At 66.9% G+C, this 56,263-nt stretch carries 52 protein-coding genes and 1 pseudogene (2 of these 53 cut by a window edge); 27 read left to right on the forward strand and 26 right to left on the reverse strand.

What is annotated here, in order from left to right:
• A protein-coding gene (locus AC07O0_RS13860) for a TspO/MBR family protein (protein ID WP_494623916.1) crosses the window boundary here: on the reverse strand, window positions 1-27 show its beginning. The gene continues 483 nt to the left of window position 1, outside the view; 27 of the gene's 510 nt are visible here — the first part of the coding sequence; the start codon lies at window positions 25-27; its stop codon lies off the left edge, out of view.
• A gap of 104 nt (window positions 28-131) precedes the next feature.
• On the opposite strand from AC07O0_RS13860, the gene AC07O0_RS13865 reads away from it, so the two are divergent.
• On the forward strand, window positions 132-1,286 hold the full coding sequence (locus AC07O0_RS13865; RefSeq protein ID WP_494623918.1) for a trans-sulfuration enzyme family protein: 1,155 nt from the start codon (window positions 132-134) through the stop codon (window positions 1,284-1,286).
• A 3-nt stretch (window positions 1,287-1,289) separates the two neighbouring features.
• Here AC07O0_RS13865 and AC07O0_RS13870 read toward each other — a convergent pair whose 3' ends face one another.
• Window positions 1,290-1,892: a glycoside hydrolase family 19 protein gene (locus AC07O0_RS13870; protein WP_494623920.1), complete on the reverse strand. Its 603-nt coding sequence runs from the start codon at window positions 1,890-1,892 to the stop codon at window positions 1,290-1,292.
• Window positions 1,893-2,028: 136 nt separating this feature from the next.
• On the opposite strand from AC07O0_RS13870, the gene AC07O0_RS13875 reads away from it, so the two are divergent.
• Window positions 2,029-3,330: an aminotransferase class V-fold PLP-dependent enzyme gene (locus tag AC07O0_RS13875; RefSeq protein ID WP_494623922.1), complete on the forward strand. Its 1,302-nt coding sequence runs from the start codon at window positions 2,029-2,031 to the stop codon at window positions 3,328-3,330.
• A 37-nt stretch (window positions 3,331-3,367) separates the two neighbouring features.
• Here AC07O0_RS13875 and AC07O0_RS13880 read toward each other — a convergent pair whose 3' ends face one another.
• The 4 genes from AC07O0_RS13880 to argH all read right to left on the reverse strand — a co-directional run bounded on the left by AC07O0_RS13880 (window position 3,368) and on the right by argH (window position 9,249).
• The gene (locus AC07O0_RS13880; RefSeq protein WP_494623924.1) at window positions 3,368-6,082 is read right to left on the reverse strand and encodes a TIGR02302 family protein; all 2,715 of its coding nucleotides are present in this window, start codon (window positions 6,080-6,082) and stop codon (window positions 3,368-3,370) included.
• A 133-nt stretch (window positions 6,083-6,215) separates the two neighbouring features.
• The gene (gene lysA / locus AC07O0_RS13885; protein WP_494623926.1) at window positions 6,216-7,505 is read right to left on the reverse strand and encodes a diaminopimelate decarboxylase; all 1,290 of its coding nucleotides are present in this window, start codon (window positions 7,503-7,505) and stop codon (window positions 6,216-6,218) included.
• Between the two features lie 6 nt (window positions 7,506-7,511).
• A complete protein-coding gene (gene lptM, locus AC07O0_RS13890) occupies window positions 7,512-7,772 on the reverse strand; it encodes an LPS translocon maturation chaperone LptM (RefSeq protein WP_494623928.1) in 261 nt (86 codons plus the stop codon).
• Between the two features lie 76 nt (window positions 7,773-7,848).
• A complete protein-coding gene (gene argH / locus AC07O0_RS13895; protein ID WP_494623930.1) occupies window positions 7,849-9,249 on the reverse strand; it encodes an argininosuccinate lyase in 1,401 nt (466 codons plus the stop codon).
• Between the two features lie 31 nt (window positions 9,250-9,280).
• Here argH and tlpA point away from each other — a divergent pair, with 31 nt between their 5' ends.
• The 3 genes from tlpA (at window position 9,281) to AC07O0_RS13910 (ending at window position 12,881) form a co-directional block, all read left to right on the forward strand.
• A complete protein-coding gene (gene tlpA, locus AC07O0_RS13900; protein WP_494623932.1) occupies window positions 9,281-9,910 on the forward strand; it encodes a thiol:disulfide interchange protein TlpA in 630 nt (209 codons plus the stop codon).
• 169 nt (window positions 9,911-10,079) lie between these two features.
• On the forward strand, window positions 10,080-11,072 hold the full coding sequence (locus AC07O0_RS13905) for a hypothetical protein (RefSeq protein ID WP_494623934.1): 993 nt from the start codon (window positions 10,080-10,082) through the stop codon (window positions 11,070-11,072).
• A gap of 78 nt (window positions 11,073-11,150) precedes the next feature.
• Window positions 11,151-12,881, forward strand: coding sequence for a carbamoyltransferase family protein (locus AC07O0_RS13910; protein ID WP_494624220.1), 1,731 nt, complete (start codon window positions 11,151-11,153; stop codon window positions 12,879-12,881).
• A gap of 87 nt (window positions 12,882-12,968) precedes the next feature.
• On the opposite strand, the gene grxD is transcribed toward AC07O0_RS13910, so the two are convergent.
• From grxD to AC07O0_RS13940, 6 genes are all read right to left on the reverse strand, one after another.
• Entirely contained in the window at window positions 12,969-13,304 is a 336-nt protein-coding gene (grxD, locus tag AC07O0_RS13915; protein ID WP_092156865.1) for a Grx4 family monothiol glutaredoxin, read from the reverse strand.
• A gap of 48 nt (window positions 13,305-13,352) precedes the next feature.
• On the reverse strand, window positions 13,353-13,589 hold the full coding sequence (locus AC07O0_RS13920) for a BolA/IbaG family iron-sulfur metabolism protein (protein ID WP_494623937.1): 237 nt from the start codon (window positions 13,587-13,589) through the stop codon (window positions 13,353-13,355).
• Between the two features lie 72 nt (window positions 13,590-13,661).
• The gene (gene purL / locus AC07O0_RS13925) at window positions 13,662-15,902 is read right to left on the reverse strand and encodes a phosphoribosylformylglycinamidine synthase subunit PurL (protein ID WP_494623939.1); all 2,241 of its coding nucleotides are present in this window, start codon (window positions 15,900-15,902) and stop codon (window positions 13,662-13,664) included.
• A 95-nt stretch (window positions 15,903-15,997) separates the two neighbouring features.
• A complete protein-coding gene (locus tag AC07O0_RS13930; protein WP_494623941.1) occupies window positions 15,998-16,438 on the reverse strand; it encodes an acyl-CoA thioesterase in 441 nt (146 codons plus the stop codon).
• Window positions 16,435-17,319 carry a methyltransferase domain-containing protein gene (locus AC07O0_RS13935; RefSeq protein ID WP_494623943.1) on the reverse strand — a complete coding sequence of 295 codons (885 nt, stop codon included), beginning with the start codon at window positions 17,317-17,319 and terminating at the stop codon, window positions 16,435-16,437. The genes AC07O0_RS13930 and AC07O0_RS13935 overlap by 4 nt, the downstream gene beginning before the upstream one ends.
• Window positions 17,320-17,332: 13 nt before the next feature.
• Window positions 17,333-19,174, reverse strand: coding sequence for a M3 family oligoendopeptidase (locus AC07O0_RS13940; protein ID WP_494623945.1), 1,842 nt, complete (start codon window positions 19,172-19,174; stop codon window positions 17,333-17,335).
• 202 nt (window positions 19,175-19,376) lie between these two features.
• On the opposite strand from AC07O0_RS13940, the gene AC07O0_RS13945 reads away from it, so the two are divergent.
• The 5 genes from AC07O0_RS13945 to AC07O0_RS13965 all read left to right on the forward strand — a co-directional run bounded on the left by AC07O0_RS13945 (window position 19,377) and on the right by AC07O0_RS13965 (window position 29,313).
• Window positions 19,377-20,867: a sigma-54-dependent transcriptional regulator gene (locus AC07O0_RS13945; protein WP_494623947.1), complete on the forward strand. Its 1,491-nt coding sequence runs from the start codon at window positions 19,377-19,379 to the stop codon at window positions 20,865-20,867.
• Between the two features lie 150 nt (window positions 20,868-21,017).
• Window positions 21,018-22,898, forward strand: a complete 1,881-nt coding sequence (locus AC07O0_RS13950) for a L,D-transpeptidase family protein (protein WP_494623949.1) — start codon at window positions 21,018-21,020, stop codon at window positions 22,896-22,898.
• Window positions 22,899-23,156: 258 nt separating this feature from the next.
• Complete coding sequence (locus tag AC07O0_RS13955; protein WP_494623951.1) at window positions 23,157-24,887, forward strand: peptidoglycan L,D-endopeptidase MepK; 1,731 nt, start codon at window positions 23,157-23,159, stop codon at window positions 24,885-24,887.
• A 120-nt stretch (window positions 24,888-25,007) separates the two neighbouring features.
• Window positions 25,008-26,159, forward strand: a complete 1,152-nt coding sequence (locus AC07O0_RS13960) for an efflux RND transporter periplasmic adaptor subunit (RefSeq protein ID WP_494623953.1) — start codon at window positions 25,008-25,010, stop codon at window positions 26,157-26,159.
• A 4-nt stretch (window positions 26,160-26,163) separates the two neighbouring features.
• Complete coding sequence (locus tag AC07O0_RS13965) at window positions 26,164-29,313, forward strand: efflux RND transporter permease subunit (protein WP_494623955.1); 3,150 nt, start codon at window positions 26,164-26,166, stop codon at window positions 29,311-29,313.
• Between the two features lie 408 nt (window positions 29,314-29,721).
• Here the strand turns inward: AC07O0_RS13965 and AC07O0_RS13970 are convergent.
• Window positions 29,722-29,928: pseudogene (locus AC07O0_RS13970) on the reverse strand (glutathione S-transferase N-terminal domain-containing protein); the annotation flags it as partial.
• A gap of 78 nt (window positions 29,929-30,006) precedes the next feature.
• Window positions 30,007-30,987 carry a LysR family transcriptional regulator gene (locus tag AC07O0_RS13975; protein WP_494623957.1) on the reverse strand — a complete coding sequence of 327 codons (981 nt, stop codon included), beginning with the start codon at window positions 30,985-30,987 and terminating at the stop codon, window positions 30,007-30,009.
• A gap of 183 nt (window positions 30,988-31,170) precedes the next feature.
• Between AC07O0_RS13975 and AC07O0_RS13980 the strand changes: the two genes are divergently transcribed.
• On the forward strand, window positions 31,171-31,758 hold the full coding sequence (locus AC07O0_RS13980; protein WP_494623959.1) for a nitroreductase family protein: 588 nt from the start codon (window positions 31,171-31,173) through the stop codon (window positions 31,756-31,758).
• Between the two features lie 117 nt (window positions 31,759-31,875).
• Here AC07O0_RS13980 and AC07O0_RS13985 read toward each other — a convergent pair whose 3' ends face one another.
• Window positions 31,876-32,118, reverse strand: a complete 243-nt coding sequence (locus AC07O0_RS13985; protein WP_494623961.1) for a DUF2312 domain-containing protein — start codon at window positions 32,116-32,118, stop codon at window positions 31,876-31,878.
• A gap of 78 nt (window positions 32,119-32,196) precedes the next feature.
• Complete coding sequence (locus tag AC07O0_RS13990) at window positions 32,197-32,982, reverse strand: N-formylglutamate amidohydrolase (protein ID WP_494623963.1); 786 nt, start codon at window positions 32,980-32,982, stop codon at window positions 32,197-32,199.
• A gap of 132 nt (window positions 32,983-33,114) precedes the next feature.
• Between AC07O0_RS13990 and AC07O0_RS13995 the strand changes: the two genes are divergently transcribed.
• From AC07O0_RS13995 to pncB, 4 genes are all read left to right on the forward strand, one after another.
• Window positions 33,115-34,413, forward strand: coding sequence for a glycerate kinase type-2 family protein (locus AC07O0_RS13995; RefSeq protein WP_494624222.1), 1,299 nt, complete (start codon window positions 33,115-33,117; stop codon window positions 34,411-34,413).
• A 26-nt stretch (window positions 34,414-34,439) separates the two neighbouring features.
• Window positions 34,440-34,847, forward strand: coding sequence for a DUF1036 domain-containing protein (locus AC07O0_RS14000; protein ID WP_494623965.1), 408 nt, complete (start codon window positions 34,440-34,442; stop codon window positions 34,845-34,847).
• 93 nt (window positions 34,848-34,940) lie between these two features.
• A complete protein-coding gene (pyk, locus tag AC07O0_RS14005) occupies window positions 34,941-36,380 on the forward strand; it encodes a pyruvate kinase (RefSeq protein WP_494623967.1) in 1,440 nt (479 codons plus the stop codon).
• Between the two features lie 153 nt (window positions 36,381-36,533).
• Window positions 36,534-37,838 (forward strand): nicotinate phosphoribosyltransferase, encoded by a 1,305-nt coding sequence (pncB, locus tag AC07O0_RS14010; protein ID WP_494623969.1) that lies wholly within the window; start codon window positions 36,534-36,536, stop codon window positions 37,836-37,838.
• A gap of 102 nt (window positions 37,839-37,940) precedes the next feature.
• Here pncB and AC07O0_RS14015 read toward each other — a convergent pair whose 3' ends face one another.
• Complete coding sequence (locus tag AC07O0_RS14015) at window positions 37,941-38,357, reverse strand: winged helix-turn-helix transcriptional regulator (protein ID WP_494623971.1); 417 nt, start codon at window positions 38,355-38,357, stop codon at window positions 37,941-37,943.
• 87 nt (window positions 38,358-38,444) lie between these two features.
• Between AC07O0_RS14015 and AC07O0_RS14020 the strand changes: the two genes are divergently transcribed.
• Window positions 38,445-39,446: a zinc-dependent alcohol dehydrogenase family protein gene (locus AC07O0_RS14020; protein WP_494623973.1), complete on the forward strand. Its 1,002-nt coding sequence runs from the start codon at window positions 38,445-38,447 to the stop codon at window positions 39,444-39,446.
• A gap of 141 nt (window positions 39,447-39,587) precedes the next feature.
• Here AC07O0_RS14020 and AC07O0_RS14025 read toward each other — a convergent pair whose 3' ends face one another.
• The 5 genes from AC07O0_RS14025 to ykgO form a co-directional block, all read right to left on the reverse strand.
• Window positions 39,588-40,388 carry an endonuclease/exonuclease/phosphatase family protein gene (locus AC07O0_RS14025; RefSeq protein WP_494623975.1) on the reverse strand — a complete coding sequence of 267 codons (801 nt, stop codon included), beginning with the start codon at window positions 40,386-40,388 and terminating at the stop codon, window positions 39,588-39,590.
• Window positions 40,389-40,527: 139 nt separating this feature from the next.
• Window positions 40,528-41,238, reverse strand: a complete 711-nt coding sequence (locus AC07O0_RS14030; protein WP_494623977.1) for an RES family NAD+ phosphorylase — start codon at window positions 41,236-41,238, stop codon at window positions 40,528-40,530.
• Window positions 41,235-41,648, reverse strand: coding sequence for an MbcA/ParS/Xre antitoxin family protein (locus AC07O0_RS14035; protein WP_494623979.1), 414 nt, complete (start codon window positions 41,646-41,648; stop codon window positions 41,235-41,237). Before AC07O0_RS14035 ends, AC07O0_RS14030 begins: the two co-directional genes overlap by 4 nt.
• Before the next feature lie 179 nt (window positions 41,649-41,827).
• Window positions 41,828-42,370: a tetratricopeptide repeat protein gene (locus AC07O0_RS14040; protein ID WP_494623981.1), complete on the reverse strand. Its 543-nt coding sequence runs from the start codon at window positions 42,368-42,370 to the stop codon at window positions 41,828-41,830.
• A 269-nt stretch (window positions 42,371-42,639) separates the two neighbouring features.
• Window positions 42,640-42,765 carry a type B 50S ribosomal protein L36 gene (gene ykgO, locus AC07O0_RS14045; protein ID WP_038363015.1) on the reverse strand — a complete coding sequence of 42 codons (126 nt, stop codon included), beginning with the start codon at window positions 42,763-42,765 and terminating at the stop codon, window positions 42,640-42,642.
• A 277-nt stretch (window positions 42,766-43,042) separates the two neighbouring features.
• Between ykgO and AC07O0_RS14050 the strand changes: the two genes are divergently transcribed.
• Complete coding sequence (locus tag AC07O0_RS14050) at window positions 43,043-43,936, forward strand: tellurite resistance TerB family protein (RefSeq protein WP_494623983.1); 894 nt, start codon at window positions 43,043-43,045, stop codon at window positions 43,934-43,936.
• Between the two features lie 70 nt (window positions 43,937-44,006).
• Entirely contained in the window at window positions 44,007-45,320 is a 1,314-nt protein-coding gene (locus AC07O0_RS14055) for an MFS transporter (protein ID WP_494623985.1), read from the forward strand.
• Here the strand turns inward: AC07O0_RS14055 and AC07O0_RS14060 are convergent.
• On the reverse strand, window positions 45,304-45,639 hold the full coding sequence (locus AC07O0_RS14060) for an NIPSNAP family protein (protein WP_494623987.1): 336 nt from the start codon (window positions 45,637-45,639) through the stop codon (window positions 45,304-45,306). The two genes, AC07O0_RS14055 and AC07O0_RS14060, sit on opposite strands and share 17 nt — an antisense overlap.
• Window positions 45,640-45,641: 2 nt before the next feature.
• The gene (locus tag AC07O0_RS14065; protein ID WP_494623989.1) at window positions 45,642-46,826 is read right to left on the reverse strand and encodes a pyridoxal phosphate-dependent aminotransferase; all 1,185 of its coding nucleotides are present in this window, start codon (window positions 46,824-46,826) and stop codon (window positions 45,642-45,644) included.
• A 336-nt stretch (window positions 46,827-47,162) separates the two neighbouring features.
• Between AC07O0_RS14065 and AC07O0_RS14070 the strand changes: the two genes are divergently transcribed.
• The 9 genes from AC07O0_RS14070 (at window position 47,163) to denD (AC07O0_RS14110) (ending at window position 54,495) form a co-directional block, all read left to right on the forward strand.
• Window positions 47,163-48,986 carry an IlvD/Edd family dehydratase gene (locus AC07O0_RS14070; RefSeq protein WP_494623991.1) on the forward strand — a complete coding sequence of 608 codons (1,824 nt, stop codon included), beginning with the start codon at window positions 47,163-47,165 and terminating at the stop codon, window positions 48,984-48,986.
• 67 nt (window positions 48,987-49,053) lie between these two features.
• Window positions 49,054-49,299 carry a hypothetical protein gene (locus tag AC07O0_RS14075; RefSeq protein WP_494623993.1) on the forward strand — a complete coding sequence of 82 codons (246 nt, stop codon included), beginning with the start codon at window positions 49,054-49,056 and terminating at the stop codon, window positions 49,297-49,299.
• A gap of 116 nt (window positions 49,300-49,415) precedes the next feature.
• Window positions 49,416-50,255, forward strand: coding sequence for an isocitrate lyase/PEP mutase family protein (locus AC07O0_RS14080; RefSeq protein ID WP_494623995.1), 840 nt, complete (start codon window positions 49,416-49,418; stop codon window positions 50,253-50,255).
• Window positions 50,252-50,578: an immunity protein CdiI family protein gene (locus AC07O0_RS14085; protein ID WP_494623997.1), complete on the forward strand. Its 327-nt coding sequence runs from the start codon at window positions 50,252-50,254 to the stop codon at window positions 50,576-50,578. Before AC07O0_RS14080 ends, AC07O0_RS14085 begins: the two co-directional genes overlap by 4 nt.
• Entirely contained in the window at window positions 50,575-51,249 is a 675-nt protein-coding gene (locus AC07O0_RS14090; protein ID WP_494623999.1) for a GNAT family N-acetyltransferase, read from the forward strand. The genes AC07O0_RS14085 and AC07O0_RS14090 overlap by 4 nt, the downstream gene beginning before the upstream one ends.
• Window position 51,250: 1 nt before the next feature.
• Entirely contained in the window at window positions 51,251-51,697 is a 447-nt protein-coding gene (locus tag AC07O0_RS14095; RefSeq protein WP_494624001.1) for a GNAT family N-acetyltransferase, read from the forward strand.
• A gap of 25 nt (window positions 51,698-51,722) precedes the next feature.
• Complete coding sequence (locus AC07O0_RS14100; protein WP_494624003.1) at window positions 51,723-52,469, forward strand: SDR family oxidoreductase; 747 nt, start codon at window positions 51,723-51,725, stop codon at window positions 52,467-52,469.
• 20 nt (window positions 52,470-52,489) lie between these two features.
• Window positions 52,490-53,482 (forward strand): D-erythronate dehydrogenase, encoded by a 993-nt coding sequence (denD, locus tag AC07O0_RS14105; protein ID WP_494624005.1) that lies wholly within the window; start codon window positions 52,490-52,492, stop codon window positions 53,480-53,482.
• Between the two features lie 29 nt (window positions 53,483-53,511).
• Window positions 53,512-54,495: a D-erythronate dehydrogenase gene (gene denD, locus AC07O0_RS14110; protein WP_494624007.1), complete on the forward strand. Its 984-nt coding sequence runs from the start codon at window positions 53,512-53,514 to the stop codon at window positions 54,493-54,495.
• 147 nt (window positions 54,496-54,642) lie between these two features.
• Here the strand turns inward: denD (AC07O0_RS14110) and AC07O0_RS14115 are convergent, their stop codons facing one another.
• Window positions 54,643-55,467, reverse strand: coding sequence for an AprI/Inh family metalloprotease inhibitor (locus AC07O0_RS14115; protein ID WP_494624009.1), 825 nt, complete (start codon window positions 55,465-55,467; stop codon window positions 54,643-54,645).
• Window positions 55,452-56,263 carry the 3' portion of a 2-hydroxyacid dehydrogenase gene (locus tag AC07O0_RS14120; protein ID WP_494624011.1) on the reverse strand. Its footprint extends 163 nt past the window's final position, so only the last 812 of its 975 coding nucleotides appear in the window; its start codon lies beyond the right edge, outside the window; it ends in the stop codon at window positions 55,452-55,454. Before AC07O0_RS14120 ends, AC07O0_RS14115 begins: the two co-directional genes overlap by 16 nt.

A 56,263-nucleotide genomic window follows, 5' to 3' on the forward strand; every position in this document is an offset into this window, starting at 1 on the left:
CTCAGTGTTGTCTGTCACTATGCTCATGCGGCGAGCATGGGGTGTCTCTGCGCCCGGGGCAAGGCGCGCCTCTTGCGCTGCAATAACACCGATGAGATGAATTTTCCCACATAGTAGAAATTGGATCGACCATGACGAAGCGCCCGCTACACCCTCGTTCACTCGCCGCGCAGGCGCTTGGCAAGATCGACGCGGTGACGAAGGCGGTGGTGCCGCCGATCCATGTCTCGACGACCTATATCCGCGACGAGGACAACGCCTATTCCTCCGGCTTCATCTATGGCCGCCCGGACAATGAGACGGTGCACGAGGCGCAGGCCGTGCTCGCCATGCTCGAGGAGGCCAGGGCCGGCGCCCTGCTGTTCGGCTCCGGCATGGCCGCGGCGACCGCGGTGTTCCAGGCGCTCTCGCCGGGCGATCATGTCGTCGCCTCCAAGGTGATGTACTGGGCCCTGCGCGCCTGGCTTTTGACCGAGGCGACGCGCTGGGGCCTGAAGATCGACTTCGTCGAGACCGATGATCTCGCCAGGCTCAGGGAAGCGGTGAAGCCCGGTGTCACCAAGCTGATCTGGGCCGAGACCCCGTCCAACCCGCTCTGGACCATCACCGACATCGCCGCGGTCGCAAAGATCGCCCGCGCCGCCGGCGCGAAGCTCGCGGTCGATTCGACCTGCGCCTCGCCGGTGCATACCCGCCCGCTGACGCTCGGCGCCGACATCGTCATGCATGCCGCGACCAAGGTGCTGAACGGCCATTCCGACGTCGTCGCCGGCGCGCTCTGCGCCCGCGAGGACGATGAGTTCTGGAACCGCATCAAGACCATCCGCAAGGGCCAGGGCGGCATCCTCGGACCGTTCGAGGCCTATCTCCTGATGCGCGGCATGCGCACGCTCCATCTCCGGCAGGAGCGCCAGTCGGCCTCGGCCATGGCGCTGGCGCAAAAGCTCTCAGCCCATCCGCTGGTCTCGCGCGTGCTCTATCCCGGCCTGCCGCAGCATCCCGGCCACGACATCGCCGCCCGCCAGATGGAAGGCGGCTTCGGCTTCATGCTCTCGGTCCAGGTGATCGGCGGCGAGGCGGCGGCGATTGCCACCGCGGCTCATGTCGAACTGTATAAGAGGGCGACCTCGCTCGGCGGCGTCGAGAGCCTGATCGAGCACCGCGCCTCGATCGAGGGCGCCGGCTCGCCCTGCCCGCCCGACCTGCTGCGCCTCTCGACCGGCATCGAGGACATCGACGACCTCTATGCCGATCTCGACCTGGCCCTCAAGGCCGGGCATCGCTGACGCCTAGAACCAGATCCCCTTCGCCATCGTCAGCAACCGCCGGCGGTCGGCGAGGCCGTTGGCGCCGCCATTGATCAATTGGGTGACGCGGGCCGCATCGTCGCGGTCGGCGGCGGCGTTGATCTTGCGGTCGCGCCAATAGGCGAAGGCGATCTGGACCGAGATGCGCGGGTCGAGCGCCAGCTCCGGCCGCCCCTCCAGATCGATATTCACCATCCGGCCAATGCGCTTGTAATTGGCGCGGCCGGTGAGCTGGAAGATGCCGCGGCCGTGATAGCGCGCTCCGTCGCCGGGCTCGGCATTGCCGAGGTCGGAGCGGCCCTCGTACTTGGCGAACTGCTCCTTCCCGCCCTTCTCCTCGAGCGTCCGGAACCGGTCGGTCTCGTGCGCGGCCTGGGCCAGGAAATGGCAGACGCGCAGCAGCGTCGTTACATCGGCCTCGGCTGCGAACCGGTCGAAATGCAAGGCGATGTTGCTCATGATCTCGGCCTTGCCGATCGGCGCCAGGCGCGCGAGCCGGGCGACCGTAACCGCGAGATCCGGCTGCCGCGGAGCTTGCGGCTCCTCGATCGGCTCGTCTTCGGCTGGCGATCCCTGCATCGACATGGCGGCACTCCCAGTTGCGCTTTGGGCCAATATGCACCGGTTTCGCCGTGCGGGGATAAGTTCGCCAGCAGGACCGTCATGGCCCTGAAACAGCGCGCGTCTAGCGAGGGCCCCCGCCCCAAGGAAAGCCCCCGCCATGACCGACCACACCGCTCTCAATCGCCGCACATTGCTCGCCGGCCTCGGCACTGCCGCGCTCGCCGCTGCAGCCGCTCCCGCCCTCGCCCGCTCGCTTCCGGCCCTGCCGACCGGCAACCTCGGCACCGACACCGGCTATTGGGACGCGGTTCGCCGCCTCTACAGCGTCACGCCCGACATGGTGAACCTCGAGAATGGCTATTGGGGCATCATGGCCGAGCCGGTGAAAGCCGAATACAAGCGCCTGACCGATTTCGTGAACTTCGAGAACACCGTCTACGCCCGCACCAAGATCGGCCAGGACCTCGACAATGTCCGCACGCCACTGGCGGATTTCCTCGGCGTCACGCGCGAGGAGATCGCGCTGACCCGCGGCGCCACCGAAGCGCTGCAGACCTTGATCGCCGGCTACAACAAGCTCAAAGCCGGCGACGGCGTGCTCTATGCCGATCTCGACTATGATTCGATGCAGTACGCGATGAACTGGCTGAAGGGCCGGCGCGGCGTCGAGGTCGCGAAGTTCGACATTCCGGAGCCGGCCACCAAGGCCAATGTGCTAGCGGCCTATGAGGCCGCGCTCAAGGCCAATCCGAAGACGAAGCTCCTGCTGCTCACCCATATCAGCCACCGCACCGGGCTGATGATGCCGGTCAGGGAGCTCGCCGCCATGGCGAAGGCGCGCGGCATCGACGTCATCCTCGACGCCGCCCATAGCTGGGGCCAGGTCGACTTCAAGGCCAAGGATCTCGGCGTCGACTTCATCGGCTTCAACCTGCACAAATGGATCGGTGCGCCGCTCGGCGTCGGCGTCATGTACATCGCCCGCGAGCGCCTGGCCGATATCGACACCCATTACGGCGACGAGGACTTCAAGCCGGACGATGTCCGTTCGCGCATCCATACCGGCACGCCGAACTTCGCCGCCCAGCTCGCCGTCCCCACTGCGCTAGCCTTGCATCAGGAGGTGGGACCGCAGGCCAAGGAGGCGCGTTATCGCCATCTGCGCAACTACTGGGTCAGCAAAGCGCGCGAGCTCAAGGGCGTCGAGATCCAGACGCCTGATGATCCGGAGATGGTCGCCGGCATCACCTCGTTCGCGCTCACCGGCAAGCGCTCGGCCGCCGACTGCAACGCGATCGTCGCGGCACTGCGCGACCAGCACAAGGTGATGACGGTGCGCCGCGGCGGCGTCGCCAAGGGCAACACCATCCGCATCTCGCCGGCGCCCTATCTGACGGAAGCCGATCTCGATCGCTTCATCGCGGCGCTCGCGGTCGTCTCAGGCAATCGGGCGGGCTGAGCCCTAAGAGAAAGGCCGCGCCAGGCGCGGCCTTTCTTCAATTCCGCCGCAGCAGGCGCTCGAGATAATCGAGCTCCTCGGTCGGGCGCATCGGGTCGCCGAGGCGCCGGCGCAGCTCTTCGAGGATGCGCCGCGCCCGCTGCGTCGCGCTCTCGTCGGCGCCCGGCACACGCACGCGGCCATCAGCCCAGTCGCGCTGGCGCTGCGGTCGCCCGAGCGGATCATTGTTGTCGCGCTGCTGCGCCGAGGGCCGGCCGGCGGGCCGCCCATCCGGCTCGCCATAGGCGTTGTCGTTGCCCTCGCCCTCGCCGGGCTCGCCCTGCATCTGCTGGGCGAGGTTCTGGCCGCCCTTGCGCAGCGCCTCGAGCGCGCGCCCCTGCGAATCGACCGCCTGGCCATCCTGGCCCTGGCCGAGTTGGCCCTCGGCCTCGCGCATAGCGTCCTCGGCCTCGCCGAGCTCACCGGGATCGGCGCCCATGCCGCGCATGCGCCGCTGCAGCTCCTGCAGCCGCTCGCGCAGGGCCTGCTGGCGCTGCGACAGGCCCTGGCCTTGGCCCTGCCCGCCTTCGGCGTTCTGGCCGTCCTCGCCTTCGCCCTCTTCGCCGTTCTCGCCGGGCTGCTGCCCGGGTTGCTGGCCGCGCTGCCCGCGTTGGCCCTGCTGCCCTTGCTGGCGCTGGCCCTGCTGGCCGGGCCGCGCCTGCTGCTGGCCGGGGCGGCGGCCCTGCTGGGCGCGGTTCTGGCGCTGCTGGTCCTGCTGATAGGTCTCGTCGCGCAATTGCTGCTGCTCGCGCGTCATCCGGTCGAGATCGCCGAGCGCCTGGTTCATCTCACGCTGGCGCGGGTCCTGCTGGCCGGGCCGCGCCGTCTTGAGATTGTTGAGGAGGTTGTTGAGCTCCTCCATCAGTCGCTGCGCCTCGGCCATATCGCCGCGCCTGGTCAGCTCCTCGATGCGGTTGAGCATGTTCTGCAGGTCGCGCGGCGTCACCGTGCGGAAGTTCTCGGGCATCTGCGCCTGGTTCCGCTCACCATTCTGCTGCTGGCGCTGCCATTGCTGCGCGAGTTCGCGCATGTACTGGTCCATGGCGCGGCGCAGATCCTCGGTGAGCTTCTTCATCTCCTCTTCGGAAGCCCCGCGCTCCAGCGCCTGTGCCAGGTTCTCCTGAGCGGCCCGCAACGCCCGCTCGGTATCCGAGAGGTCGCCATCCTCCATCTGCAACGCGAGCGCCCACATCATCTCCGCAGCGTCGCGCAACTGGTCATCGCTGGCGGCACGGCGCAGGCGCTCGCCGATCATCCGCATGCCCAGATAGACGCCGGTCTCCTTCATGAAGCGGTCAGGCTCGATCATCAGCGCGTCGAGCCCGAGCTGGACCTTCCTGCGGTTGTCGACGTCCATGACGAGCTTGCGCCGCTGCTCGACCAGCGCCTTGGCCAGCGGCTTGGTGAAGGTCCGCTGCGGCAGTGTGACCTCGACGGTCTCGCTGCGCCCTTCCTGTCCGGTCTCGTCACGCGCCAAGAGGCTCATATTGACCTTGGCCCCGGCCCAGGGATGAGCCGAGAAGTCGACCGTGCTCTTCATCTCCTCGTCGCCGGAACCGGAAGGCGGCACCGGCAGTACCTGCTTGGGCGCTTCGACCAGCGAACGGCCACCCGTGATCGGCCCGACGCGCGAGACCAGCACCTCGGCCGAGGCGATGCCGTAATCGTCCTTGCCGCGATAACTGAGGCCGAGCCCCCCCTGAACGCCGCTGACGGCCTTCGGCGGCTGGGTGAAGGCGATCTCCGGCTTCTGGTCGATGATCGCGTGCAGACTCAGCGTCTGCGCCGGGGCGCCCGATCCGGTGATGCGCAAGGTGCCGTCGCCAGCGACCAGATAGCGCTTCTCGGTCACCGCGACCGTGTTCACCGGCGCAGCCTTGGCCTCAGCCGGTTTGGTCTCGCCGGCCTTGGTTTCGCCCGGCTTGCCCTCGACCGGAACGGCGTCGAGCCGGCCGGTGGTCGCGACATCCATGCCGCTGCGCCCGGCGATGCGCACCACTACGGTCGACTTCTCGGGCACGTTGAAATTCGGGCTGGCGAGCCTGGCGAAATCGATCAGGATCGGCGGCATCCGCGTATAGGAGGGCGGGTCGATCCAGGCGTCGATCCGGACCGCGGCAGCGGCAAGCGCAGGCCCGCGCCAGTCGATGGCGGCGGTGAGCCGCGGCAGGGCCTCGTGCCCGGCGACGAAGAAGCCGGCGACGGCGGCGACCAGCGGCGCAGCGCGCAGCGCGCGCTTGTCGCGCCCGGCCATGCGCGGCTGCGGCGGCGCGACCTTCAATGCAGCGACATGGGCGCTCTGGCGCTGCAGATGCAACGTCCACAGCGCCTGCGAGACGGGATCCTTGCCGCCGACCGCGAGCGTATCCTCGAGCGAGGTCGCCGGACGATGCGACCCGTCCATCGAATGGTCGAGTCGGGTCAGCGCCTCGCGGCGGCTCGGCCAGCGGCCGGTGACGGCAGGCCAGAAGCTTCCCAGCAGGAGCAGTGCAAAGATGGCGGAGCCGGCAGCACGGCCCCACCAGGGCAGATTGAGCCAGAGCCCGAACCAGGAGACGGCGAGGAAGAGCAGGACGACGCAAAGCGGCGCCCACAGCTTCGGCCAGAGGCGCTCCCAGGCGAGAGACAGCCGCGAGGCCGTAGCAAGCCGCTCCAGCCTTCTGCGGATCGTCCCGATTGGGTCAAGCGCCGTCCGGCGCGGTGTTTCGCTCATCCGATGCTCCGAGCCGCCCCCCGCGGCGCCTCTCTTGGCTTCATCGATCGAGCAAGCAGGCTAGCACGTGATTGTGGCGTGACCAGCGCTGAGGCGCGATACCCCACAGGGCTCCGCTAATTGTGAAGCGCCGTCAGGGCAGCCAAGGCGGAGCACGATCCGTGCCGATCAGCTCTTCATAGGTCTGGCGCGGCCGCGTCACCGCGAATTTATCGCCCTTCACCAGCACTTCGGCGACCAGCGGGCGCTGGTTGTAGGTCGACGACATGCTGGCGCCGTAGGCGCCGGCGGTCATGAAGGCGATGAGGTCACCGGGCCTCAGCTCGGTCAATTCGCGCCCGGTGGTGAACGTGTCGCCTGATTCGCAGATCGGCCCGACCACGTCATAGGCGATCGTCTTGCCACCCTCCGCCGGCTCCGCCACCGGCCAGATCTCGTGATAGGCCTCGTACATGGCCGGCCGCATCAGGTCGTTCATCGCCGCATCGACGACGAGGAATTCCTTGGTCGGGCGCGGATTGAGATGCAGCACCTTCGTCAGCAGGATGCCGGCATTGCCGACGATCAGGCGGCCCGGCTCGAAGCCGAGCTCGGCGTCGAGGCCAGCCATCACCCTGGCGACCATCGCGGCATAAGCCTCGATCAGCCCCGGACCATGGTCGAAATTCCTGGGGACTTCGTAGGGGATGCCGAGCCCGCCGCCGAGGTCGAGCCGGTCGACCCGGTGCCCTTCGGCCCGCAGCGCCAGCACGAGATCACGCATCTTGGTGTATGCCGCCTCGAAGGCGTCGACCTCGCGGATCTGGCTGCCGATATGCACGGCGAGCCCCATGATCCTGACGCCCGCCATATTGGCGGCGCGAGCATAGAGCCGGTGCACTTCCTCGAAGGAAACACCGAACTTGTTGGCCGAGGAGCCCGTGGTGATCTTGGCATGGCCGCCGGCGCCGATGTCGGGATTGACCCGAAACACCGCCTCCTGGCGCTTACCCAGCCGCTGCGCCACCCTCGACAGCAGGTCGAGTTCACCTTCGGTCTCGATATTGACCTGGTAGATGCCGGCCTCGACGGCGAAGGCGAGCTCGCTTTCGCTCTTGCCGACGCCGGAGAAGACGATCTTGCTCGCCGGGAAGCCGGCGGCGAGCGCCTTGCGGATCTCGCCCTCGGAGACCGTGTCGGCGCCGGCGCCGAGCGCTGCCAGCGTCTTCAGCACACCGAGATTGCTGTTGGCCTTCATGGCGTAGAAGACATGCGCCGGCTTGCCCGGCGCGGTCGACTTCATCGCCTCCTCATAGAGGCGGTAGTGCCGCTCGATCGTCGCGGAGGAATAGACATAGACCGGCGTTCCGACTTCTGCCGCGATCTCGCGCAGGTCGACGTCCTCGGCGAAAAGCGCGCCGTCGCGATAGGCGAAGTGGTGCATGTCGGTTCAGAGCAACGGGTCGAGCACGAAGGGCTTCTCGGGAATCTCGATCGCCTTGTTGCGCTTCGGCGGCTTGCCCAGCGGCGAAGCGTCCGTCGCGTTGAAGGTATTCTCGACCGCGCCGGTCTGCTGATCCGGCAGGTCGATCGCATTCTTGGCGTTCGGCGGCGGCTCAAGGGGTCCGCGGCGGCCGCAAGCCGCAAGCGCGAGGCCGAGCAGGCCGACCACCAGCACGGTGCGGCCGAGTTTCAGGCGGGATTGCGGCACGAACGATGATCCTTAGGCGAAGCTTCGGGACGAGTGTAGCGAATGGCGCGCCAGCTTGCGAGCCTTTGCGCCGGGATCATGGCTGCGGCTTCGCGTCCTTGGCCAATTGCTTGAGCCAGCGCTTGGCCTGCCGCTTCACATTGGCAGGGGCGGTTCCGCCATAGCTGGTGCGGCTCTTCACCGAGCGCTCGACGCCGAGCACCGCGAAGATCTCGTCGCTGATCTTCGGCTCGACCTCCTGCATCTCAGCGAGTGAGAGCTTCTCCAGCCCGACGCCCTTGGCCGAGGCGATGCCAACGAGCCGGCCGGTGACATGGTGGGCGTCGCGGAACGGCATCTTCAGCACGCGCACTAGCCAATCGGCGAGATCGGTGGCCGTGGCGTAGCCGAGGCCGGCAGCCTTCTTCATCGTCTTCAGGTCCGGCTGCATGTCGCGGACCATCCCGGCGCTCGCCGCGAGGCAGAGCGACAGGGTCTGCACCGCGTCGAAAGTGCCTTCCTTGTCCTCCTGCATATCCTTCGAATAGGTCAGTGGCAGGCCCTTCATCATCGTCAGCAGGCCCTGCAGCGCGCCGAAGACGCGGCCCGCCTTGCCGCGCACCAATTCGGCCGCGTCGGGATTGCGCTTCTGCGGCATGATCGAGGAGCCGGTCGAGAACTTGTCGGAGAGCTTGACGAAGCCGAATTGCGGCGTCGCCCACAGCACGATCTCCTCGGCGAGGCGCGACAGGTGCATGGCGCAGATCGAGGCGGCCGACAGCGTCTCCAGCACGAAATCACGATCCGAAACCGAATCGAGCGAGTTCGCCGTCGGCCGGGCGAAACCGAGCGCCTTGGCGGTCATGTGCCGGTCGATCGGGAAGGAGGTGCCGGCGAGCGCGGCGGCGCCGAGCGGGCATTCGTTCATGCGCTCGCGGGCGTCACGAAGGCGGCTGCGGTCGCGCGCCAGCATCTCGACATAGGCGAGCAGGTGATGGCCGAAGGTGACCGGCTGGGCCGATTGCAGATGGGTGAAGCCCGGCATCACCGCGCCCGCATAGGTCTCGGCCTTCTCGGCGAGCGCGAGCTGGAGATCGGCGACCTGCTCGTCGAGCTGGTCGAGCGCATCGCGCACCCAGAGCCGCATGTCGGTCGCGACCTGGTCGTTGCGCGAGCGGGCGGTGTGCAGGCGCCCGGCCGCGAGCCCGATCCTCTCCTTGAGATTGCTCTCGATATTCATATGGATGTCTTCGAGCGCGCGCGAGAACGTGAAGCGCCCCGCCTCGATCTCGGCCTCGATGCCCTTGAGTCCGGCCGAGATGACGTCCACGTCGTCCTTCGTCAGGATGCCGGTCTCAGCCAGCATGGCGGCATGCGCGAGCGAGCCGCGGATGTCCTGGCGCCACAGGCGCTGGTCGAAATCGATGGAGGCGTTGATCTCCTCCATGATGACGTCGGGACCTGTGGCGAAACGCCCACCCCACATGCGGTTGCTCACGGCGGTCTTTCCTGCTCTTCAAGGACGCGCGATGACGTCTCGGTCGAAAATAGTGGTGGCCTGCGGGGCTCTGGCGCTGCTGGTGTTAGGCGGCGCTGGCGCCTTCTACTCCGTCCGGGGTGGAGCCGGCAATTCCGTCTGCAGCGCTGCCGCAACGAAGGTCGAGACGTTGCGCCCCCTGGCGAAGGGCGAGGTCGCGGCCGTCGAGGTCGCCAAGCAGCCAGGGCTCCTGCCTGACCTTGCCTTCAACGGCCCGGACGGCAAGCCGACGACGCTGTCCGCCTTGCGGGGCAAGACCGTGCTGGTCAATCTCTGGGCGACCTGGTGTCTGCCCTGCCTCACCGAGATGCCGGCGCTCGATGCCCTCCAGGGCGCGCTCGGCGGCTCCGATTTCGAAGTGGTGGCGATCAATATCGACACGCGTCACCCCGACAAGCCGAAGAAGTGGCTGGCCGACAAGAACATCGCCCGCCTCGCCTATTATGCCGACCCGCAGGCCAAGGTTTTCCAGGACATCCGCGCCGTGAAGAAGGTCGAGGGCATGCCGATCAGCCTGCTGGTCGACCCTGCCGGCTGCGAGCTCGCCTTGCTGCAAGGCCCGGCCGAATGGGCCGGCGCCGACGCCAAGGCGCTGATCAGCGCCGCCATCGGCCGGCGCTGAGCGTCACGCCCCGTCGATCACGCCGCTGACACGCACAAGAGCGACAAGCGGCTCGGGCCTCATCCTTCGATCGCAAGGTCGCGGGATGTGAACCTGTATCCGCTCAGCCAGTTGCAGCATGGCCCGCCGTCGGCGACGCGGGACCTACCGATCGTACAGGAGCGACGCGATGATCCGATTCGACATGAGCACAGTGCGCCATGCCGCCCGAACGACCCTGCGCCTGGCCCTTGGTGGTTTGCTCGCCGCTGGATTGGCAGTCAGCGCACAGGCCCAGGAGCGCACCGCGATCTCCGGAACAACGGTCTCGCTGACACCGCTGAAAGGCTTTGCCCCCTCGACCAAGTTTGCTGGTCTGGAGAACGTCGAGGCGAAAGCCTCGGTGCTCGTCGTCGAATTGCCGCCCGAGGCGCATCCGCAACTCTCGACGCTGTTCAGCAATCTGGAGATGGCGAAGACCAATTTCGCCAAGCAGAACATCACCATCGACGAGGCCGAGGATATCGAGACCGTCGGTGGCAAGGGCCGCATCCTGACCGGCCAGCAGACGCTCGGCGCCGCGACCTTCGACAAATGGATGGTTCTGCTCAAGGGCGCCAAGACCGTGATGATCACGGTGCAGGCGCCGGAGGATGCAGATCTGGACGGCGACGATGTCGTGACCATGCTGAAGAGCGTGTCGCTCGGCACCGAACCGACGCTCGATGAGAAGCTCGCCGCCTTGCCCTTCCGCGTCCGGGCCACCGAGCCCTTCCGCGTGGTCGACACTTTCGGCGGCCTCGGCGTGCTGATGACCTCGGGCCCGCTGAACGTCGATCCCAAGGGCACGCAGCCCATGCTGATCGTCAGCTATCAGACCGGCGGACAGGTCGCCGCCGGACAGCTGGCCGCTGCCGGCGAGAAGCTGCTGCAGACGACGCGCGGCTTCGAGAAAGCCGAGATCACCAAGCGCGAGACCGTCACCTTCGCCGGCGACAAGGACGGCGTCATGCTCTCGGGCACGACCACGGAAGGTTCGATCCGCAAGCGCTTCGCCCAGTATATGGGCCTCGGCCCGGATGGTCGCTTCGTCCGCATGATCGTCAGCGCAGATGAGGCGACCTATCCCTCGCTCGAGCCGGCGATCAAGGCGATCGCCGACAGCATCGCCTTCGCCAAGTGATCGACTGACCCCGCCGCACCGCGTCACCGGTTTGCAACATTTGCCATGGCCGGCCGGCTGCTCCATACGCTGCCGGCCATGAGCTACACCATCGGCCTCGCCACCACCTTCCACGACCCCGCCATCGCCATCGTCGATCCCAATGGCGAGGTCCTGTTCGCCGAGGCGGCCGAGCGCTATTTGCAATACAAGCGCGCGCCGAACTGCGAGCCGGACACGGCGGCGCGGATGGAAAGCCTGCTCAAGCGCTATATCCCCAAGGGCGCCGAAATCAGGCTTGCGACCAGCTGGGGCGAAGAATTCACCGGCTTCCTCGACCAGATGAGCCGCGCTGGCTCCTTCAGCCTCGATTCACTGCTCAAGCTTTCGCCCGCCTTCAACCGCTCGCTCGTGCCCGAGCGCAGCGAGCGCGCTCTGATCGCCAACCTGCATCACCAGCAGCAGCGCGCCGGCCTCGGCACCTTGCTCGGCCTCGACCGCGCCTTCGGCGAGGCGAAGGTCACCGGGATGAAGCGCTACGGCCATCATCTCAGCCACGCGGCTTACGCCTCCTGGTCGTCGCCCTTCCGCGATGCCGCCTGCCTCGTCGTCGACGGCATGGGCGAGACCGGCGCCTCCGCCATCTTCGCGCTCAGGGATGGTCGCCTCACCGAGCTGAAGCGCCATCGCGGCCGCGAATCGATCGGCTTCTATTTCGGCTTCGTCACCGACCTCGCCGGCTTCGACCAGGCCAAGGGTGAGGAATGGAAGATCATGGGGCTCGCGCCCTATGGCAAACGCGACGCTGAGCTGCTCGCACTGCTGCGCAAGCTCTATCGCGTCGAGGGTACCAAGCTCAGCTTCGCCGATGCCGCGACGGTCCAGAGCGTCGCCGACGAGATCCTCGCCCGCCGCCCCGCCGATGCGCTCGACAAGGGCTGGGCCGATCTCTCGCGCTGCGGCCAGGACGTCTTCGCCGAGATGATGGAGGCGCTGCTCGCCGAGACGGCGGCGCTCTGCCCGTCGGAGAACCTCGTGCTCGCCGGCGGCTGCGCGCTCAACTCCTCCTTCAACGGCAAGATTGTCGGCCGCCACGGCTTCAAGCAGGTTCACGTCCCCTCCGCCCCGGCCGATGACGGCAACGCCATCGGCGCCGCCTGGCTCGCCCATGCCGAGGCGAACCCGGACTGGCAGGCACCGAAGGGGCCGATGAGTCCCTATCTCGGCTCGTCGCTATCGACCGAACCTTTCGAGCGCATGGCAGCCTGGGAGCCGCGCCTGAAGAAACTCTCGCCTGACCAGATCATCACCGCGACGGCCAGGCTCCTCGCCGAAGGCAAGCTGATCGGCTGGGCGCAGGGACGGGCCGAGTTCGGACCGCGCGCGCTCGGCAACCGCTCGATCCTGGCCGATCCGCGCCCCGCTGACGCCAAGGACATCCTCAACGCCAAGGTGAAGTATCGCGAGGCCTTCCGGCCCTTCGCGCCCTCGATCCTCGCCGAGCACGGCCCCGACTGGTTCGAGAACTACCAGGATGCGCCCTATATGGAGCGCACCCTGACCTGGAAGGAGGCGGTGCGCGATCGTATCCCCGCGGTCGTCCACGAGGACGCGACCGGGCGCCTGCAGAGCGTCACCGCCGAGCGCAATCCGCGCTATCATGCGCTGATCTCGGCCTTCCACGCGCTCACCGGCGTGCCGGTGATCTTGAACACCTCGTTCAACATCATGGGCAAGCCGATCCTGCACAGCAGCGAGGATGCGATCCTGATGTTCTATACGAGCGGGCTCGACGCACTGGTGGTCGAGGACTGGCTGCTGGTGAAGTGATCGCCGCTTCGGTCGCAGAGGCTTATCCGGACATGAAAAAGGCGGCGCTCACGCGCCGCCTTTTCGATTCCAAGAAAGTGAAGTGGCTCAGCTCGCCTGCTTGACGGCGATGCCCTTCTCTTCGAACAGCGCCTGCAATTCGCCGGCCTGGAACATCTCGCGGGTGATGTCGCAGCCGCCGACGAACTCGCCCTTGACGTACAGCTGCGGGATGGTCGGCCAGTTCGAATAGGCCTTGATGCCTTCGCGGATCTCCTGATCCTCGAGCACATTGACGCCCTTGAACGGCACGCCGACGTAAGAGAGGATCTGCACGACCTGGCCGGAGAAGCCGCACATCGGGAATTGCGGCGTGCCCTTCATGAAGAGCACCACATCGCTGGATTTCACTTCGGCATCGATACGGGCGTTGACGTCGCTCATGACATTTATCTCCAAATGCGGGTTCAAGGCCCGCCGGATGAACTCGTTCTAATTCTGGGGAACCGTCGTCGTCAGCGCAAGGGCATGCAGCACGCCGCCCATGTTTCCTTGCAAGGCGGCATAGACCATCTGGTGCTGCTGCACTCTGCTCTTGCCCTTGAAGGCAGCTGAGGTCACGGTTGCGGCATAATGATCACCGTCGCCGGCAAGATCCTTGATCTCGACGATGGCATCGGGGAACGCCGCCTTGATCATACGCTCGATCTCGCTTGCTTCCATCGCCATGGCAGATCTCCTCAGGGCATTTTCAAGCGAAGTGGAAACCGGTTCGCGCGAAGAAAATGCGTCAAAACAACTCTATCCGGCCTTGCCGGCCATGTAGTCCGGCAGCCAGCTCTCATGTGTCTTCCGCAGGTCGGCAATCGAAACAGCAGCCTCGCCCGGCAGGATCAACGCTTCACCACCGGTAGAGCCGAGATGCCAGGTCGACACCCCCGCCGCGATGGCATCCTTTTGAAGTTGGTTGATCTCGTCATACGGGCAGGTCACGACATATCGGGCCTGGTCCTCGCCAAACAGGAAGGCATGGCTTGGCATGTCACCCGGAATCTCGCGATGGGCTCCGGGGACATCCATGAAATCAAGCTCGGCGCCGATACCCTTCGCCATCGCCATCTCGGCGAGCGCGACGGCAAGACCGCCATCTGACAAATCGTGGCAAGCGCTGAGACGGCCAGCCGTGATCAGCCCGCGCACGAACTCGCCATTGCGACGCTCGACCGCAAGATCGACCGGCGGCGGCGCGCCCTCCTCGCGGCCGCAGACGGTCGCGAGATAAGAGGACTGCCCGAGCCAGCCCTTGGTCTCACCGATCAGGATGATCGCCTCGCCCTCGGCCTTGAAGCCGATGGTGGCATGCTTCGTCACATCGGCGAGCACGCCGACGCCGCCGATGGTCGGGGTCGGCAGGATCGAGACACCGTTGGTCTCGTTGTAGAGCGAGACGTTGCCGGAAACGACCGGGAAGTCGAGCGCCCTGCAGGCCTCGCCGATGCCCCTGATGCAGCCGACCAGCTGGCCCATTACCTCGGGCCGCTCCGGATTGCCGAAATTGAGGTTGTCGGTGATGGCGAGCGGCAAGGCTCCGACCGCGGTCAGGTTGCGCCAGGCCTCGGCCACCGCCTGCTTGCCGCCCTCGAACGGGTCGGCCTCGCAATAGCGCGGCGTCACGTCGGCGGTCATGGCGAGGCCCTTCGGCCCGTCCTCGATCCGGACGATGCCGGCATCGCCACCCGGCGTCACCGCCGAATTGCCGAGGATCAGCGTGTCGTACTGCTCGTAGATCCAGCGCTTCGACGAGAGATCAGGCGAGCCGACCAGCGCAAGCAGCGCCTCGGCGTTCGACATCGGCGGTGTCACGCTGGCGGCCTCGACCACCGGACGCTTTGGCGTCTCGACCCAGGGACGGTCGTATTCGGGAGCCTCGTCGCCGAGCTCCTTGATCGGCAGGTCGGCCATGGTCTCGCCGTCATGCTTGACGACGAAGCGCAGCGTGTCGGTGGTCTTGCCGACCACGGCGAAGTCGAGGCCCCATTTGCGGAAGATCGCCTCGGCCGGCTCCTCATGGCCGGGCTTGATCACCATGAGCATGCGCTCCTGGCTTTCCGAGAGCATCATCTCATAGGCGCTCATCTGCGCTTCGCGGCAGGGCACCGCATTGAGATCGAGCTCGACTCCGAGATCGCCCTTGGCGCCCATCTCGACCGCCGAACAGGTCAGGCCGGCCGCGCCCATGTCCTGGATCGCGTCGACATGGCCGGCGGCCATGATCTCCAGGCAGGCTTCGAGCAAAAGCTTCTCGGCGAAGGGGTCGCCGACCTGCACGGTCGGACGCTTCTCCTCGGCGCCCTCGTCGAAGGCGGCCGAGGCCATGGTCGCGCCATGGATGCCGTCGCGACCGGTCTTGGAGCCGAGATAGACGATCGCCTTACCGACGCCCGAGGCCTTGGCGTAGAAGATCTCGTCGGATCGAGCGAGGCCGACCGCCATGGCGTTGACCAGATTGTTGCCGTCATAGCGGCGATGAAAGCCGGTGGCGCCGCCGACATTGGGCACGCCGAAGGAATTGCCGTAGCCGCCAATGCCGGCGACGACGCCGGAGACCAGATGGCGGGTCTTGGGATGCGACGGGTCACCGAAGCGCAGTGCGTCGAGCACCGCGATCGGCCGCGCGCCCATGGTGAAGACGTCGCGCAGGATGCCGCCGACGCCGGTGGTCGCGCCCTGATAGGGCTCGATGAAGGACGGGTGGTTGTGGCTCTCCATCTTGAAGACCACCGCGAGCCCGTCGCCGATGTCGATCACGCCGGCATTCTCGCCCGGGCCCTGGATCACCCAGGGCGCCTTGGTCGGCAGCGTCTTCAGGTGGATCTTCGACGACTTGTAGGAGCAGTGCTCGTTCCACATCGCCGAGACGATGCCGAGCTCGGTGATCGTCGGCTCGCGCCCGATCAGGTGCAGGAAGCGCTGGTACTCGTCCGGCTTGAGGCCGTGCTCGGCGACCAGCTGCGGGGTGATCTTGATGTCGTTGGGAATCACGCGGCCTGTTCCTGACGGAGGGGGCGAGCCAGGGGCTCGATCTCAAGCGGGGGCAATAGCCCGAAAACGGCCGCTGACACAATCGCTGGGAGCGCCTAGCCGACCCCGATCTCCGCCATGGCAGCACGCAGCTTGGCCGGGATCGGCACCGGCGTCTGCGGCCCGCGCTCGACATAGACATGGGTGAAGAGGCCCTGCGCCGCCGTGAGCGCCCCGCCCTGCCGGAATATCCCGATCCGGTAGGTCACCGAGGAGCGCCCGAGCTTCTCGACCGCGAGCGCCCCCTCGACCACCTCGGGAAAGGCGACGCTCTCGAAATAATTGCAGCGCGTGCCGACGACGAGGCCGACGATCCTGCTCTCCGTCACATCGAGGAAGCCCTGCTCGATCAGCCAGGCGTTCACCAGCGTGTCGAACCAGTTGTAGTAGATCACATTGTTGACGTGGCCGAAGACGTCGTTGTCGGCCCAGCGCGTCGGGATCGTGCGGAACAGGCGGAAATCGGCCCGCCCTAGCCTGACCGGCTTCTCGCTCATGGCTTCTCCCCGCGCGCCTTGTCGCCGGCGCCGAGTTCGGGAACGCCGAGCGCATCCGCCAATCGCGCCTTGGCAGAGCCCGGCCGCAGCGGCTTCTGCTGGCTCTCATGCGGCGCCCAGCCCGAGAGCCAGACGATCTCGAAGGTGGCGCGCAGGCGCCCGTCCGGATCGGCAAAACGCTCGGCATAGAGCTCAGCCGCCCGCAATAGCACGCCGCGCCGCAGTGGCTTGCGGCTGCGCTCGGAGAGCGCATTGGCCCAGCCCATGGCGCGCAGGTCGCGCAGCAGGCCGAACATGTCGCCATAGCGCACGGTAACGCTCTCGCTGTCGATGACGGGCAGCGCGAAGCCGGCGCGTTGCAACAGCCCACCGAGATCGCGCAGGTCGGCGAAGGGCGCGACGCGCGGGCTCGCGCCGCCGGTCAATTCGACCTCGGCCGCCAGCAGCGACTGGCGCAATTCGGTGAGGCTCTGGCCGGCGAGCAGGCAGGCGATGAAGAGCCCGTCGGGCCTGAGCGCCCGTTTGATTTGGATGAGGGCGCCGGGCAGGTCGTTGACCGCATGCAGTGCCAGCAGCGAAGCCGCGAGATCGAGCGATTCCCCCGCGAAGGGCAAGGCTTCGAGATCGCCGACAAGCGCAGAACTGTGATCCGCGACCTCGGCCATGCGCAACAGGTCGCCAGCCCTCGCCTGCAGCACCGGCGCAGCCAGCGGCAGCGGCGTGCCGAGATCGGCCGCCCGCTCGAAGCGCCGGAGCACCGCCGACAGCCGCTCGTCGAGATCGCCGACACAGCGCGCCACCAAAAAATCGGGATAGCCGGCAGAAAGCGCCGCCGCGAGGCGACGGCGATAGAGCGCGCGGTCGAAGACGACGGAGCTCACCGCGCGCCTCGCTTCATTCCATCCCTTCGAGCTCGATGATCAGCCCCTCGATCATCTTGAGCCCGATCTGCCAGAAGGCCGGATCGCGCGCATCGAGGCCGAACGGCTTCAACAGCTCGGAATGGTGCTTGGTGCCGCCGGCCGAGAGCAGCGCGAAATAGCGCTCCTGAAAGCCCGAGGCCGAGTTCTGGTAGACGCCGTAGAGCGAGTTCACCAGGCAATCGCCGAAGGCATAGGCGTAGACGTAGAAGGGCGAGTGGATGAAGTGCGGGATATAGGCCCAGAAGGTCTCGTAGCCCGGCCCGAGCCGAATCGCCGGACCCAGGCTCTCCGACTGCACGCTGAGCCAGAGATCGCAGAGGTTCTCAGCCGTCAGCTCGCCCTGCCGGCGCGCCTCGTGGACCTTGCGCTCGAAGGAATAGAAGGCGATCTGGCGCACGACCGTGTTGATCATGTCCTCGACCTTGGCCGCCAGCATCGCCTTGCGCTGCTTAGGGTCCGTCGTTCCGTCGAGCAGCTTGCGGAAGGTCAGCATCTCCCCGAACACGCTCGCCGTCTCGGCCAGCGTCAGCGGCGTCGGCGCCATCAGCGCCCCGTTTGGTCCGGCCAGGACTTGGTGCACGCCATGGCCGAGTTCATGCGCCAACGTCATCACGTCGCGTGGCTTGCCCTGATAGTTGAGCAGGACGTAAGGGTGCGCCGACGGCACGGTCGGATGCGCGAAGGCGCCCGGCGCCTTGCCCGGACGAGCCGGCGCGTCGATCCAGCGCTCGTCGAAGAAGCGCTGCGCGATTCCCGCCATGTCAGCTGAGAAGTCACCATAGGCCGAGAGCACGGTATCGCGCGCTTCCGTCCAGGGGATCGTGCGCTGCTCGACCTTGGGCAACGGCGCGTTGCGATCCCAATAGTCGAGCACGTCCTGGCCGAACCAGCGCGCCTTCAGCTTGTAATAGCGGTGCGACAGACGCGGATAGGCCTCGCGGACAGCAGCAACCAGTGCATCGACCACCTCGCGCTCGACCCGGTTCGCGAGGTGGCGCGAGTCGGCGACGTCCTCGAACTTGCGCCAGCGGTCGGAGATCTCCTTGTCCTTGGCGAGCGTGTTGGTGATCAGGCCGAAGGTGCGAAGATGCTGGCGGAAGACGGTGCCGAGCACCTCCGCCGCCTCCTTGCGCACCGCGCCATCGGCGTCCTGCAGCCGGTTCAGCGTCAGTTCGAGGGTGAGTTCGTCGCCGCCGGCATTGAAGCGCAGCGAGGCGATCGTCTCGTCGAAGAGCCGGTTCCAGGCGCCGTGGCCCGTGACCGACTTCTCATGGAAGAGTTCCTCGATCCGGTCCTCGAGCTGGTGCGGCTTGTCCTTGGCGAGGTCTTCGAGCCACGGCTTCCAGTGGCTGAGTGGCGCCTGCGCCGCCGCCTTGGCCAGCAGCGCCTCGTCGATTCGGTTGAGTTCGAGCCCGAAGAACAGGAGCTCGGTCGAGATCGCGGTGACCTTGTCCTGCGTGTCGCCATAGAACTTGGCGCGCTGCGGATCGGTAGTGTCGCCGGAATAGACCAGGCCGGCATAGGACATGATCTTGCCGACCAGATCCTCCAGCCCCTCATAGGCCTTGACCGCCTCGGTCAGCGCAGCGCTCGCATCCTCGCGCGCGGCGAGCGCCGCGAGCTTGCCGCGATAGAGCTCGGCGAAGCGCCGCGCCTCGGCCGCCGCACGCTCGACATCGGCAGCGAAGACCGGCGAATCCATTGCCGGGTAAAGATGCGTCAGATCCCATTCCGGCAGGGCGCCGAGCGCCTCGGCCGCGCCTCCGGCATGGGCAGCGCGTGCGGTTGCGGGACGGTCGAAGGGGCGGGTCATGTCGTCTCTGCCTCGGCCTGTCGGGAAGGATAGCGGCCCTCTCATATGCGCGGCCCGCCGCCCGCGATCAACGGCGGTGCGGCCACACCCGCCCGATTTCCTGCGCGAGGTGCCGGCTTAAGCGGGGCTTAACCGTTCTCCCTGACAGTGACCCGAAACGGAACAGCCGATTCCGGCTAACAGTCTGGCCTGCCGAGGTTTCATGTCCGCAACCATCCTCGTCGTCGACGACGATCCCGTGCAGCGCCGGCTGCTCGATGCGATGCTGAAGCGCTTCGGCTACGAGGTCGCGCTCGCGGAAGGTGGCGAGCAGGCGCTTGCTGCCCTCGTCGACGAATCGCGGCGCATCGACTGCCTGATCCTCGACCTCGTCATGCCCGGCCTTGACGGCATGGGCGTGCTGGCCGCGCTGCGCGAGCGCGGCAGCGAGGTGCCGGTGATCGTCCAGACCGCCAACGGCTCGATCGAGACCGTCGTCGCGGCGATGCGCGCCGGTGCAGTCGACTTCGTGGTCAAGCCGGCCGGGGCCGAGCGCCTGCAGGTCTCGCTCAAGAACGCGCTCAAGCTCGGCGCTCTCGAACACGAGATCCGCTACATGAAGCGGCGCGCCTCCGGGCAGCTCGGCTTCCGAGATCTCGCCAGCAAGAGCCAGGACATGGGTCGCGTCATCCAGCTGGCGGAACGTGCCGCCCGCTCCAACATCCCGATCCTGATCGAGGGTGAGTCCGGCGTCGGCAAGGAGGTGCTGGCCCGCGCCATCCAGGGCTCCAGCGACCGCCGGGGCAAGCCCTTCGTCACGGTGAATTGCGGCGCGATCCCGCACAACCTCGTCGAATCCATCCTGTTCGGCCATGAGAAGGGCGCCTTCACCGGCGCGACCGAGCGCCACATCGGCAAATTTGTCGAGGCCAATGGCGGCACGCTCTTCCTCGACGAGGTCGGCGAACTGCCGCTCGATGCGCAGGTCAAGCTGCTGCGCGCCATCCAGGAGAGCGAGGTCGATCCGGTCGGCGGCAAGAAGTCAGTACGCGTCGACATCCGCATCATCTCGGCGACCAACAAGAGCCTGCTGGAGCAGGTGAAGCGCGGCGAGTTCCGCGAAGACCTTTACTATCGGCTCAACGTCTTCCCGATCACGCTCCCGCCGCTGCGCCGGCGCCGCGAAGACGTCGCCGACCTCGCCCGCGGCTTCCTCGCTCGTTTCGCCGCGGAAGAAGGCCGCAAGCTGCGCGGCATCAGCGCCGAGGCACTCTCGCTGCTCGCCGACTATGACTGGCCCGGCAATGTCCGCCAGCTCGAGAACGCGATGTTCCGCGCCGTCGTGCTCTCCGATGGCGACGAGCTCACCGTCGCGGAGTTCCCGCAGATCGCCGCGCAGATGGACGGCTTCGATGTCCGCATCCCGCCGGCGCCGGCCTCGATCGCCAGCGAGCCGCGCGGCGAGGCGCCGCCCCGCGTAATCCAGGTGCCGGTCCGCGATCCCAATGCGCTCGACCTCGTCGCAGGCTCCGACATGCGCACGCTCGACGAGCTGGAGCGCGAGATCATCAAGTTCGCGCTGGCCCATTATCGCGGCCACATGTCCGAGATCTCGCGCAAGCTCGGCATCGGGCGCTCGACGCTCTACCGCAAGCTCAAGGATTACGGGCTGATCGAGGGCGAGGACGCCGCCGACGGCGCCGACGCGGCCTAGCGAACCCGCAGCGAAACGCGCTCTGCAGCCGACAGGGGACGGGTTGCAGAGGGCGAAATATCGGCCGCTGTTGCAGGGCGGCATCTTGTCGAAGCAGGTCGAGTCACGCAGTTATCGGCGTGGATCGGCAAGGACCGGGGAAGTTCATCGATGTGCCTTCGCCGTCTGGCGGAAACCGTCTCAACCGCCGCGCTTGGCCTGTCGCTCGCGCTCGCTGCCGCGACCGCGCAGGAGACGGCAAGCGGGATCGGTCAGCCGCTGCCTGAACAGCCCGCTCTGGTCATTCTCAAGACCGACGCCGAGCCGCAGCAGCTCGACATCCCTGCCCCGGCGCAAGTCACGCTCGATCTGCGCCCATCTGCCGACCTGCAATCGGCCGAAGCCGCCGAGGCCAAGGAAATCGTCACCGGCGCGCTCTCGACGAGGCCGGACCGGATCGAGGCCGAGCCCGATCTCGACCCGCCGGAGATGCCGCCGGTCGATCCGGCCCTGACGAAACCGGCCGAGGCACCGCAACCGCAACTGGCCAAGCCGTCTGCGCCACAGATTGATCTGCCGCCCTTGCCCGAGGTCGCGGTCACGCTGCCGGCCGGGCTCGAACTCTCCGGCCGGATCGCGGCCCAGGCCGAGATCGCGGCTGCCCTGCCGCGCCTCTCCGCCCGCGAGCGCGCCGACATCGTCGCCGCCTACGCCGCCAACGAGAACCGTCCGTTCTGGGTCGACGGCAAGGATCTCGGCGCCGCCGGCAAGCAGGTCGTCGCGCAGCTCGGCCGCGCCGGCGATGATGGCTTGCGGGCCGGCGACTATCTGCTCCCGGTCTTCGAAGCCAGCGACAAGGACAGCCTCGCCGCCGCCGACATCAGGCTCTCGGCACTCGCCGTGCTCTATGCCCGCGACGCCCGCGGCGGCCGCCTCGACCCGCGCCGCCTGTCGAAGCTGATCACGCCGAAGCTCGAACTGCCCTCGGCGACCGAGGTGCTGTCGGAGCTGACCGGCGCCGCCGATGCCGGCGCGGTGCTAGCCGCCTATAATCCCCGGCATACCGGCTATCAGCATCTCAAGGCCAAGCTCGCCGAACTGCGCGCCGACAAGCCCGAGACGCCGATCGCCCGCATCCCGGCCGGCCCTGCCCTCAAGGTCGGCATGCGCGACGAGCGCGTGCCGCTCGTCCGCGCCCGGCTCGGCCTCGGCACCAGCGAGGAGCCGGTCTACGATCGCTCGACCGCGCTGGCTCTGGCCGACTTCCAGAAGCAGGCCGGCCTGCGCGCCGACGGCGTGCTCAGCGACCAGACCGTCGCCGCGCTCGCCATGCCGCGCTCGACGCGGCTGGAGAGCGACATCATCGCCCAGATGGAGCGCTGGCGCTGGCTGCCGAGCGATCTCGGCGAGAACCGCATCATCGTGAACATTCCCGAGTACAAGATGCGCGTCATGCACGGCGACAAGGTCGCCTATGAGGCGCGCGTGATCGTCGGTAAGCCGGAATCGGCGACTCCGGTCTTCTCGCACCGGATGGAGCACGTCGTCGTCAACCCGTCCTGGTTCGTGCCGCCCTCGATCCTGAAGAAGGAGTTCCTGCCCGGGCTCGCCAACGATCCAAACTACGCCGCAAGGCGCGGTTATGTCGTGACGCGGGCCAAGAACGGCAGCATCTCGGTGCGCCAGCCGCCGGGCGAGCGCAACGCGCTCGGCTGGATCAAGTTCATGTTCCCGAACGACCACGCCGTCTACCTGCACGATACACCGAATCGCGGGCTGTTCGGCGCCGGCAAGCGCGCCTTCAGCCATGGCTGCGTCCGCGTCGAGAATCCCTTCGCCCTCGCCGACCAGGTGCTCGGGCCGGAGTGGACGAGCGAGCGGCTGAAGCGGCTGATCGGCTCCGGCGAGCGCACCATCAAGCTGCCGCAACCGCTGCCGATCCACCTCGTCTACGAAACCATCGTCGTCAACGAGGCCGGCGCCGTCTCGACATTCGACGACATCTACGGTTTCCACAGGCTGGTCAGGAACGCGCTCGAGCAACGTTCCTGACCGATTCTGCTGCGAAAAAGTCCCATTCGGCACGGTTTCGCCACGATCTGCCGGTAGCGAGCAATCTTGCTTGCCGGATTCCGGCGGGGGTGTTGTCTCGCCGGTAACCTCCCGTTAAGCCTTCTCGGCAACTGTTCCTTCACGTTTACCGCTCCGGCTCGCCCGGCGCTTCGAGACGAGTCTGACAGAGTGAGCAGGTCGAAAGCCGAGATCGCAGCACGGCTCCCGCAGTCTTTGCGGAGCAGCAAACGTGTCGGCTTGCTCCTGATCGCCAGCGCGAGCCTCCTGGTCCTCGGTGCACGCGGCACGCAGAACGCCGTCGCCAACGGCGACACCCGCACCATCACGATCAAGCACATGCACACCAAGGAGGAGACGACTGTCACCTTCAAGCGTGACGGCCGCTACGATTCCTCGGGGCTGGAAAAGCTGAACTGGGCGCTGCGCGACTGGCGCACAGACGAGCCGATCCGGATGGACCCGCGCCTGTTCGACATCGCCTGGGAGGTCCATCGCAAGGTCGGCTCCGACCAGCCCTTCCACGTCGTCTCGGCCTATCGCTCGCCAGGCACCAATTCGATGCTGCGCCGGCGCTCGCGCGGCGTCGCCAAGCACAGCCAGCACATGCTCGGCAAGGCGATGGACTTCTATCTGCCCGATACGCCGACCGCCCGCATGCGCGAGACCGCGATGCGGATGCAGCGCGGCGGCGTCGGCTTCTATCCCGGAGCCCACACCCCCTTCGTCCATCTCGACGCCGGCTCCGTCCGCTCCTGGCCGCGCATGACCCGCGACCAGCTCGTGCGCCTCTTCCCCGACGAACGGACAGTGCATCTGCCGGCCGACGGCAAGCCGCTCAGCGGCTACGAGACCGCCAAGGCCGAGATTCTGTCCGGCGGCGGCTCCGTGATGGGCTATGGCGCCGGAGATTACGACGAAGGCGCGATCATGGCCTCCAGCAGCGGCGGCAAGAGCTTCTGGGCCGCACTGTTCGGCGGCGACGACGAAGAGGCTGACGCCCGTCCGACCCGCGGCCGTGCAGCCGCACGCCGCGCTCCGACCCCACAGCCGACCGTCATGGCCTATGCCGGCGACAGCAACAGCGGCGATGGCGGCCGCTTCGCCGTCTTCAACGCGCAGCCGGCCCAGCCCGAACCCTCCGGTCGCGCTGTGTTGCGCGACCGTTCGAACCGGGCGACGACGACCACCTCGCAGCCGCCGGAGGAGACTCAGGTCGCGGCCCTTGCTCCTGCCCAGGCCGCTCCGCCCGAACCGCCGAAGCCAAGCCCGATCGCAACCGCGCTGCCCGTCGCGCGTCCGAGCGGCCTGACGCCGCCGACACCGAATCTGCCGGCCGGCTCACCCCAGCTAGCCGCTTTGGCGGCGGAAGCCTCGGCGCTGCCGTTACCGACAGCCGAGCAAAGGCTGATTCTGGCTTCGCTGCCGCCGCGCCGACCTGACGACCTTCCTGGCCCCTCTCTCGAAACCATCGTCACCGGTCGCTCCGTCTCGGCGCCGCTACCGCCATCGCGCCCGGTCGCACTGGCGAGCCTGTCGACCGAAGGCCTGCGGCTCGGCGAAGAAGCTGAGGACGCCGTCCCTGCCGGCGCCAAACTCGTCAATGTCAGCCACCCGCTGCCACCGATCCGCCCGCGCCCGCCGGGCGCCGCACCGGAGCAGGCAGGCACGACCCAGATCGCCGCGCGACCACGCACGACCCCGATCGCCGCCGAGTACAATGCCGATCGCGCCGGCCTCGACTCGCTCTTCGCCGCGGTCTCGGCCCCGGAAGCGCCACCCGCCCGCCGCGCGACGGTCGCGACCGCCAAGGCGAAGACGGGCTCGGAAGCCCATGCCAAGGGCTGGGTCGCTGGCGCGAATCCGGCCGCGGCGCTCGGCTTTTCCGCGGCCGAACCTAGCGATGTCGGCACCAGCGGCTTCACCGGACCGGCGGTCAAGGCCCTTCCAACGACCTTCGTGCAGAATTAACCGACGGGTCCGGCTTGCATCTTTCGTCATCACGTTGACGTAGCGCGCCCCGAAGAAAACACGCAGAATGCAACTCGCCGCTGTACGTTACCGCGGCAGCAATGCACTGGCGGGGGCCTCATGCTCGACGGTTTGCACTCGAAATTGGCGGGCGCTCGGCGCTCGCTCTGGCTCGGCTCTCTGCTGTCGTTCGCCATTGCCGCTTGCCCGAACGGCGCGTTCGCGCAGCAGCCGGCACCGACCGCCGTCCCGGTCGGCACCGTCTCAGCCGAGAAGCGCGCGATCACGCAGACCGCCGATTTCGTCGGGCGCATCGAAGCGGTCAACCGCGTCGATATCCGAGCCCGCGTCACCGGTTACCTCGAGGACGTACTGTTCAAGGACGGATCGACCGTCACCGAGGGCGCTCCGCTCTTCCGGATCGAGCGCGCGCCGTTCGAAGCGGCGGTCGAGCAGGCGCAGGGCGCACTGGAGCGTGCCCAGGGCACCTTGCAGAACGCCACCGTGCAGCGTCAGCGCGCCGAGGACCTGTTGCGCACCAGTGCCGGCTCGGTCGCCATCCGTGACCAGCGCGTTGCCGAGGAGAAGGGCGCACAGGGCGACGAGACCACCGCCGCCGCCAACCTGAAGACCGCCCAGATCAATCTCGGCTATACCGAGATCAAGGCGCCGATCGCCGGCCGGATCGGCCGGACCAAGGTGACCAAGGGCAATGTCGTCGGGCCCGATAGCGGCGTGCTGGCCCAGATCGTCAGCGACAACCCGATGTACGTCACTTTCCCGGTCAGCCAGCGCGAGTTCCTGGCGCTGAAGACGAACCGTTTGCCGGCAGACGGTCAGGCGCCGCTCGTCAGCCTGAAATTCTCGGATGGCTCAAGCTATGACCAGAAGGGCCGCGTCGACTTCGTCGATGTCTCGGTCGAGCGCGGTACCGACACCGTGCTGGTGCGCGCCACCCTGCCTAACCCCGACGGCAAGCTCCTCGACGGCACGCTGGTGCGTGTCGGCGTCCAGGCGCCTCAGAGCGAGGAAAAGGTGCTGGTGCCGCAATCGGCGCTGATCGCCGACCAGCAGGGCTCCTATGTCTTCGCCGTCGAGGACGGCAAGGCGGTGGCCAAGCGCGTCAAGGTCGGGGCCGAGGCGGGTGCCTATGTCGTGATCGACCAGGGCCTTGCCGGCAACGAGCAGATCGTCATCCAGGGCCTGCAGAACCTCCGGCCTGGCGTGCCGGTGCTCGCTTCGCCCGTGACCCCGCCGGTCGGCCGGAGCTGAACCGATGCTGAGCTCCGTCTTCGTCGACCGGCCCCGGCTGGCGATCGTCATCGCGCTCGTCACCACGATCGCCGGGCTGATCTCGCTGTTCGCGATCCCCGTCGCGCAGTATCCGGACATCGTGCCGCCGCAGATCTCGGTGCGGGCCGTCTATCCCGGTGCCTCCGCCGCCGTGGTCGAACAGACCGTGGCCCAGCCGATCGAGGCCCAGATCGTCGGCACCGACAAGATGCTCTACATGAAGAGCGTCAGCGGCAATGACGGCAGCTATTCGCTGCAGGTCTCGTTCGAGCTCGGCACCAATGCCGACATCAACAACGTCAACGTCAACAACCGCGTGCAGCTCGCTTTGTCGAAGCTGCCGCAGGAAGTCCAGCGCAGCGGCGTGACGGTCAAGAAGCAGTCCTCGGCGCTGCTCGGCGTCATCGCGGTCTACGCGCCCAAGGGCAATTACGACACGCTGTTCGTCTCGAACTACGTCACCATCAACCTGCTCGACGCGATCAAATCGACGGCCGGCGTCGGCGATGCCATGCTGTTCGGCGCGCAGGACTACGCCATCCGCGCCTGGGTCCGTACCGACGCCCTGACCGGCCTCAACCTGACAACCGGCGACATCATCGCCGCCATCCAGGGCCAGAACGCGCAGGCCGCGGTCGGGCGCATCGGCGCGCGGCCGATCTCCGATGACCAGCAATTGCAGCTCAACATCCAGACCAAGGGCCGCCTGACCTCGCCGGAGGAGTTCGGCAAGATCGTGCTGCGCACCAATGCCGACGGCTCGGTGCTGCGGCTCTCGGACGTCGCGCGCCTCGAGCTCGGCGCCGCCAATCTCGACCGCGACACCAGGCTCAACGGCGGTCCGGCAGTGCTGATCGGCGTCTATCAGGCGCCGGGCGCCAACGCCCTCACCGCCCTCGATTCCGTCAAGAAGACGATCGGCGACCTCCAGAAGTCCTTCCCGGACGGTCTCGAATGGAAAGTCACCTACGACCCGACCGCCTTCGTCACCGCCACGATCCACGAGGTCCAGAAGACGCTGATCGAGGCCTTCGTCCTCGTCGTCCTCGTCGTCTACATCTTCCTCGGCAATCTCAGGGCGACGCTGATCCCGACCATCGCCGTGCCGGTGAGCCTGGTCGGCGCCTTCATCGTGCTCAACGCCATCGGCTATTCCGCCAACACCGTCTCGCTGCTCGCCGTGGTCCTCGCCATCGGCATCGTCGTCGACGACGCCATCGTCGTGATCGAGAACGTCGAGCGCGTGATGGAGGAGCACCCCGAGCTCTCCCCGGCCGAGGCGACCAAGCGGGCGATGGGCGAAATCGTCGCGCCGATCATCGCGATCACGCTGGTGCTGCTCTCGGTCTTCGTGCCGGTCGCCTTCATCCCCGGCATTTCCGGCGAGCTCTTCCGCCAGTTCGCCGTCACCGTCGCGGTCGCGATGGTGCTCTCGGCGATCAATGCGCTGACCCTGTCGCCGGCGCTCTGCGCCATCCTGCTCAAGCCCCATCACGGGCCGCGGCGCGGGCCGATCGGCCACATCATGCGCGGCATCGACTGGACACGCGACCGCTACGGCGACGGCGTAGCGCGCCTCGTTCGCGTCTCGCTCATCAGTCTTGCCCTGACCGCGGCCTTCGGCGCCGGCATCTATGCGATGGGGCGCATCACGCCGACCGGCTTCCTGCCGGAGGACGATCAGGGCGCCTTCTTCGTCGTCGCCCAATTGCCCGATGGCGCCTCGATCGGCCGGACCTCGGCGCTCGCCGCTGAGGTCGAGGGCATCCTGAAGACCGAGAAGGCGATCGCCGACTATTCCACGGTCATCGGCCTCAACTTCATCGACAACTATTCCCAGCCCAATGCCGGCTTCTTCGTGGTGACACTGAAGCCGTTCGACCAGCGCACCAGCCCGGAAGACACGGCCCCGGCGGTCATCGCCCGCCTCGCCCAGAAATTCCGCAACGTCCGGGACGGCAATGTCGTGCCGGTCGCTCCCCCGCCGATCATCGGCCTCGGCACCGGCGGCGGCTTCAGCTATGTGCTGATGGACATGGGCTCCTCGGATCCCAAGGCGCTCGGCCGAGCCCTGCGCGGCCTCACCGTCGCCGCCAATCAGGACCCGCAATTGCGGCGGGTGTTCTCGACCTTCTCGGATTCGGCGCCCTCGATCTATCTCGACATCGACCGCGACAAGGTCCAGATCCTCGGCGTCGCGCTCAGCGACGTCTTCCAGGCGCTGCAGGCCTCGCTCGGCGGCTACTATGTCAACGACATGAACCTGTTCGGCCGCACCTGGCAGGTCCAGGTCCAGGCCGAGGGCACCGACCGTGCCTCGGTCAACGACATCTACCGCATCAATGTCCGCAACAAGTCCGGGGACATGGTCCCGCTGCGCTCCTTCGTCGAGGCGCGGGTCGAAGTCGGCCCGCAGGCGCTGATCCGCTACAACAACCGTCTGGCGGTGACGCTCCAGGGCTCGCCCGCCCCGGGCGTCTCCTCCGGCCAGGCGCTGAAGGCGATGGAGACGGTCGCGGCCAAGACGCTGTCATCAGGCTATCGCGGCGAATGGACCGATGTCTCCTTCCAGGAGAAGCGGGCCGAAGGGCAGACGGGGATGATCCTCGCCTTCGCCCTGCTCTTCGCCTACCTCTTCCTGGTCGCGCTCTACGAGAGCTGGACGATCCCGGTGCCGGTCCTGCTTTCGGTCGCGGTCGGCGTGCTCGGCGCCTTCGTCGCAATCGTCCTCGCCAAGCTGACGCTCGATCTCTACGCCCAGATCGGCATCGTCGTCCTGATCGGCCTCGCCGCCAAGAACGGCATCCTGATCGTCGAGTTCGCCAAGGAGCTGCGCGAGAAGGGGCATCCGCTCCTGCACGCAGCGACCGAGGGCGCGCGTCTGCGCTTCCGGCCGGTGATGATGACGTCCTTCGCCTTCATCCTCGGCCTCCTGCCGCTCGTCATCGCGGAAGGACCGTCGAAGCTCGCGAGGCGCGACGTCGGCACGCCGGTCTTCGGCGGCATGCTGTTCGCGTCCATCCTCGGCATCTTCGTGATCCCGGCGCTCTACGTCGTATTCCAGGGCCTGCGCGAGCGCCTGCGGCCGGGAGCGCGGCCGAAGGTCGAGCAGACGCCGACGCCGGCCGAATAGCGGGGCCTACTCCCGGTCGATCGGCCAGGCCTTGAAGACGTCGAGCGCCTCGCAGGCAGCGGCCTGACGCGCCAGGGCTGGCCAGCGCTCCGCCGGGGCAAATTCCGGGATGACGAAACGGCAGAATCCCCAAGCGATCGTGGCGGCGATGTCGCCCGGCCTGAGCTCCGGCCCGGCCCCGATCTCGCCACGTTCCGCCGCTTGGTCGAGCAGGTCGAGCGCCGTGTGGAGCTGCGCCAGGATGCGTTCCTGCCAGTTCTCATAGCGCTTCTCCTCCGGCCGCTTGCGCTCGTACTCGACCGAGACCGCCTTGTCGGCCGCGACGATGCCAATGCCGGTCAGACTGAGATCCCGGACCCGCGCCGCCTTGTCGGTCGGCCGCAATGAGCGGCCGGCAACATCCTCGAAATGCTGGATGACCAGCAGCGAGTCGGTGATCACCGTGCCGTCCTCGGCGACCAGCGTCGGCGCCTTGATCAGCGGATTGATCTTGCGGAACTCCGGCATGTGCCGGAACACCGAGACCGAACGATGCTCGAAATCGAGGCCGAGCAAGGTCCCGGTGATGGCGGCGCGCCGCACATAGGGACTGTCGAGCATTCCAACCAGCAGCATGGCGATCTCCCATTGTCGTGGGCGGAACACTGGCTGCTGGCGGCGCGCTTGCCACGCGAATTCGCGTGAAGCGCGACTTCACGCCATTTGATGCTCGTCGGCTGGATAGTCCTCCGGAGCCAGTTCACCAGCCGCGATCTTCGCCTGCACTGCCGCCTGGCAGGGATCCCAGGAGGGCGCGTTGCCGAAGCGCTCGAGCATCAGGTCGATCAGCACCCGCACCTTGCCGGACACGTAAGGCCCGGGCGGACGCACGACATGAAGGGCGCTCTCTCGCATCGGATAGCGCCAGAGGATGTGCTCGACCGTCCCGGCACGGATCGCGTCGCTGGCGATGAAGGTCGGCAGGACGGCGATGCCCAGCCCGGCTTCGGCCCAGCGCAGGAGCGTGTCGCCATTGTCGGAGCGCAAGCGGCTGGAGGGGCGCACGGAGACCCAGCGCCTGTTCATGCGAAAACCCCAGTCGACGACGCTGTTGCCCGAATAGACCAGGCATTCGTGGCGGGCGAGATCGAGCGGCGTCTCCGGCCTGCCGTGGCGGGCGAGATAATCCGGACTGGCCAGCACCGCACCCTTCACCGGAGCGATGCGACGCGCCACCAGGGTCGAATCCTTGAGCGAGCCGATCCGGATCGCGGCATCGAAGCGCTCGCCGATCAGGTCGACCTGACGGTCGCTCGCCTCGACATCGAGCTCCAGCCGAGGATGCCGCTGGGCCAGCTCCGCCAGCACCGGGGCAAGGTGACGATAGCCAAAGGAGAGTGGCATCGACAGCCTGAGCCGGCCGGTGACGCCGTCGCTCTGCTGCGCCACCGCCTCGCGCGCCTCGGCGAGCTCCGACAGGATGCGCTCGCCGCGCGCCTTGAATTCCAGCCCGGCCTCGGTGGCGGCGACACCGCGCGTCGTCCGGCTGAGCAGCCTTGTGCCGAGATCGGACTCCAGCCGGGCGATGCGGCGGCTGACGATCGATTTCGCCAGGCCAAGGCTATGGGCAGCCCGACCGAAGCCGCCGGCGTCGACGACGGCGACGAAGCTCCGGATATCGTCGATCTCTGACATGAAGCGTTCCTGCGTGAGCAACAGAGTGGTGCCCAATATGGGCATTCTGGTGCGGCAAGTGAACCGCTACCTCTGCCTCATCAAATCCCGCTCTCGCAGGAAGGGCGCCTGAAGGGGTGCTCCGAGAAAACCACCCGTTTCTTCGGCCTGCCGGTGTGACACGCGTTCACAGATGAGGAAGCCATGCTCGACAAGCTTAAGCGGCGCCGTACGCAATATGCCCTCGGCAAGAATCTGCCGATCTCCGAAACGCAGGTGGATGGCCTGATCCGGGAGGCGATCCGCCTGTCGCCCTCCAGCTTCAACTCGCAAAGTTCCCGCGCCGTCATTCTCTTCGGCAGGGAGAGCGACAAGTTCTGGAGCATCGCCAAGGAGGCGCTTCAGGCGATCGTGCCGGCTGCTGACTTCCCCGCGACAGCCAAGAAGATCGAGGCTTTTGCGAGCGGCGCCGGGACGGTGCTGTTCTACGAGGATCAGGAGCCGGTGAAGGCCCTGCAGGCGAACTTCCCGCTCTACGCGCACAACTTCCCGATCTGGTCGGAGCATTCGACCGGCATGGCACAGCTGGCGGTCTGGACCGCGCTTGCCGATGTCGGCATCGGCGCGAGCCTGCAGCACTACCATCCGCTCGTCGACGCGGAAGTCGCCAAGACCTGGAATATCCCTGCGTCCTGGAAGCTGACGGCGCAGATGCCTTTCGGCTCCAATGAGGCGGCCTTCCAGGAGAAGACCTTCATCGACGACGAGCTGCGGTTCCGCACCCATCGTTGACCGCAGCTCGGAGACGAGCAGCGCTAGGTCCAAGCTCATCGCCTGAGCAGCGCCCTGAAAAGCAAAACGCCGCCCGAGTATCCCTCGGGCGGCGTTTTGATGTTCGCTAGCTCAGCCTCAGGCGCTCTCGCCGACCGCCTGGAGATAGAGGTCGAGGATCGCCTCCTCTTCCTTGCGCTCGTTGAGGTCGCGCTTGCGCAGCGCGATCACCTTGCGCAGCACCTTGACGTCGTAGCCATTGGCCTTGGCTTCGGAATAGACCTCCTTGATGTCGTCGGAGATCGTCTTCTTCTCTTCCTCGAGCCGCTCGATGCGCTGTACGATGCTCTTGAGCTGGTCGCCTGCAACCGGATCGTCCATTCTCAAACCCTTCTTCGGAAATTGGCCGCAGGGGTTCGCAAGGATGGGCGGCAAGGTCAAGCGAGAAGCGGCCTGAGTTCACATCTCTCGTGCCGCAGCCAGCGCTCCCGGCAGCAGCCGCGCCAGTCTGAAGCCCCAGGCGCGCGCCGCATGCGGCTCGCCGATCAGGTCCTGGCGGATCTCGATCAGTGCGTCGAGCAGGCCGCGGCGGGTGGCATGGCGGTCGATCGTGTCGCCGGGCAGGCCACCATTATAGGGCTCGTTGTCGCCAACGATGAGGTCGCCCTCGGCCTGCAGCGCCGCGATCAGCGCCTGCGCCAGCCGGCCCTCCCTGTCCCAGAGCACGCCGGCATGCCAGGGCCGCGGCACGCCCTTCCAGAACGGTGTGAAGGAATGCAGCGAGACGACCGCCGGCGGATGGCCGGCAGCAAGCGCCGTCTCGATCGCAACGTCGATGGCTGCGTCATAGGGCGCGTAGTAGCGCGCAATCCGTTCAGCGATCCCGGCGTCGTCGATCCGGGCATTGCCCGGCACGATCGCGCCGTCCGAGATCCGCATCACCAAGGTCGGATCGTCGCGGCCGCGATTGGGATCGATCAGCAGCCGCGAGAAATTGCTGAGCACGGCGGGAGCACCCAGCGCCTGCGCCATCGCCCGCGTCATCTCGGCGGCGCCGATATCGTAGGCGATGTGGCGTTCGAGCTGCTGCGGCGGCAGGCCGAGCAGGTTCAGCTCAGCCGGTATCGCGTTGGTGGCATGGTCGCAGAGCAGCAGGATGCCCGTCGCGGGGCTCCCCTCGATAATTTCGACATCGCCGGGCTGCCGGGCAGGCGCAACGCTCTGCAAGCCCTCGTCCGCGCGCATCATGACCTCGGATTACATCATCAAATCGCGGGTGACGCCCGCGCCCGCGCGACATAGAAGGGGCTGAGACGAAAGTCGATTGCCAACAGCAGATTCGCAAGAGGAAGACGCTTGGAGCAGCGGCAGGACGCAATCGCAGGGCAGCGACACGTTGCGCGGCGGATTTTCGACGCCGCCGTGGCAAGAGCCCATCCGCAGAGCTGGCTTGCCGCGCATCTGCCCCCTCCGCCACCGAACGGCCGCCTAATCCTGCTCGCCGCCGGCAAGGCGGCCGGCAGCATGACCGCACTGGCCGAAGCCCATTATCTCGACACGCTGAAGCTCTCGCCCGAGCGCTTCCTCGGTCATGCCGTCGCCCGCCATGGCTACGAGACCGCAACGCGCCATATTCCGATGCTGGCTGCCGGCCATCCCGTGCCCGACGAAGGCAGCATCGCCAGCGCGACGCGGGCGCTCGAGCTTGCAGCCTCCGCCACGGCCGACGATCTGGTGCTGGTGCTGCTCTCCGGCGGCGGCTCGGCCAACTGGGTCGCGCCGGCAGGCTCCCTGACGCTTGCCGAGAAGCAAGCCGTCAACAAGGCGCTGCTGCGTTCCGGCGCGCCGATCGGCGAGATGAACATCGTCCGCAAGCGGCTCTCGCGCATCAAGGGCGGCCGCCTCGCGCTCGCCGCCGCTCCCGCCAAGGTGCTCACGCTAGCGGTCTCCGACGTGCCGCATGACGACCCCGCCGCGATCGCCTCGGGCCCGACCGTGCCCGACCCGAGCACGATGGCCGATGCCCGCGCCATCGTCGTCCGCTATGGGCTGACATTGCCACCCGCCGCACAGGCCCTGCTCGCCGACGACGCCAGCGAGACGCCCAAGCCTGGCGATTCCGCCTTCACCGGTAGCGAGTACCGCATCGTCGCCCGCCCTGCCGACGCTATCGCCGCGGCGGTGAAGGCCGCCAGCGAGGCCGGTTACGAGCCGATCGATCTCGGGCCCGATCTCGAAGGCGAGGCCCGCGACGTCGCGGCCGCCCAGGCGGTCCGCGCACGCGAGCTCAAGGCCGCCGGGCGCCGCGCCGCCCTCATCTCCGGCGGTGAGCTCACCGTCACCATCGCCGGCGATGGCCGCGGCGGGCCGAACCAGGAATTCGCGCTGGCCCTGGCGATCGCGCTTGGCGGAGAACCTGGCATCATCGCGCTCTCCGGCGATACTGACGGCACCGATGGCGGCGGCGGCGAGGCGGCCGACCCGGCCGGCGCCGTCATCGACGAAACCACACTGGCGCGTGCTCGCGATCTCGGCCTCGATCCTGCCCAATCGCTGGCCCAGAACGATTCGACCGGCTTCTTCACCCCGCTCGGCGATCTGTTGCAGACCGGCCCGACCCTGACCAATGTCAACGACTGCCGCGTGATTCTGATCGATCCAAGACCCAATTCATGAGCCGAAGCGGATTTCTTCTTCCTGCAATGCTTGCCGCCGGGCTGCTCCTGGTCGGCGCCGGCCCGGCGCTGGCGGATCTGCGCATGTGCAACACCACCGGCAGCCGCGTCGGCGTCGCTCTCGGCTATCGCGATGCCCAGGGCTGGGTCACCGAAGGTTGGTGGAACCTGGCGCCGCGCGCCTGCGAGACGCTGCTGCGCGGCACGCTGGCGGCGCGCTTTTACTACGTCCATGCCGTCGACTACGACAAAGGCGGCGAGTGGACCGGCAAATCCGTCATGTGCACGCGCAACAAGGAATTCACGATTCGCGGCATCGAGGATTGCCTGGCGCGCGGCTACGAGCGCTCCGGTTTCTTCGAGGTCGACACGGGCGAGCAGAAGGGCTGGACAATCCAGCTCACAGATACGGCCGGCGCGGCGCCACGACCATGAGTGCAGCGCGGCAAATCACTTGCTCTAATCGTTTGAATCGGCGAGGCCTGCCAAGAGCGGGCACAGATAAATTTTTAAGCGGGGAGTGACGCGATGAGGCGGGAACGGCGGATCAAGATCATCGCGACGCTGGGGCCGGCCTCGTCGACGCCGGAGATGTGCGCCGCCCTGTTCAAGGCTGGCGTCGACGTCTTCCGCATCAATATGAGCCACACCCCGCGCGAGGAACTACCGGCTCGGATCGCGATGCTGCGGGCGCTGGAAAAGGAGTTCCGCCGGCCGGTCGGCATCCTCGCCGATCTGCAGGGACCGAAGCTGCGCGTCGGCCAGTTCGGCGGCGATGGCGCCGTGATGCTGGAGAAGGGCGCCCGCTTCGTCCTCGACGCCGACCCCGCGCCGGGAACGGTCAAGCGCGTGCACCTGCCGCATCCCGAGATCCTGTCGGCCCTGGAGCCCGACCATCACCTCATCCTCGACGACGGCAAGATCCGCCTCGTTGTCGAGAAGGCTTCGCCGAAGCAGGCGGTGACCAAGGTCGTCGTCGGCGGCAAGCTCTCCTCGCGCAAGGGCGTCAGCCTGCCCGACACCACGATCCCGGTCTCGGCCATGACCGAGAAGGACCGTTCCGATGCCGAGGCCGCCGCCGAGGCCGGTGTCGACTGGATCGCGGCCTCCTTCGTGCAGCGGCCGGAGGACATGGCGGAACTGCGCAAGATCGTGCAGGGCCGGGCCCTGGCGCTGGCCAAGATCGAGAAGCCCCAGGCGGTCGCCCGGCTCCAGGAGATCATCGAGGCTTCCGACGCGATCATGGTGGCACGCGGCGATCTCGGCGTCGAAATGCCGATCGAGAAGGTGCCGGGCACGCAGAAGCGCATGACCCGCATGGCGCGGCGCATGGGCAAGCCCGTCGTCGTTGCGACCCAGATGCTGGAGAGCATGATCACCGCCCCGGTCCCGACCCGCGCCGAGGTCTCCGACGTCGCGACCGCCGTGTTCGAGGGCGCCGACGCCGTCATGCTCTCGGCCGAGAGCGCCGCCGGCCAGTACCCGATCGAGGCGGTCACGATGATGAACCGCATCGCCGAGGAGGTCGAGAGCGAGTCGATCTACCGCTCCATCCTCGAATCGCAGAAGGCCGAGCCGGAGGCGACCGGCGCCGACGCCATCGCCAAGGCCGCGCACGAGATCGCCGACGCACTGCACCTCAAGGCAATCGCCGCCTGGACCTCCTCGGGCTCGACCGCCTTCCGCATCGCCCGAGAGCGCCCGAACTCGACCGTTGTCGCGCTGACGCCGAATGCCGCCACAGCGCGCCGCCTCACTTTGGTCTGGGGCGTCCATTCGGTGGTGACCAAGGACGCCAGCGACGTCGACGACATGGCCTTCCGCGCCTGCAAGTTCGCGGTGCGCGAGGGCTTTGCCAAGGAAGGTGACCGGCTCATCGTCGTCGCCGGCGTCCCCTTCGGCACGCCGGGCGCGACCAACATGGTCCGCATCGCCTTCGTCGCCAAGGAGCATGTCGAGCAGGCATGAAGAGAATCTCTTGCAGGATAGGGCAGTGGCCGGAGCCTCTTCTAGCCTGAGATGCTCGGGTCAAGCCCGAGCATGACGGCCCCACCGCCATTCCCCTGCGGCCGCCCCTGCTCTACTGCTTGAGCGGTCAGCCTCTGCGAGCCAGCGACGCCCATGGCCCTCACCGACATCGCCACCCGGACCTATAATCACAGCTGGCGGCTCGATCCGATCATCCGCAGCCTGCTCGACACCGATTTCTACAAGCTGCTGATGCTGCAGATGATCAGGAGCTTCCATCCGGAGGTGCAGGTCACCTTCGGTCTGATCAACCGCTCCAGGCAGATCCGCCTCGCTGATGTCATCGAGGAAGCCGAGCTGCGCGCTCAGCTCGACCATGCCCGCGAGCTGCGCTTCACCAAGAAGGAATTGATCTGGCTCGCCGGCAACAGCTTCTACGGCAAGACCCAGATGTTCACGCCGGACTTCATCGCCTGGCTCGCCGAGTTCCGCCTGCCGGAGTACGAACTGCGCAAGGTCGACGGCCAGTACGAATTGACCTTCGCCGGCCCCTGGACCCACTCGATGATGTGGGAAATCCCGGCACTCGCCATCGTCAACGAACTGCGCTCACGCCAGGCGCTCAAAACCTGGGATCGCTTCGCGCTCGACGTGCTCTACGCCCGCGCCAAGTCGAAGCTCTGGGACAAGGTCGAGCGGTTGAAGAAGCTGCCGGACCTGCGCATCTCCGATTTCGGCACGCGCCGCCGCCATGGCCATCTCTGGCAGCGTTGGTGCGTCGAGGCATTGAAGGAGGGCTTGGGGCCGACCTTCACCGGCACCTCCAATGTCCTGCTCGCCATGGAGAATGATCTCGAGGCGATCGGCACCAATGCGCATGAACTGCCGATGGTGCTGGCCGCGCTCGCCGACAGCGACGGGGAGCTGAAGCGCGCGCCCTATCGCGTGCTCGACGAATGGCGCCAGGTCTATGGCGGCAACCTCTTGATCGTGCTGCCGGACGCCTTCGGCACCACCGCCTTCCTGCGCGACGCGCCCGCCTGGCTCGCCGACTGGACCGGCTTCCGGCCCGACAGCGCCCCGCCGATCGAGGCCGGCGAGCAGATCATCGCCTGGTGGCAGTCGCAGGGCCGCGACCCCAGGAGCAAGCTGCTGATCTTCTCCGACGGGATGGACATCGACTCGATCGAGGAGACCTACCGGCATTTCCATGGAAGGGTCCGCACCGGCTTCGGCTGGGGCACCAACTTGACCAACGACTTCGTCGGCTGTTCGCCGGTCGGCACACCTGATCTCGACCCGATCTCGCTGGTCTGCAAGGTCGTCAGCGCCAATGGCCGCCCGGCAGTGAAGCTCTCCGACAATCCGAACAAGGCGACCGGCGATGCAGCCGAGATCGCGCGTTACCTGCGCGTGTTCGGTGGGGCGGACCGGAAGGCGAAGGCGGTGAGAGTTTAGGTCACGGCCTTGCAAGCGCAGGGCGTGTCTGCCTTCGCACCGACAATCAACCCCGGGTCGCCCGTGCGCTCTGCCAAATCGGCGCGCTCGAATGCCAGGCGATCAATTATTGCTTGATGCCAGCTCTGCCGAACGCACCCCGCCCGGAGACGGTACTATCAATGCCGCTTCGGCATGGTCCCGGGCCTGCAGGGCCTCTCCCCAGTCCCGCAGGCTGATCAGCACCGGCTCCAGCGTTCGGCCGAAATCTGTCAGCTCGTACTCAACCCGCGGCGGCACCTCCGGGTAGACGATGCGGCGCACGATGCCGTCGGCTTCGAGCTCGCGGAGCTGGATCGTCACCATCCTGGGTGTCGCGTTGGCTGTCAGGCGGCACAGCGCATTGAAGCGCAGCCGGCCCTCGAGAAGGTGAAACATCAGCACCGGCTTCCAGATCCCGCCGAGGACGCTGAGCGTCGCTTCGACTGCACAGCCCGTCCGCGTCGCCTTGCGGCGCGCCTGCCTGACACTATCATTCATGATAGTACATGTTCCTTTTGATCGTACTTACGAAGATATCCTTATAGGCCTAGCTCTAGCGCGCCAACCCCGACCAAGGAGACGACGTTGCGCGCTTATCGACTGAACGGAACGAATGCCCCGCTGACGCTGCACGAGGAACCGGCATCAAAGCCAGGGCCGGGGGAAGTGCTGGTCGACCTCAAGGCCGCCACCCTCAACTATCGGGACCTGATCGTGCACGAGGGGCGCTATGGCGGCGACCAGAAGCGCGACCTCGTCCCGCTTTCGGACGGCGCGGGCATTGTCGCGCAGATCGGCGATGGAGTGTCTCGTGACCGGCTCGGCCAGCGTGTCGCGCTCGGCTTCATGCCCGGCTGGCTGGATGGGGCGTTCTCGGCCCGCAAGCAGGCGACCGCACTCGGCGGCGGCTTCGTCGACGGTGTGCTTGCCGAGCAGATTGTCGTTCCAGCTGCCGCTGCAGTCGCTTTCCCGGATGCCTGGTCGTTCGAAGAGGCTGCCGCCTACCCTTGCGCCGGAGTCACCGCCTGGAACTGCTTGTTCGGGGGCCGCGGTCTGCGCCCCGGAGACAGCGTCCTGGTCGAGGGCACCGGCGGCGTCTCAACCTTCGCACTGCAGATGGCCAGAGCTGCCGGGGCGAGAGTGATCGTCACCTCCAGCTCCGATGAGAAGCTTGCCTGGGCGCGCGGGCTCGGCGCACACGCAACCATCAATTACCGCACCACGCCGAACTGGGGCGAGGTCGCCGCAAGCATGGCTGGCGGTGAGGGCGTCGATCTCGTTGTGGAGGTCGGCGGCTCCGGTACCCTGAACCAGGCGCTTCGCGCAGCCCGGCCCGGAGGCGAAGTTGCACTGGTCGGTGTTCTCACCGGATTTTCCGGAGAGATCGACACCGGTGCGATCCTCATGAAGGCGATTCACGTTCGAGGAGTCTATGTCGGCTCCGTCGCTGATCTTGAAGCCGCGGTGGCTACCGGCGTTAAGCCTCTGATCGATGAGATATTCCCCTTTGAGGCGGCACAAGCAGCCTTCGACCGGCTGCGCAGCGGCCAGCATCGCGGCAAGGTTGCGATCAAGATTGCAGCCTGAGCATTTGGGCCGCAGGACACGATCCGCTCCCGTTGCCATGGGAGCGGACAGGTCATGGACCTTGACGATCCGATTTTGCTGCGTGCGAGGCTGATGACCGCGACTATTGCACCATCCCGATCCTGTCGTTGAGCGACCCTCCTAGATTTCGAGCAGCAGCGGCCTGTGGTCTGAAACCTCGGGCTGTTCGACGACCTCGAAGGCGAGAACGTCGACCGCCTCGTTCACCAGCATGTAGTCGGCATGGCGGCCGGGCTTCTTGTAGTGAGAGGTCCGCGTGCCGGAATGGCCGCGGCCGACGACGAGATCGGTCAGTCCCATCCCAGCCAGAACGTCGAAGGTCTGGCTACCGGGCTCGACATTGAAGTCGCCGCAGATGACGAGCCGGTCGCCCTGCTGTGCCACCGCCTTGATCAAAGCGACGAGACGGTTGGCCTGATCGAGACGCTCTGGCGTATCGATCTTGCCGTTCAGATCTCTCAGCCCGTGCATATGTGCGATCGTGATCGGCCAGCCACGACCGAAATCATGGAGCCGAACGACATGGGCATTGCGCGAGCGCGGATGCTCGCCATAGCCGCCCGGGGAAAAGCCCTTGTGCACGAAGCCTTGCACCTGGCCGATGAGGGGGAACCTGCGGTGGACGAACGTCGCGAGCCCCCATTGCGATGGAACGGTCTCGTCGCCATCCCACAGGACGCCCTGCGCCGCCGGGCAGAAGATCGCGACATGTTCCGGCAGGGCCGCGGATACGTCACGAAAGAAGTTGGCGCGCTGCGGCAGTACATGGTCGCCGTCGCGGTAGGTCAGCCACTCCTTCGACGTCGCCGGCGTATGGACAACCTCCTGAAGGCAGAGCACGTCGGGTGCTTCACGCGCGAGATAGGCTTCCACCTCCTCGTGAAGCGTTCCACCCCAGCCGTTCAGGCACATGATACGCAAGGCGATGCTCCGTCGGATGCGGGCCCTATAGGCTGCACCTCATCGACGGACCAGATTGCCTGGCGCCGGGGAGGCCTGCTCACAGCGCGAGACCGCTCTCCCATCAGCAAGCTTCGCATCCCGCGCAACCAAGCCTCGCCTACCCGATCCGGAACACCTTCCCCGTCCCGGCCTCGCGATAGAGATCGACCCGCTCGCCGTTCCAGTGATAGTCGAGATGTCTGCCTTGAACGGGATTGCCGGCGAGATCGGGCCAGAACAGCCCGGCGCACTTCCCGCCCGGCCGGCGCACGCTCGGATAGACGACACCTTCCGATCTGGCGGCACGCAACTTCGCCCCCAGTACCTGGCTCGCTCCATAGTCGTCCGGCCGCAAGAGCGCGCTCTCCCCTGCCCGCTCGTCGCGCAGATCGTGCAAGTCGGCGTCGATCGACAGAACCAGCTCGCGGAACTGCGAGGTCCAGCCGGGCGCCTCTTTGGTGCGGGCCATGAAGCGGCCATGGTGGTGGATCGTCTCGAACAGCGCCGTCTCGAAGCTCTCGGCGACATAGAGCACGCCGAACGTGCCGTCGCTGAACCGACTCGGCCGGTCGCGGCTGACATGGGTGAACGGCGCCATCAGCCAGCTCGCGCCGGCTCCCGAGACGCGGCGCGCAGGCGGCACCAGATCGAGATTGCCGATCGTCTCCATCAGGCGCGGATTGGTCTTCATCTCCGCCAGGATCAGCAGCGGCCAGTCGGCCGGATCGGCGATGTCCTCAAACAGGTCGATCGGCGGAAAAGCGCTGCGGATGATGCGGACTGCGCCGGGCCACTGGACCTGCGCGACCGGATAGTCGGCAGCGCTCACCAGAGCCCGCGCTCCGCATCGAGATAGCGCCGCACCCGCATCAGATCGGTGAGTTCGCCGCCGAGCATGACCGCCAGTGCCGACTTGCCGGCGAAGGGCTCGTTGCCCGCCTTGATCCAGGCATAGCCGCGCTGCGGCTCGCGGAAGATCAGGCGTAGCGCCTTGTGGATGCCCATCAGATTGGAGAGGCGTGCCTTGGCATCGCGGTCGATGCGGCCGATCTCGCCCGCCTTCCAGCGCCGATAGCTGCGCACCGGCTGGTCGAGCAGCACGGCGGCCTCCTCGTCGGTCAGGCCCCAGAGCCGGAACAGGTTCACGGCGGCGCGGAACATCGCCGCGGCCTCCGCCTCGGTGATTGCAGCGGGCGAGAAGGCGTCGGGCGAGGTCGGAACCGGCGAGAGCTGGCTCATCGGGCAATCTCCATTTGGCAGAATATAAGTAAAATGCTGCCAAATGGCAAGAGTAAGGACACGCGTCATTCTCGGGCGGAGCGAGGCGGAAACCCGAGAATCTCAGGACGAGAGGATGATGGTCGTGAATCCCATCCGGCCGGAGATGCTCGGGTCGAGCCCGAGCATGACGAGCGTTCTCACGCGTCGCGGCCGTCGACCTCAAGCTTGAGCGATTCGACGGCGTCCTTCACCGCGTCGAGCTGGGGATAGACCTCGAGCGCCTTCCGATAGGCGACCATGGCGCGCTTGTCGTCGCCCTGCTGGCGCAGGATCGTGCCCAGCCCCATCATCGCGCCGTAATGGCGCGGCTCGCGCTTCAAGGTTTCGGCGATGTCGAGCATCGAGCGAATCGGATCGCCCTGCAGGAAGAGCGCATTGGCCCGCTGATTCCAGCCCTCGGCCCAGTCGGGCTCCAAAGTGATGACACGGTCGAGCAATTCGATCGCCAGCGGCAATTCGCGCGCCTTCAGCGCATCCTGTGCCCGGGTCATCAGGAGATCGGCCGTGTCCGAGCCCGAGCGGGCCCAGCGCCGCTGGATCAGATTGGCGATGCCCTTGGCCTCTTCGACCGTCTTGGCCGCAGCGAGCCGTTCGAACAGGCGATCCAGCGTCACGGCCGGGCTACGGGGCGGCGGCGCTTCCGGCAGGTTCGGTTTGTCGTCGCGGTCGGCGTTCGGCACTGCGCCATCGCGCAGCGGCTTATCCTGCGCGAGCCCCCCCGGCGCAGCCGCAAGCAGCAGCCCAGGAATCAGTGCAAGACGGGCAAGACGAGACAATCTCATGCCCCCAAGGTGGGCGCGATGGGGTCGCACGTCAATTCACGGCCCAGCGAGATCGCGGGAGAACGAGATCGGGCACAAGCCAAAAAAGCGGGCCGCACAATGTGCAGCCCGCTCTTTCAATCTCGACAAGGACGCTGATGGCGCGGCCTATAAGACCGCGCGACGCCTCAGCCCTGACGCGCCTTGAAGCGCTTCTGGACCTTGTTGATGATGTAGACGCGGCCCTTGCGGCGCACGAGCTGGTTGTCGCGATGGCGCGCGCGCAGCGACTTCAGCGAATTGCGGATCTTCATAGCCGGTACTCCCATCGGCCCGCCTCGCGGCAGAACCGGTCAAAAAACTGAAGGCGACGCGAACCGGAAGCCGGCTCTCATCGAGCAAACGACATGCGCGCCTGATGCGATGGCCGGCTGTATAAGGATTTTGCCGGGATTGGCAAGGCCCCGGCGCGTTTTTCCGCCACGCGATCGCATGCGTCATGCTCCCGTCGCAATTGCATGACCGCCCTAGCGTCCCGGTGGACGCATGCCTAGATTGCGGCCGCAGCAGACCTATCAGGGAGCTCTCTCCATGTTCAACGCCAAGTCCCTCCTCGACGCCCTCGTCAATGCGGGCAGCCAGGCTGGCGCCCAGGGCGGCCAGGCCGGCGGGCTCGGCGGCGTGCTCGGCAACCTCGCCCAGCAGATCCAGCAGGGCGGTGGCGCCGGCGGTCTCGCCGGCATGGCCGGCCAGATCTTCGGCCAGGCCAGCCAGGGCGTGCAGGACGCCGCTCGCAACACCGGCCTGCAGCAGGGCGCGACCGACATCGTCGGCCAGCTCTCCGGCGGCAAGACGCCCGAGCAATTGATCGAGCAGGCCAAGGGCATGCTCGGCGGCAACCAGCTCGCTGCCGGCGCGGTGCTCGGCGGCCTCGGCGCGCTGATCTTCGGCACCTCGGCCGGCCGCTCGCTCGCCGGCTCCGCCGCCAAGATCGGCGGCCTCGCCTTGATCGGCGGCCTCGCCTACAAGGCCTATCAGAACTACCAGGCCGGCAAGCCGCTGCTCGGCGCCGATCAGCAGCCGGCGCTGCCGGCTCCGGCAGGCTCGGGCTTCGAGCCGGAAGCGGCGAAGAACGAGCATGCGCTGCTCTTCATCCGCGCCATGATCGCAGCCTCGGCCTCCGACGGCCATATCGACGATGCAGAGCGCAACGCGATCATGGGCGGCCTGCGCGAAGCCGGTCTCGATGCCGAAGCCAATGAATGGCTCACCAACGAACTGGCGAACCCGGCGAGTGTCGATACGCTGGTTGAAGGCGCCGAGAGCCCCGAGCTCGCCGCGCAGATCTATACGGCGGCCCGGATCGCCATCAATCCGGACACCCCGGCCGAGAAGGACTTCCTCGCCGGTCTCGCCGGCTCGCTCGGTCTCGATGCCGAGCTGGTCGCGAACATCGATGCGGCGGCGAGCGCCGCCAAAGCCTGACCGGTAACGCAGGGCCGGAGTGCGCCGGGCGCGGATTGACCGCCCGGCGCGCCCGGCCGTCCAATGCGGCATGCAATCATCATCCCCGCATTGGTCGGCGCGCCTGCCGTTCTACTATGGCTGGATCGTCATCGGCATCGCCTTCGTCACGATGGCGATCGCCGTCAGTGCGCGCACGGCGTTCTCCCTGCTGCTGCCGCCGCTGATCGACGAGTTCGGCTGGGACCGCGGGCTCGCATCGGGCGCCTTCTCCTTCGGCTTCCTGCTCTCGGCCGTGACCAGCACCTTCGTCGGCCGCGTCATGGACCGGCACGGCCCGCGCGTGGTGATCGAGACTGGCGTGGCGATGCTGGCGGCAGGCCTGCTGATCGCACCCGCGATCGGCGCGGCCTGGCATCTCTATCTGACGCTCGGCGTCCTCGTCGGCTGCGGCGCCAATCTGATGAGTTTTTCGGCGCAGTCGCTGTTCCTGCCGAACTGGTTCGTGCGCCGCAGGGCGTTCGCGATCAGCATCGCCTTTTCCGGCGTCGGCGTCGGCGCGCTGCTGCTCCTGCCCTGGCTGCAATCGATCATCAGCCGGGATGGCTGGCGCGCCGCCTGCTGGATCATGGGCCTGCTCGTGCTCTTCCTGCTCGGCCCGCTCAATCTGCTGGTCCGGCGCAAGCCGCAGGATCTCGGCCTGCTCCCAGATGGCGAAACCGGCTCGGCCGGCGCCGTCGCTGCGCAACGCAAGGCGGCAGTGGTCGATCCGGCCTGGGTCGCGATTGAATGGACGCTGGCGCGGGCACTGCGCACAACGCGCTTCTGGTGGATCATGATCGGCTATTTCTGCGCCCTGATCGCCTGGTATGCGGTGCAGGTCCATCAGACCAAATATCTGATCGAGGTCGGCTTTTCGCCGCTCACCGCCGCCTGGGCGCTGGGCCTGGTCAGTGCCGTCGCCATTCCCGGCCAGATCGGCCTCGGCGCCCTGTCGGATCGCATCGGCCGCGAATGGATCTGGATGGTCGGCTGCCTCGGCTTCGCCACCTGCTATGCCGCGTTGATCGCCCTGGAGCACACGCCATCGCTGGTGCTGCTCTATGTGATGGTGATCACGCAGGGCTTCCTGGGATACGCGATCACGTCGGTGCTGGGCGCGATCGTCTTCGAGATTTTCGAGGGGCCGCATTTCGGCGCGATCTTCGGGACGGTCACGGTGGCGCTGCTCGGCGGCGGCGCGGCCGGCCCCTGGCTCGCCGGCGTCATCCACGACGCCACCGGCAGCTACCGCCTCGCCTTCCTGCTGGTCATCGCCTGCTGCTTCGTATCGGCGGCGGCGATCTGGCTGGCGGCGCCGCGCAAGGTCCGGCTGGTGCCGGGTCGCGTCAGGGTGCGCGCTTGACGCCCCGATCGTCCTCGAACACCGGCCGGAAGAAGCTGCGCTCATAGCTGATGATGAAGCGATGCTTCTCGTTCTCGGCGACTACCGCAAGGCACTCGGCATCCTTGAACGAGGCCTCGCGATAGGTCTCGTATGCCGCGAAGGACGGGAAGCTGAACATCGCCAGCGCCACGTTGGAGGTCCCCTCCGACGGCATGAAATAGCCGTGATGCTTGCCGCCGAACCGCTCGACCAGCCGGATCCAGGCCTTGCCATAGGCCTCGAAGGCCGGGAGCTGATAGGGATCGACGACGTAACGCAGATGGCAGGTGATCGTCATTCTCAGGCCGCCTTCGCGTTCTTGAGGAACTCAGCCATCCGCCCCAGCGCTCGCTCGATGTTCTCCAGCGAGTTCGCATAGGAGAGCCGGATATAGCCCTCGCCATGCACGCCGAAATCCGGCCCGCCGATCGTGGCGACGCCGGTCTCCTCCAGCAGCGCAGAGGCTAGCTTCTTCGCTTTCCAGCCGGTCTGCGACACGTTCGGGAAGGCGTAGAAGGCGCCCTTCGGCACGATGCAGGAGACGCCCGGCAGGGCGTTCAGCCCGCCGACCACCGCCTTCCGGCGCCGGTCGAACTCCGCCAGCATCATCGCGACCGCATCCTGCGGGCCGGTCAACGCGGCGAGCCCCGCCCACTGCGCCGGCGCGTTGACGCAGGAATGCGAGTTCACCGCGAGCTTGCGCGCATTGTCGTAGAGCGGCTTCGGCCATACCGAGAAGCCCATGCGCCAGCCGGTCATCGCATAGGTCTTCGACCAACCATTGAGCAGGATCAGCCGGTCGCGGATCTCGGGATAGCTCAGCAGGCAGACATGCTTCTCGCCGTCATAGAGCATCTGGTCGTAGATCTCGTCCGACATCACCGCGACATCGGGGAACTTCGCCAAGCCGGCGACGAGCTTGTCGACTTCTGCCTTGGGCGTGACGCCGCCGGTCGGGTTCGCCGGCGAATTGACGATCAGGAGTCGCGTCTTCGGCGTGATCAGCGCCAGCGTCTCCTGCGCCGAGAAGGCAAAGCCGTTCTCCTCGCGGATCGGCACCGGCACCGGCGTCGCGCCGGTGTACTCGATCATCGAGCGATAGATCGGGAAGCCGGGATCGGGATAGAGGATCTCGGCGCCGGGCTCGCCGAACATCAGGATCGCCATGAACATGGTGACCTTGCCGCCCGGCACGATCATCACCTCCTCAGGCGAGACATTGACCGAGAAGCGCTTGTGCAGATCGGCCGCCACAGCTTCGCGCAAAGGCAGGATGCCGTTCGCCGGGGTGTAGCCATGATGGCCGTCGCGCAGCGCCTTCACCGCCGCCTCGACGATATGCTCCGGCGTCGGGAAATCCGGCTGGCCGATGCCGAGATTGATGATGTCCTTGCCTTGGCGCTGCAATTCGGTGGCACGGGCGAGCACGGCGAAGGCGTTCTCTTCGCCGATCCGGCCGAAGGATGGGACGATTTGCAGCGTCATGGCGGTTTCCTCTTCGCTCGCGGCAGTCTTCCAGCCGCCGCGTATCCGATCTGTCTTGGCCGCAAAGCCGGCAGCCGCGCAAGCCCGCTCCTTGCGTCCCGGTCCGGACGGGGACGCATTTGGAACACTTGCAAACTGCGCCGCGGCGACCTTTGCTGGCGGAGGCGTCGACCAAGCGATTGGCACCGCGCCTCAAGTCGTTGTATGCAGCATACAGAAATTACGGCAAGCGCCCTTGCCGCTCCGCTCTGATCGGCATGACCTGTCGATCAAATCGATTTAAAGACGATGCCGAAGCGGTGCCAACGCCGCCTGGCCGCGAGAGGGAATGACGGGATGGCCAAGACGCCTAGTGGAAAGAAGCCGGTCCGCAAGATCAAGCCGGAGCAGTTGCGCTCGAAAGCCTGGTTCGACAATCCCGCCAATGCCGACATGACCGCGCTCTATATCGAGCGCACCATGAATTTCGGCCTGTCGCGCGAGGAACTGCAGTCCGGCCGCCCGATCATCGGCATCGCTCAGACCGGCTCCGACATCGCCCCCTGCAACCGCCATCACCTCGAGCTCGCCTCCCGCGTCCGCGACGGCATCCGCGAGATGGGCGGCGTGCCCTTCGAATTCCCGATCCATCCGATCCAGGAAACCTGCAAGCGGCCGACCGCCTCGCTCGACCGCAACCTGCAATATCTCTCTCTGGTCGAGATCCTCTACGGCTACCCGATCGACGGCGTCGTGCTGACCACCGGCTGCGACAAGACCACGCCGGCCCAGATCATGGCCGCTGCGACAGTCGACATCCCGGCGATCGCCCTGCCCGGCGGGCCGATGCTGAACGGCTCCTTCCGCGGCGAGCGCACCGGCTCGGGCACGATCGTCTGGAAGGCGCGCCAGATGATGGCCGCCGGCGAGATCGACTATCGCGGCTTCGTCGATCTGGTCGCCTCCTCGGCGCCGTCGGCTGGCCACTGCAACACCATGGGCACGGCCTCGACCATGAACGCGCTCGCCGAGGCGATGGGCATGACCCTGCCCGGCGCCGCCGCGATCCCCGCGCCCTATCGCGACCGCTACGAGATGGCCTATCTCACCGGCCGCCGCATCGTCGAGATGGTCTGGGAGAACCTGATCCCCTCGAAGATCCTGACGCGCGAAGCCTTCGAGAACACCATCGTCATCAACTCGGCGATCGGCGGCTCGACCAATGCGCCGATCCACGTCAACGCCATCGCCAAGCATATCGGCGTCAAGCTCGACAACGAGGATTGGACCAAGATCGGCTACGACACGCCGCTGCTGGTCAACATGCAGCCGGCCGGCGAATATCTCGGCGAGGACTATTACCGCGCTGGCGGCCTGCCGGCCGTGATCGCTGAACTGATCGCCAAGGGCAAGCTGAAGCCGGCGATCACCGCCAACGGCAAGACCCATATCGAGAACTGCGAAGGCGCCTTCTCGGGCGATCGCGAGGTCATCAAGGCCTATGACAAGCCGATGAAGAAGGAGGCCGGGTTCCTCAACCTCTCCGGCAACCTGTTCGACTCGGCGATCATGAAGACCTCGGTGATCACGCCGGAGTTCCGCAAGCGCTATCTCGAGAATCCGAAGGACCCGATGGCCTTCGAGGGCAAGGCCGTCGTCTTCGACGGGCCGGAGGACTACCACCACCGCATCGACGATCCCGCGCTCGCGATCGACGAGCACACGGTTCTCTTCATCCGCGGCGTCGGCCCGGTCGGCTATCCCGGCGCGGCCGAGGTCGTGAACATGCGGCCGCCGGATTACCTGATCAAGAAGGGCGTCACGGCGCTGGCCTGCGTCGGCGATGGCCGCCAGTCCGGCACGTCCGGCTCGCCCTCGATCCTCAACGCCTCGCCGGAAGCGGCGACCGGCGGCGGGCTCGCGTTGCTCAAGACCGGCGACAAGGTCCGCATCGACCTGAAGAAGCGCACCGCCAATATCCTGATCTCGGACGAGGAACTGGAGACGCGCCGCGCCGAGCTCAAGGCAGCCGGCGGCTATAAGTACCCGAAGAGCCAGACGCCCTGGCAGGAGATCCAGCGCAAGATCGTCGACGAGCTCTCCGAGGGCATGGTGCTGAAGCCGGCGGTCAAGTACCAGAAGATCCACAAGAAGTTCGGCGTGCCGCGCGACAATCACTGACATCTTGCGGCTGCCGGCGGAAACGCCCGTCGGCAGCCGCAGGCGCGTGGCGCATCAAGGAGAGGCCATGGACGGCTTCGACGGTACGCTCGGCCTGGGCGGTTTCATGGCCCTGCTCGCGGTTCTTGGCGGATTGCTGGGTGGAGCTGTCGGCCACTGGCAACGTGGCTCGGGCCGCCTCGTCTCAGGCGCGATCATCGGCGCGATCGCGCTTCCGCTCGCGGTCTTCTTCTATCTTTACTATCTCGGCGCTCTGATTGCTGTCGCGATCATCCTCGCGATCCTCGCCGCCGTGTCGGGCTTGCTCGGTTGAAGCGGGCCATTCCCGGCGCGCATCCCCGCTCGCCGGCAGATGCGCGCAAGCGGGGCTGACAAATCGGCTCGGGGACGACAGTATGACGCCCCTGAGCTCATTTGAAACGATTTAAAATGACTTACAGCCCGCAAGTCGACGCGTTTCGCAAACTCCACGAATCCGGCTGCTTCGTCATGCCGAACCCCTGGGATGAGGGCTCGGCCCGCTGGCTGCGCGGCCAGGGCTTCAAGGCGTTGGCCTCGACCAGCGCCGGCTTCGCCTTCACGAAAGGGCGCGCCGACCAGGACGTGCCGCGCGACATGATGCTGGCCCACCTCGCCGAGCTGGTGAAGGCGGTGCCGGACCTGCCGGTCAATGCCGATTTCGAGAACGGCTATGCCGACACGCCCGATGGCGTCGCCGCCAACGTCAAGCTCTGTATCGCGACCGGCGTCGCCGGCCTCTCGATCGAGGATGCGACCGGGCGTGCAGGCGAGACGCTCTACCCGTTCGAGCTTGCCGTCGAGCGCATCAAGGCTGCGCGCCGCGCCGTCGACGAGACCGGTTCCGGCGTGCTGCTGACCGCCCGCGCCGAATGCTTCCTCACAGGCCATCCCGAGCCGCTGAAGGAAGCGGTCGGCCGGATCGAAGCCTATGCCGAGGCCGGGGCCGACGTGCTCTACGCCCCCGGCCCGAGGACGGTTGACGATATCGGAGCAATCGTCGCAGCGGCCGGCGGCAAGCCGGTCAATGCGCTGGTCTATGGCGATTTCGGCCTCAGCGTCTCCGACATCGCCGCCACCGGCGTCCGCCGCATCTCGATCGGCGGCGCACTGGCCCGCGCCGCCTGGGCCGCCTTCATCGAGGCGACACGCCTGATCAAGGACGAAGGCAGCTTCAAGGGCTTCGCGGGCAACGGCCCCTCCGCGCCGCTCAACCCGTTCTTCCGCGACGACCTGAAGGCGCGCTCGTGAGCGGGCAGCTTCTCATCGCCCCGGAATGGCTCGGCAAGAGTGGCCTCTGGCAGATCGACGCCAAGGGCAAGCGCAAACCGGTCGATGCCGACGATCTCGACCTGTCGGACCAGCTCGCCGACCGGCTGGAAAGCTGGATGGACACTTTCGACGCCATCTATGACGAGGCGAACGAAGCCGCCTCGGACTTCGCCGACGAGGCCGAGCGCAGCGCCTGGGAGGCCGAAGGCGCATCCATTGCCGCCGCCATCGCTGCCGAACTCGGCCCGGACTGGCAGATCACCCACGACTTCACCGGCTGGCGCAGGACGCTCAAGGCATGACGACACTGAACTGGACGCCCTGCTCCTTCCCGCCGGCCAAGGTCCTGCAAGGCCGCTATTGCCGGCTCGAACCGCTCGACCCGGCTCGCCATCTCGACGACATCTGGCAGGCCATGGGCGGCCATGATCATCTCTGGCAGTGGATGCCGACACAGCCGCCGCAGGACAAGGCCGCCTATGGCGAGCTGCTCGCGACGATGGCAACCAAGGCCGGCATCGTGCCGCTCGCGGTGATCGACGAGGCTGACGGCAAGGCCAAGGGCCATCTCTGGATCATGGAGATCCGCCCCGAGCACGGCGTCTTCGAGGTCGGCTTCATCACCTATTCGCCGAGCCTGCAACGCACCCGCAAGGCGACCGAGGCGATCTATCTCGTCGGCGAATACGGCTTCTCGCTCGGCTACCGCCGCTATGAGTGGAAGTGCAACAACCTCAACGAACCCTCGAAGCGCGCCGCACTGCGCTTCGGCTTCCAGTATGAGGGCCTCTTCCGCCAGCATCAGGTGGTGAAAGGCGCCAACCGCGACACCGCCTGGTTCTCGATCCTCGACGGCGAATGGCCCAAGGTCGGACAAGCCTTCCAGAACTGGCTCGCACCGGAGAATTTCGACGTCCAAGGCCAGCAGAAGACCTCGCTGGTTGACCTCATGAAGCATGCGGGAGCCGCCTGAGATGGCCCTGCGGCGCGCCTCGACGGACGACATCCCGGCGATCGTCGCGCTGACGCAGGCCGCTTATCTGCCTAATGAGAGCATCATCGGCGTGCCCTCGCTGCCGCGTATCGCCGACTACCGGCAGGTGCTGGCGGAGCATGAGGTCTGGCTCGCCGAGAGCGACGGAGCGCTCGACGGCGTCCTCGTGCTCGAGGAGGAGCCGGCGAAGTTCACGCTCTGGAGCATCGCCGTCTCGCCCGCCGCCACCGGCAGGAAGATCGGCTCGCAATTGATGGGCTTCACCGAGGAGCGGGCCCGGGCGCTGGGCCACGACGCCGTCCATCTCTACACGCACATCAAGCTCGCCGACCGCATCGGCTGGTATGAGCGGCTCGGCTACCAGACCACCCATTACGAGGATCTGCCGGACCGCCGGCTGATCCACATGCGCAAAAGCCTTCGATAACCGGGAAACCAAGGGAAGAAACGACATGGCAGGACGTTTGAAGGGCAAGGTCGCGGTCGTCACCGCCGCCGGCCAAGGCATCGGCCGGGCGATCGCCGAAGCCTTCGTCGCCGAGGGCGCGACCGTCTGGGCGACCGACAAGGACGTTGCCCTGCTCGACGGCATCCCGAAGGCGAAGAAGCGCAAGCTCGACGTGCTCTCGACCAAGGCGGTCGAGGCCTTCGCCGAGAAGGTCGGCACCATCGACATCCTCGTCAACGCCGCTGGCTTCGTCCATCACGGCACGATCCTGGAGTGCGACGACAAGGCCTGGGAGTTCTCCTTCGACCTCAACGTCAAGTCGATGCACCGCACGATCAAGGCCTTCGTCCCCGGCATGCTCGCGGCCGGCAAGGGCTCGATCGTCAACATCGCCTCGGGCGCCGGCTCGGTGCGGGGCATCCCGAACCGCTATGTCTACGGCGCGACCAAAGCGGCGGTGATCGGCCTGACCAAGGCGGTCGCGGCCGACTACATCAAGAAGGGCATCCGCTCGAACGCGATCTGCCCCGGCACCATCCAGTCGCCCTCGCTGGACCAGCGCATCGTCGACCTCGCCAAGGTGACCAAGACGACCGAGGCGGCCGCCCGTCAGGCCTTCGTCGACCGCCAGCCGATGGGCCGGCTCGGCACCGCCGAGGAGATCGCCTGGCTCGCGGTCTATCTCGGCTCGGACGAGGCGAGCTACACCACCGGCCAGATCCATCTCGCCGATGGCGGCTTCGCGCTTTAGACCAGCGCGGGAGAAGCGCCATGCACGTCCTGATCAGCGGCGCCGCCGGCATGATCGGCCAGAGGCTCGCCGCTCGCATCGCCCGCGAGGGCGCCTGCGCCGGCAAGCCGCTCTCCCGGTTGACGCTGACCGACGTGTTCGAGCCACCGCGTCCGGCTGGCTTCGACGGGCCGATCGAGGCCCGCACCGAGGATTCGAGTTCGGCGGCTGTCGCTGCCGAGCTCGCAGCCTTGCGGCCCGACATCATCTTCCATCTCGCCGCGATCATCTCCGGCGAGGCGGAGCGCGATTTCGACAAGGGTTACCGCATCAATCTCGACGGCATGCGCAATCTGCTCGAGGCGATCCGGCAGGAGAGCATGAAGAACGGCGCTTACGTCCCGAAGCTCGTCTTCTCCTCGTCGAGCGGTATCTTCGGCGCGCCGTTCCCGCCGACGATCTCCGACGAGTTTCATGTCACGCCGCTGACCAGCTACGGCGCGCAGAAGGCGATCGGCGAACTGCTGCTCGCCGACTATTCGCGCCGTGGCTTCGTCGATGGCATCGGCATCCGCTTCCCCTCGATCGTGATCCGGCCGGGCAAGCCCAACGCCTCTGCCGGCGGCTTCTTCTCCGGCATCATCCGCGAGCCGCTGCAGGGCCAGGAGGCGCTGCTGCCGGTCGAGGACAGCGTCATCTTCACCCACGCCTCGCCCCGCTCGGCTGTCGGCTTCCTGCTGCACGGCGCCTCGCTCAGCCGCGAGCAACTCGGCCCGCGGATCAACCTCAGCATGCCCGGCGTCTGCGTCACCGTCGGCGAGCAGATCGAGGCGCTGCGCCGCATCGCCGGCGACAAGGCGGTGAAGCTGATCCGGCGCGCCCCCGACACGGCGGCGGCCGAGATCGTCAAAGGCTGGCCGACGCGCTTCGAGGCGAAGCGAGCACTGTCGCTGGGCTTCAAGGCCGAGCAGGATTTCGCCGAGATCATCCGCGTCCATATCGAGGATGATCTCGGCGGCCGCCTACCCAACTGAACGCAAGAAGCGAAAGATCGGACAGAAGCATGCATATCCTCGTCATCGGCGGCGCCGGCATGGTCGGCCGCAAGTTCATCGAGCGCCTGGCGCGCGACGGCGGCCTCGGCGGCAAGGCGATCGACAAGGTGACGGCGCAGGACGTCTTCCCGGCTGCGGCGCCGGCGAACGCGCCCTTCGCCTTCGAGTCGCTGACCTCCGACCTGTCGCAGCCGGGCGAAGCCGAAAAGCTGATTGCTTCGCGCCCGGATCTGATCGTCCATCTCGCCGCAATCGTCTCGGGCGAGGCCGAGGCCGATTTCGACAAGGGCTACCGCATCAATCTCGACGGCACGCGCTATCTCTTTGATGCGATCCGCCTCACCGGCGACGGCTACAAGCCGCGCGTGATCTTCACCTCCTCGATCGCCGTCTTCGGCGCACCCTTCCATGACAAGATCGAGGACGAGTTCTTCACCACACCGCTGACCAGCTACGGCACGCAGAAGGCGATCGGCGAGCTGCTGCTCAGCGACTACAGCCGCCGCGGCTTCTTCGACGGCGTCGGCATCCGCCTGCCGACGATCTGCGTACGTCCGGGCGCGCCGAACAAGGCGGCCTCCGGCTTCTTCTCCAACATCATCCGCGAACCGCTCGCCGGCCAGGACGCCGTGCTGCCGGTCTCCGACCAGGTCCGCCACTGGCATGCCTCGCCGCGTTCGGCCGTCGGCTTCCTCGTCCACGCCGCGACCATGGATACCGGCGTGATCGGCCCGCGCCGGGTGCTGACCATGCCGGGCTATTCCGCGACCGTCGCCGAGCAGATTGAGGCGCTGCGCAAGGTCGCCGGCGAGAACGTTGTGAAGCGGATCAAGCGCGTGCCCGATCCGGTGATCGACGCCATCGTGGCCGGCTGGCCGCGTAATTTCGAGGCGAAGCGCGCGCCGGCGCTCGGCTTCAAGGCGGAATCGAGCTTCGAGGAAATCATCCGCGCCCATATCGACGATGAGCTCGGCGGCACGTTCGTCGCATAAGACCAAACGCAGGTTCCTCCGCCGTCATGCTCGGCCTCGTGCCGAGCATCCACGTCTTGGACACCGCATTCGCCGAATGAAGACGTGGATGGTCGGGACAAGCCCGACCATGACGGAAAACGCCTGTGGTCCGAAACGCGGCCAGCCTTAAGGCAGCTTCTTCAGCATCAGCGGCGCACCGACCGCCGGGTCCTTGCGCCACTGGCCGCCCTCGAAAACCAGCTCGATCTTGTGACCCTTGCGGGCGATCAGCTCGAGCCGGCCGGCCTCATAGCGCCAGGCGACGGGCGAGAAGATCGTCAGCCCTGTATCGGGACAAAGCCCGTCGAAGTTCACCGTCGACGCGCCCGCATTGGCAGAGGGCGAGGTCGAGAGCACGAGCTTGCAGATGTCGCGCCCGGCCTGCCGCATCACCGTATAGCGCCCCGGCACACTCCCTGCCGCCGGCGCACTCGCCGGATCGACTGCAGTCGGCCGCGCCGCCGCTGTTGCCGCGAGTTCCGCCCGACCCGGTGCTGGTCGCGCCGCGGCGCGAACATAACCTTTCGGATCAAGGCCATACTGGCTGCCGTCGTTGCCCTTGCCCCGGCGCCCGGGATCGGCCTTCTCGTCGAAGCTGACGAGCGCTTTCCCTGCACCGTCGAGCAGGCGCGGCGTGCCCCCGGACACGTCCCAGGCGACGACGTCGTCAAGGATCGGCAGGGCACGCCGGCAGGTCGCCGGAAAACGGATCTGCCGGCCCTGCCCTGCGGCCTCGGCACCGAAGGTCACGGTGCATTTCCGCGACGCACCGAGCTTCTCGATGTCCCAGCTGCCGATGAAGGGCTTGAGCGCCTCGGGCGCCTGCTCAGCGCCGCGCGGCAGCGGCGCCGTCTGAGCTACGGCCGGCGAGGCCGCGAGCGACGCCAGAACCGTCGCTGCTGCACCACGCCGCATCCAGCGCTTTCCCGTCGTGATCAGGCTTTTTTCCATGGCGTCTCGGCAACCGGCGTCAAAGGACCCTTGCCATCGAACCATGAAACCAGGTTGTCGACCAGAAGCTGGCCCATCTGTTCGCGCGTATGCACCGATGCCGATCCGACATGCGGCAAAAGCACGATGTGATCCATCGCGATCAGCTCGGCCGGGACCCGCGGCTCATCCTCGAACACGTCGAGGCCGGCGGAGAGAATGGTCTTGGACGTCAGCGCCTCGATCAGCGCCTGCTCGTCGATCACCGTGCCGCGGCCGACATTGACGACGATGCCGTTCGGCCCAAGCGCCTTCAGCACCTCGGCATTGATGATGTGATAGGTCGAGTCGCCGCCCGGCGCGACCGAGACCAGCGTGTCGACATCCCCGGCCATCTCGACCAGCGAGGGATAATAGCGATAGGCGACATCGGACTGGCGCGAGCGGCCATGATAGACGATCGGCACGTCGAAGGCCTCGAGCCGGCGCGCCACTGCCTTGCCGATCCGGCCGAGGCCGACGATGCCGATCTTGCGCTTGCGCAGCGAGGTGGTGAGCGGATAGGCGGCCTGCAGCCACTTGCCGGCGCGCAGATAGCGGTCGACCTGCGGCAGCTGGCGCACGGTCGCCAGCAGCAGGCCGATGGCGAGGTCGGCGACCTCGTCGGTCAGCACATCCGGCGTATTGGTGACGATGAGGCCGCGCTTGCCAGCGGCGACGGCATCGACATTGTCGTAGCCGACGCCGAAATTCGAGACGACCTCGAGCTTGGGCAAGGCGTCGAACAGCGCATCGTCGATGCGCACATGCGCGCCGC

The organism is Allobosea sp. GW821-FHT10B12 (genome assembly GCF_059415545.1).

Bases quoted from the DNA above. Each gene is read 5' to 3' on its own strand.
- AC07O0_RS13965 (WP_494623955.1), top strand. From the start codon at position 26,164: ATGCTGAGCTCCGTCTTCGTCGACCGGCCCCGGCTGGCGATCGTCATC.
- tlpA (WP_494623932.1), top strand. From the start codon at position 9,281: ATGACGTCTCGGTCGAAAATAGTGGTGGCCTGCGGGGCTCTGGCGCTG.
- denD (WP_494624005.1), top strand. From the start codon at position 52,490: ATGCACGTCCTGATCAGCGGCGCCGCCGGCATGATCGGCCAGAGGCTC.
- AC07O0_RS13940 (WP_494623945.1), bottom strand. From the start codon at position 19,174: ATGACCCGCCCCTTCGACCGTCCCGCAACCGCACGCGCTGCCCATGCC.
- AC07O0_RS14070 (WP_494623991.1), top strand. From the start codon at position 47,163: ATGGCCAAGACGCCTAGTGGAAAGAAGCCGGTCCGCAAGATCAAGCCG.
- AC07O0_RS13980 (WP_494623959.1), top strand. From the start codon at position 31,171: ATGCTCGACAAGCTTAAGCGGCGCCGTACGCAATATGCCCTCGGCAAG.
- denD (WP_494624007.1), top strand. From the start codon at position 53,512: ATGCATATCCTCGTCATCGGCGGCGCCGGCATGGTCGGCCGCAAGTTC.
- AC07O0_RS13930 (WP_494623941.1), bottom strand. From the start codon at position 16,438: ATGAGCGAGAAGCCGGTCAGGCTAGGGCGGGCCGATTTCCGCCTGTTC.
- AC07O0_RS13945 (WP_494623947.1), top strand. From the start codon at position 19,377: ATGTCCGCAACCATCCTCGTCGTCGACGACGATCCCGTGCAGCGCCGG.
- AC07O0_RS14015 (WP_494623971.1), bottom strand. From the start codon at position 38,357: ATGAATGATAGTGTCAGGCAGGCGCGCCGCAAGGCGACGCGGACGGGC.
- AC07O0_RS13985 (WP_494623961.1), bottom strand. From the start codon at position 32,118: ATGGACGATCCGGTTGCAGGCGACCAGCTCAAGAGCATCGTACAGCGC.
- AC07O0_RS14035 (WP_494623979.1), bottom strand. From the start codon at position 41,648: ATGAGCCAGCTCTCGCCGGTTCCGACCTCGCCCGACGCCTTCTCGCCC.
- pyk (WP_494623967.1), top strand. From the start codon at position 34,941: ATGAGGCGGGAACGGCGGATCAAGATCATCGCGACGCTGGGGCCGGCC.
- AC07O0_RS14100 (WP_494624003.1), top strand. From the start codon at position 51,723: ATGGCAGGACGTTTGAAGGGCAAGGTCGCGGTCGTCACCGCCGCCGGC.
- AC07O0_RS14115 (WP_494624009.1), bottom strand. From the start codon at position 55,467: ATGGAAAAAAGCCTGATCACGACGGGAAAGCGCTGGATGCGGCGTGGT.
- grxD (WP_092156865.1), bottom strand. From the start codon at position 13,304: ATGAGCGACGTCAACGCCCGTATCGATGCCGAAGTGAAATCCAGCGAT.
- AC07O0_RS14080 (WP_494623995.1), top strand. From the start codon at position 49,416: ATGACTTACAGCCCGCAAGTCGACGCGTTTCGCAAACTCCACGAATCC.
- AC07O0_RS13865 (WP_494623918.1), top strand. From the start codon at position 132: ATGACGAAGCGCCCGCTACACCCTCGTTCACTCGCCGCGCAGGCGCTT.
- AC07O0_RS13975 (WP_494623957.1), bottom strand. From the start codon at position 30,987: ATGTCAGAGATCGACGATATCCGGAGCTTCGTCGCCGTCGTCGACGCC.
- AC07O0_RS13990 (WP_494623963.1), bottom strand. From the start codon at position 32,982: ATGCGCGCGGACGAGGGCTTGCAGAGCGTTGCGCCTGCCCGGCAGCCC.
- AC07O0_RS13905 (WP_494623934.1), top strand. From the start codon at position 10,080: ATGATCCGATTCGACATGAGCACAGTGCGCCATGCCGCCCGAACGACC.
- lysA (WP_494623926.1), bottom strand. From the start codon at position 7,505: ATGCACCACTTCGCCTATCGCGACGGCGCGCTTTTCGCCGAGGACGTC.
- AC07O0_RS14075 (WP_494623993.1), top strand. From the start codon at position 49,054: ATGGACGGCTTCGACGGTACGCTCGGCCTGGGCGGTTTCATGGCCCTG.
- AC07O0_RS13960 (WP_494623953.1), top strand. From the start codon at position 25,008: ATGCTCGACGGTTTGCACTCGAAATTGGCGGGCGCTCGGCGCTCGCTC.
- pncB (WP_494623969.1), top strand. From the start codon at position 36,534: ATGGCCCTCACCGACATCGCCACCCGGACCTATAATCACAGCTGGCGG.
- AC07O0_RS14060 (WP_494623987.1), bottom strand. From the start codon at position 45,639: ATGACGATCACCTGCCATCTGCGTTACGTCGTCGATCCCTATCAGCTC.
- AC07O0_RS14095 (WP_494624001.1), top strand. From the start codon at position 51,251: ATGGCCCTGCGGCGCGCCTCGACGGACGACATCCCGGCGATCGTCGCG.
- AC07O0_RS14065 (WP_494623989.1), bottom strand. From the start codon at position 46,826: ATGACGCTGCAAATCGTCCCATCCTTCGGCCGGATCGGCGAAGAGAAC.
- AC07O0_RS13910 (WP_494624220.1), top strand. From the start codon at position 11,151: ATGAGCTACACCATCGGCCTCGCCACCACCTTCCACGACCCCGCCATC.
- AC07O0_RS13880 (WP_494623924.1), bottom strand. From the start codon at position 6,082: ATGAGCGAAACACCGCGCCGGACGGCGCTTGACCCAATCGGGACGATC.
- AC07O0_RS13875 (WP_494623922.1), top strand. From the start codon at position 2,029: ATGACCGACCACACCGCTCTCAATCGCCGCACATTGCTCGCCGGCCTC.
- AC07O0_RS14050 (WP_494623983.1), top strand. From the start codon at position 43,043: ATGTTCAACGCCAAGTCCCTCCTCGACGCCCTCGTCAATGCGGGCAGC.
- AC07O0_RS14055 (WP_494623985.1), top strand. From the start codon at position 44,007: ATGCAATCATCATCCCCGCATTGGTCGGCGCGCCTGCCGTTCTACTAT.
- AC07O0_RS14000 (WP_494623965.1), top strand. From the start codon at position 34,440: ATGCTTGCCGCCGGGCTGCTCCTGGTCGGCGCCGGCCCGGCGCTGGCG.
- ykgO (WP_038363015.1), bottom strand. From the start codon at position 42,765: ATGAAGATCCGCAATTCGCTGAAGTCGCTGCGCGCGCGCCATCGCGAC.
- AC07O0_RS14090 (WP_494623999.1), top strand. From the start codon at position 50,575: ATGACGACACTGAACTGGACGCCCTGCTCCTTCCCGCCGGCCAAGGTC.
- AC07O0_RS13950 (WP_494623949.1), top strand. From the start codon at position 21,018: ATGTGCCTTCGCCGTCTGGCGGAAACCGTCTCAACCGCCGCGCTTGGC.
- AC07O0_RS13920 (WP_494623937.1), bottom strand. From the start codon at position 13,589: ATGGCGATGGAAGCAAGCGAGATCGAGCGTATGATCAAGGCGGCGTTC.
- AC07O0_RS13870 (WP_494623920.1), bottom strand. From the start codon at position 1,892: ATGTCGATGCAGGGATCGCCAGCCGAAGACGAGCCGATCGAGGAGCCG.